This is a genomic window from Curtobacterium sp. PvP017, assembly GCF_054060195.1.
In genome coordinates, this window is sequence record NZ_JBSSCY010000008.1 from 112,648 (window position 1) to 163,305 (window position 50,658).

General features: G+C 71.8%; 47 protein-coding genes (1 of these 47 only partly in view). 20 read left to right on the forward strand and 27 right to left on the reverse strand.

The genetic code is table 11. The features are described from left to right. From ACVKXF_RS15360 to ACVKXF_RS15405, 10 genes are all read right to left on the reverse strand, one after another. A protein-coding gene (locus tag ACVKXF_RS15360; RefSeq protein WP_456796247.1) for a putative protein N(5)-glutamine methyltransferase crosses the window boundary here: on the reverse strand, positions 1 to 422 show its 5' portion. It extends 358 nt beyond the left edge of the window; 422 of the gene's 780 nt are visible here — the first part of the coding sequence; it begins with the start codon at positions 420 to 422; its stop codon lies beyond the left edge, outside the window. After that, a complete protein-coding gene (locus ACVKXF_RS15365) occupies positions 419 to 1,396 on the reverse strand; it encodes a ribose-phosphate diphosphokinase (protein ID WP_123313244.1) in 978 nt (325 codons plus the stop codon). The genes ACVKXF_RS15360 and ACVKXF_RS15365 overlap by 4 nt, the downstream gene beginning before the upstream one ends. A gap of 61 nt (positions 1,397 to 1,457) precedes the next feature. After that, a complete protein-coding gene (glmU, locus tag ACVKXF_RS15370) occupies positions 1,458 to 2,885 on the reverse strand; it encodes a bifunctional UDP-N-acetylglucosamine diphosphorylase/glucosamine-1-phosphate N-acetyltransferase GlmU (protein ID WP_396290346.1) in 1,428 nt (475 codons plus the stop codon). Between the two features lie 303 nt (positions 2,886 to 3,188). Continuing rightward, positions 3,189 to 4,571 carry an MFS transporter gene (locus ACVKXF_RS15375; RefSeq protein WP_456796248.1) on the reverse strand — a complete coding sequence of 461 codons (1,383 nt, stop codon included), beginning with the start codon at positions 4,569 to 4,571 and terminating at the stop codon, positions 3,189 to 3,191. Positions 4,572 to 4,883: 312 nt separating this feature from the next. After that, the gene (locus ACVKXF_RS15380; RefSeq protein WP_456796249.1) at positions 4,884 to 5,921 is read right to left on the reverse strand and encodes an NAD(P)-dependent alcohol dehydrogenase; all 1,038 of its coding nucleotides are present in this window, start codon (positions 5,919 to 5,921) and stop codon (positions 4,884 to 4,886) included. Beyond that, positions 5,918 to 7,222: an ROK family transcriptional regulator gene (locus tag ACVKXF_RS15385; RefSeq protein WP_456796250.1), complete on the reverse strand. Its 1,305-nt coding sequence runs from the start codon at positions 7,220 to 7,222 to the stop codon at positions 5,918 to 5,920. The genes ACVKXF_RS15380 and ACVKXF_RS15385 overlap by 4 nt, the downstream gene beginning before the upstream one ends. Positions 7,223 to 7,346: 124 nt before the next feature. Further along, on the reverse strand, positions 7,347 to 8,399 hold the full coding sequence (locus ACVKXF_RS15390; RefSeq protein WP_340196565.1) for a sugar phosphate isomerase/epimerase family protein: 1,053 nt from the start codon (positions 8,397 to 8,399) through the stop codon (positions 7,347 to 7,349). A gap of 34 nt (positions 8,400 to 8,433) precedes the next feature. Continuing rightward, positions 8,434 to 9,534, reverse strand: a complete 1,101-nt coding sequence (locus tag ACVKXF_RS15395; protein ID WP_456796251.1) for a Gfo/Idh/MocA family protein — start codon at positions 9,532 to 9,534, stop codon at positions 8,434 to 8,436. After that, on the reverse strand, positions 9,531 to 10,238 hold the full coding sequence (locus ACVKXF_RS15400; RefSeq protein WP_456796252.1) for a ThuA domain-containing protein: 708 nt from the start codon (positions 10,236 to 10,238) through the stop codon (positions 9,531 to 9,533). The genes ACVKXF_RS15395 and ACVKXF_RS15400 overlap by 4 nt, the downstream gene beginning before the upstream one ends. After that, on the reverse strand, positions 10,235 to 11,416 hold the full coding sequence (locus tag ACVKXF_RS15405) for a Gfo/Idh/MocA family protein (protein WP_456796253.1): 1,182 nt from the start codon (positions 11,414 to 11,416) through the stop codon (positions 10,235 to 10,237). The genes ACVKXF_RS15400 and ACVKXF_RS15405 overlap by 4 nt, the downstream gene beginning before the upstream one ends. 97 nt (positions 11,417 to 11,513) lie before the next feature. Between ACVKXF_RS15405 and xylA the strand changes: the two genes are divergently transcribed. The 3 genes from xylA to ACVKXF_RS15420 are packed head-to-tail and all read left to right on the forward strand — an operon-like array spanning position 11,514 to position 15,203. Continuing rightward, positions 11,514 to 12,704: a xylose isomerase gene (gene xylA / locus ACVKXF_RS15410; RefSeq protein ID WP_123313236.1), complete on the forward strand. Its 1,191-nt coding sequence runs from the start codon at positions 11,514 to 11,516 to the stop codon at positions 12,702 to 12,704. A gap of 12 nt (positions 12,705 to 12,716) precedes the next feature. Continuing rightward, positions 12,717 to 14,186, forward strand: a complete 1,470-nt coding sequence (locus tag ACVKXF_RS15415; protein WP_456796254.1) for a xylulokinase — start codon at positions 12,717 to 12,719, stop codon at positions 14,184 to 14,186. 12 nt (positions 14,187 to 14,198) lie between these two features. After that, positions 14,199 to 15,203 carry an acetylxylan esterase gene (locus ACVKXF_RS15420; RefSeq protein ID WP_456796255.1) on the forward strand — a complete coding sequence of 335 codons (1,005 nt, stop codon included), beginning with the start codon at positions 14,199 to 14,201 and terminating at the stop codon, positions 15,201 to 15,203. Between the two features lie 78 nt (positions 15,204 to 15,281). On the opposite strand, the gene ACVKXF_RS15425 is transcribed toward ACVKXF_RS15420, so the two are convergent. Then, the gene (locus ACVKXF_RS15425; RefSeq protein WP_456796256.1) at positions 15,282 to 16,196 is read right to left on the reverse strand and encodes a phosphotransferase; all 915 of its coding nucleotides are present in this window, start codon (positions 16,194 to 16,196) and stop codon (positions 15,282 to 15,284) included. Positions 16,197 to 16,285: 89 nt separating this feature from the next. Between ACVKXF_RS15425 and ACVKXF_RS15430 the strand changes: the two genes are divergently transcribed. Next, positions 16,286 to 16,738, forward strand: a complete 453-nt coding sequence (locus ACVKXF_RS15430) for a DinB family protein (protein ID WP_456796257.1) — start codon at positions 16,286 to 16,288, stop codon at positions 16,736 to 16,738. A 38-nt stretch (positions 16,739 to 16,776) separates the two neighbouring features. Here ACVKXF_RS15430 and ACVKXF_RS15435 read toward each other — a convergent pair whose 3' ends face one another. Next, positions 16,777 to 17,727 carry a helix-turn-helix domain-containing protein gene (locus tag ACVKXF_RS15435; protein WP_456796258.1) on the reverse strand — a complete coding sequence of 317 codons (951 nt, stop codon included), beginning with the start codon at positions 17,725 to 17,727 and terminating at the stop codon, positions 16,777 to 16,779. Positions 17,728 to 17,981: 254 nt separating this feature from the next. Between ACVKXF_RS15435 and ACVKXF_RS15440 the strand changes: the two genes are divergently transcribed. From ACVKXF_RS15440 to ACVKXF_RS15475, 8 genes are all read left to right on the forward strand, one after another. After that, positions 17,982 to 18,203: a hypothetical protein gene (locus ACVKXF_RS15440; protein ID WP_456796259.1), complete on the forward strand. Its 222-nt coding sequence runs from the start codon at positions 17,982 to 17,984 to the stop codon at positions 18,201 to 18,203. 85 nt (positions 18,204 to 18,288) lie between these two features. After that, positions 18,289 to 18,885, forward strand: a complete 597-nt coding sequence (locus ACVKXF_RS15445; protein ID WP_396290334.1) for a TetR/AcrR family transcriptional regulator — start codon at positions 18,289 to 18,291, stop codon at positions 18,883 to 18,885. Positions 18,886 to 18,934: 49 nt separating this feature from the next. Next, positions 18,935 to 20,557: a long-chain-fatty-acid--CoA ligase gene (locus ACVKXF_RS15450; protein ID WP_396290333.1), complete on the forward strand. Its 1,623-nt coding sequence runs from the start codon at positions 18,935 to 18,937 to the stop codon at positions 20,555 to 20,557. 12 nt (positions 20,558 to 20,569) lie between these two features. After that, positions 20,570 to 21,583, forward strand: a complete 1,014-nt coding sequence (locus tag ACVKXF_RS15455; RefSeq protein ID WP_456796260.1) for a glycosyl hydrolase family 18 protein — start codon at positions 20,570 to 20,572, stop codon at positions 21,581 to 21,583. A 56-nt stretch (positions 21,584 to 21,639) separates the two neighbouring features. Next, positions 21,640 to 22,491, forward strand: a complete 852-nt coding sequence (locus tag ACVKXF_RS15460) for an alpha/beta fold hydrolase (protein WP_456796261.1) — start codon at positions 21,640 to 21,642, stop codon at positions 22,489 to 22,491. Then, on the forward strand, positions 22,484 to 23,089 hold the full coding sequence (locus tag ACVKXF_RS15465) for a TetR/AcrR family transcriptional regulator (protein ID WP_456796262.1): 606 nt from the start codon (positions 22,484 to 22,486) through the stop codon (positions 23,087 to 23,089). Before ACVKXF_RS15460 ends, ACVKXF_RS15465 begins: the two co-directional genes overlap by 8 nt. Before the next feature lie 93 nt (positions 23,090 to 23,182). Next, entirely contained in the window at positions 23,183 to 24,850 is a 1,668-nt protein-coding gene (locus ACVKXF_RS15470; protein WP_456796263.1) for a putative Ig domain-containing protein, read from the forward strand. 65 nt (positions 24,851 to 24,915) lie between these two features. Further along, positions 24,916 to 25,407, forward strand: coding sequence for a VanZ family protein (locus ACVKXF_RS15475; RefSeq protein ID WP_456796264.1), 492 nt, complete (start codon positions 24,916 to 24,918; stop codon positions 25,405 to 25,407). A gap of 13 nt (positions 25,408 to 25,420) precedes the next feature. Here ACVKXF_RS15475 and ACVKXF_RS15480 read toward each other — a convergent pair whose 3' ends face one another. Next, entirely contained in the window at positions 25,421 to 26,269 is an 849-nt protein-coding gene (locus tag ACVKXF_RS15480) for an SGNH/GDSL hydrolase family protein (RefSeq protein WP_456796265.1), read from the reverse strand. Positions 26,270 to 26,410: 141 nt separating this feature from the next. Here ACVKXF_RS15480 and ACVKXF_RS15485 point away from each other — a divergent pair, with 141 nt between their 5' ends. Beyond that, entirely contained in the window at positions 26,411 to 27,334 is a 924-nt protein-coding gene (locus ACVKXF_RS15485) for a TolB family protein (RefSeq protein ID WP_456796266.1), read from the forward strand. A gap of 128 nt (positions 27,335 to 27,462) precedes the next feature. On the opposite strand, the gene ACVKXF_RS15490 is transcribed toward ACVKXF_RS15485, so the two are convergent. The 5 genes from ACVKXF_RS15490 to ACVKXF_RS15510 all read right to left on the reverse strand — a co-directional run bounded on the left by ACVKXF_RS15490 (position 27,463) and on the right by ACVKXF_RS15510 (position 33,844). Continuing rightward, complete coding sequence (locus tag ACVKXF_RS15490; protein WP_456796267.1) at positions 27,463 to 27,933, reverse strand: heme-degrading domain-containing protein; 471 nt, start codon at positions 27,931 to 27,933, stop codon at positions 27,463 to 27,465. 145 nt (positions 27,934 to 28,078) lie between these two features. Then, positions 28,079 to 30,532 carry a beta-glucosidase gene (locus tag ACVKXF_RS15495; RefSeq protein ID WP_456796277.1) on the reverse strand — a complete coding sequence of 818 codons (2,454 nt, stop codon included), beginning with the start codon at positions 30,530 to 30,532 and terminating at the stop codon, positions 28,079 to 28,081. A 107-nt stretch (positions 30,533 to 30,639) separates the two neighbouring features. Next, the gene (locus ACVKXF_RS15500; protein ID WP_123313217.1) at positions 30,640 to 31,521 is read right to left on the reverse strand and encodes a carbohydrate ABC transporter permease; all 882 of its coding nucleotides are present in this window, start codon (positions 31,519 to 31,521) and stop codon (positions 30,640 to 30,642) included. Then, a complete protein-coding gene (locus ACVKXF_RS15505; RefSeq protein WP_123313216.1) occupies positions 31,521 to 32,543 on the reverse strand; it encodes a carbohydrate ABC transporter permease in 1,023 nt (340 codons plus the stop codon). Before ACVKXF_RS15505 ends, ACVKXF_RS15500 begins: the two co-directional genes overlap by 1 nt. A 2-nt stretch (positions 32,544 to 32,545) precedes the next feature. Beyond that, positions 32,546 to 33,844 carry an ABC transporter substrate-binding protein gene (locus ACVKXF_RS15510; protein WP_456796268.1) on the reverse strand — a complete coding sequence of 433 codons (1,299 nt, stop codon included), beginning with the start codon at positions 33,842 to 33,844 and terminating at the stop codon, positions 32,546 to 32,548. A gap of 146 nt (positions 33,845 to 33,990) precedes the next feature. Between ACVKXF_RS15510 and ACVKXF_RS15515 the strand changes: the two genes are divergently transcribed. Next, positions 33,991 to 35,022, forward strand: a complete 1,032-nt coding sequence (locus ACVKXF_RS15515; RefSeq protein ID WP_340196547.1) for a LacI family DNA-binding transcriptional regulator — start codon at positions 33,991 to 33,993, stop codon at positions 35,020 to 35,022. A 7-nt stretch (positions 35,023 to 35,029) separates the two neighbouring features. Here the strand turns inward: ACVKXF_RS15515 and ACVKXF_RS15520 are convergent, their stop codons facing one another. Beyond that, positions 35,030 to 36,013 (reverse strand): AraC family transcriptional regulator, encoded by a 984-nt coding sequence (locus ACVKXF_RS15520; RefSeq protein ID WP_456796269.1) that lies wholly within the window; start codon positions 36,011 to 36,013, stop codon positions 35,030 to 35,032. A 121-nt stretch (positions 36,014 to 36,134) separates the two neighbouring features. On the opposite strand from ACVKXF_RS15520, the gene ACVKXF_RS15525 reads away from it, so the two are divergent. Next, complete coding sequence (locus ACVKXF_RS15525) at positions 36,135 to 36,581, forward strand: MarR family winged helix-turn-helix transcriptional regulator (RefSeq protein WP_123313212.1); 447 nt, start codon at positions 36,135 to 36,137, stop codon at positions 36,579 to 36,581. Between the two features lie 67 nt (positions 36,582 to 36,648). On the opposite strand, the gene ACVKXF_RS15530 is transcribed toward ACVKXF_RS15525, so the two are convergent. The 8 genes from ACVKXF_RS15530 to ACVKXF_RS15565 all read right to left on the reverse strand — a co-directional run bounded on the left by ACVKXF_RS15530 (position 36,649) and on the right by ACVKXF_RS15565 (position 45,158). Next, positions 36,649 to 38,496 (reverse strand): choice-of-anchor G family protein, encoded by a 1,848-nt coding sequence (locus tag ACVKXF_RS15530; RefSeq protein WP_456796270.1) that lies wholly within the window; start codon positions 38,494 to 38,496, stop codon positions 36,649 to 36,651. Then, positions 38,493 to 39,212, reverse strand: a complete 720-nt coding sequence (locus tag ACVKXF_RS15535; protein WP_456796271.1) for a hypothetical protein — start codon at positions 39,210 to 39,212, stop codon at positions 38,493 to 38,495. Before ACVKXF_RS15535 ends, ACVKXF_RS15530 begins: the two co-directional genes overlap by 4 nt. Beyond that, positions 39,209 to 39,760, reverse strand: coding sequence for a signal peptidase I (locus ACVKXF_RS15540; RefSeq protein WP_456796272.1), 552 nt, complete (start codon positions 39,758 to 39,760; stop codon positions 39,209 to 39,211). The genes ACVKXF_RS15535 and ACVKXF_RS15540 overlap by 4 nt, the downstream gene beginning before the upstream one ends. Positions 39,761 to 39,768: 8 nt before the next feature. After that, positions 39,769 to 40,506: an acyl-CoA dehydrogenase gene (locus ACVKXF_RS15545; RefSeq protein ID WP_260233081.1), complete on the reverse strand. Its 738-nt coding sequence runs from the start codon at positions 40,504 to 40,506 to the stop codon at positions 39,769 to 39,771. A 123-nt stretch (positions 40,507 to 40,629) separates the two neighbouring features. Beyond that, positions 40,630 to 41,478, reverse strand: coding sequence for a carbohydrate ABC transporter permease (locus tag ACVKXF_RS15550; RefSeq protein ID WP_260233080.1), 849 nt, complete (start codon positions 41,476 to 41,478; stop codon positions 40,630 to 40,632). After that, a complete protein-coding gene (locus tag ACVKXF_RS15555; RefSeq protein ID WP_185021404.1) occupies positions 41,478 to 42,449 on the reverse strand; it encodes a carbohydrate ABC transporter permease in 972 nt (323 codons plus the stop codon). The genes ACVKXF_RS15550 and ACVKXF_RS15555 overlap by 1 nt, the downstream gene beginning before the upstream one ends. Next, entirely contained in the window at positions 42,446 to 43,765 is a 1,320-nt protein-coding gene (locus ACVKXF_RS15560) for an ABC transporter substrate-binding protein (protein WP_456796273.1), read from the reverse strand. Before ACVKXF_RS15560 ends, ACVKXF_RS15555 begins: the two co-directional genes overlap by 4 nt. Before the next feature lie 376 nt (positions 43,766 to 44,141). Beyond that, positions 44,142 to 45,158, reverse strand: a complete 1,017-nt coding sequence (locus ACVKXF_RS15565; RefSeq protein WP_456796274.1) for a LacI family DNA-binding transcriptional regulator — start codon at positions 45,156 to 45,158, stop codon at positions 44,142 to 44,144. 153 nt (positions 45,159 to 45,311) lie between these two features. On the opposite strand from ACVKXF_RS15565, the gene ACVKXF_RS15570 reads away from it, so the two are divergent. The 5 genes from ACVKXF_RS15570 to ACVKXF_RS15590 all read left to right on the forward strand — a co-directional run bounded on the left by ACVKXF_RS15570 (position 45,312) and on the right by ACVKXF_RS15590 (position 50,426). Beyond that, on the forward strand, positions 45,312 to 46,544 hold the full coding sequence (locus ACVKXF_RS15570; RefSeq protein WP_123313206.1) for a sugar ABC transporter substrate-binding protein: 1,233 nt from the start codon (positions 45,312 to 45,314) through the stop codon (positions 46,542 to 46,544). 159 nt (positions 46,545 to 46,703) lie between these two features. Next, the gene (locus tag ACVKXF_RS15575) at positions 46,704 to 47,564 is read left to right on the forward strand and encodes a carbohydrate ABC transporter permease (RefSeq protein WP_185021402.1); all 861 of its coding nucleotides are present in this window, start codon (positions 46,704 to 46,706) and stop codon (positions 47,562 to 47,564) included. Then, on the forward strand, positions 47,561 to 48,451 hold the full coding sequence (locus tag ACVKXF_RS15580; protein ID WP_340197210.1) for a carbohydrate ABC transporter permease: 891 nt from the start codon (positions 47,561 to 47,563) through the stop codon (positions 48,449 to 48,451). Before ACVKXF_RS15575 ends, ACVKXF_RS15580 begins: the two co-directional genes overlap by 4 nt. 47 nt (positions 48,452 to 48,498) lie before the next feature. Next, positions 48,499 to 49,326, forward strand: a complete 828-nt coding sequence (locus tag ACVKXF_RS15585) for a ThuA domain-containing protein (RefSeq protein ID WP_456796275.1) — start codon at positions 48,499 to 48,501, stop codon at positions 49,324 to 49,326. A 5-nt stretch (positions 49,327 to 49,331) separates the two neighbouring features. After that, entirely contained in the window at positions 49,332 to 50,426 is a 1,095-nt protein-coding gene (locus tag ACVKXF_RS15590; protein ID WP_456796278.1) for a Gfo/Idh/MocA family protein, read from the forward strand. The last annotated feature ends 232 nt before the right edge of the window (positions 50,427 to 50,658 follow it).

The window sequence follows — 50,658 nt, forward strand, 5'->3', positions numbered from 1 at the left end:
ATCCCACGGTCGCCGATGTTCTCGGCCGCGACGTCGACGGCGTCCGGGTCGATGTCCGTGGCCACGAGGTCGAGTGCGCCGACCCGGCCGAACAACGCCACCGAGATCGCGCCGGCGCCGCAGCACAGATCGACCACGCGGTCGTAGCGCTGCAGCCGACGCGCGGCCTGCTCGACGACGACGGCCGTGCGGGCACGCGGCACGAAGACACCGGGGGTCACCCGGATGCGGTGTCCGTCGAAGGCGGCCCACCCGAGTACGTACTCGAGCGGCTCACCGGCCAGCCGACGCTGGACGAGTGAGCGCAGCCGGACGGGCTCGCCGGCTCCGGACTCGAGCAGCAGGTCGGCTTCGTCCTCGGCGAAGACGCTCCCCGCGGCCCGGAGTCGGGCCGCGAGGGCGTCACGCGCGGGATGGGTCAAGCGGCGCCGTCGAACATCGACGTGACGGATCCGTCGTCGAAGACCTCGTGGATGGCGCGGGCCAGGAGCGGGGCGATCGGCAGGATCTCAAGACGGTCCCAGCGCTTCTCGACCGGCACCGGCAGGGTGTCGGTCACGACGACGCGGTCGATGAACTCGCTCTGCAGCAGCTCGGTGGCCGGGTCGGAGAACACGGCGTGCGTCGCGGCGACGACGACGCCGATCGCGCCGGCCTCCTTCAGCGCCTCGGCAGCCTTGGCGATCGTGCGCCCGGTGTCGATCAGGTCGTCGACCAGCAGGCACCAGCGGCCGGAGACGTCGCCGACGATCTCGTGCACCGTGACCTGGTTCGGGACCAGCGGGTCGCGGCGCTTGTGGATGATGGCGAGGGGCGCACCGAGCTTCTCGGACCAGATGTCGGCGACGCGGACGCGGCCCATGTCCGGGGACACGACCGTCAGGATCGACGGGTCGAGGATCTCCTTGAAGTGCTCGAGCAGCACCGGCATGGCGAAGAGGTGGTCCACCGGGCCGTCGAAGAAGCCCTGGATCTGGGCGGCGTGCAGGTCGACGCTCATGATCCGGTGCGCGCCGGCGGCCTTGAACAGGTCGGCGACGAGGCGGGCCGAGATCGGCTCGCGACCGCGGCCCTTCTTGTCCTGACGGGCGTACGGGTAGAAGGGGGCGACGACGGTGATGCGCTTGGCCGAGGCCCGCTTCAGCGCGTCGACGATGATGAGCTGCTCCATGAGCCACTCGTTGATCGGTGCCGTGTGCGACTGGATGACGAACGCGTCGCATCCGCGGACCGACTCGTCGAACCGGACGTACAACTCACCGTTCGCGAAGGTCCGGGCGTCGGTGGGGACCAGGTCGACGCCGAGTTCCTCTGCGATCTCGGCGGAGAGCGCCGGGTGTGCTCGCCCCGAGACGAGGACGAGTCGTTTCTGGCCGGTTGTCTTGATTCCGGACAAGTGCGGTGCTCACTCCCTGACCCGTGTGGGGTCGATGTCGACGACCGGTGGTCGCCAGGATCTATTCGCCGTTCGCGTGCCGAGCAGCCTCGGCCGCCGGTGTGCCGGGTCGGTGTTCCTCGACCCATCCGTCGGTGTTGCGCTGTGGGGCGTAGCTGATCGCGAGCGATCCGGCCGGGACGTCCTTGCGGACCGTCGTTCCGGCACCCGTGTACGCGCCGTCACCAATCCTAACCGGGGCGACGAAGACGTTGTGCGAGCCGGTGCGGACGTTCGAGCCGACCTCGGTGCGGTGCTTGTGCACGCCGTCGTAGTTCGCGGTGATCGTGTTCGCGCCGATGTTCGAGTCCTCGCCCACCTCGGCGTCGCCGATGTAGGACAGGTGCGGGACCTTGCTGCCACGGCCGATCTTCGCGTTCTTCGTCTCCACGAAGGTGCCGATCTTGCCCTGGTCGCCGAGGATCGTGCCCGGACGCAGGTACGCGAACGGCCCCACCGAGGCGCCGTCGCCGATGACCGCGAGGGTGGCGTCGACCCGGTTCACCGTCGCCCCGGCACCGACCTCGGTGTCGCGCAGCGTGGTGTCCGGCCCGACCACGGCACCGGCGGCGATCGCGGTCGCACCGAGGAGCTGGGTGCCGGGCAGGATCTCGGCGTCCGCCTCGATCGAGACGTCGAGGTCGATCCAGGTGGTCGCCGGGTCCTGCACGGTGACGCCGGCGAGCTGGTGTCGGCGGACGATGCGGGCGTTGAGCTCGCGTGCGGCATCGGAGAGCTGCGCGCGGTCGTTGATGCCGGCGACGAGCCACGAGTCCGTCAGGGTGACCACGTCGATGCGCCCACCTCGGTCGCTGATCAGCGCGGGGGCGTCGGTGATGTACTTCTCGCCCTGCGCGTTCGCCGTGGTGAGCGACGGCAGGACCGCGCGGAGGTGCGTCACGTCGAACGCGTAGATGCCCGCGTTCGCCTCGGCGATGGCCAGCTGTTCGGCCGTCGCGTCCTTGTGCTCGACGACCCCGATGAACGCGCCGTCGGCGTCACGCACGATCCGTCCGAGGCCGGTCGGGTCCGGGGCGATCGCACTGACGAAGGTCGCCCCGTTGCCGCCGCGGGCGTGCGCGTCGACGAGCAGGCGGAGCGACGCCGCATCGAGCAACGGGACGTCGCCGGAGAGCACCACGACGGCACCGTCGAAGTCGGCGGGGAGCGCCTGGACCGCGACCTCGACCGCGCGACCGGTGCCGGGGACGTCGTCCTGGTCGACGACGATGGCGTCGGGCGCGCGCTCGGTGATCTCCGCCGCGACGAGGTCACGCTCGTGCCGGACGACCACCGCGACGTGTTCCGGCCCGAGGGACGACGCCGTCCGCAGGACGTGGGCGATGAGCGGCAGCCCGGCGAGCCGGTGCAGCACCTTGGGGGTGGACGACTTCATGCGCGTGCCCTGCCCGGCGGCGAGGACGACGACGGCGATGCGCTGGTCGGTCATGGGTCCATCCTGGCGCACCCGCGCTGCGGAGTCCGGCGGAACCGCGGCGCTGTGCACAACGATGCGCACAACCGCAGCGGTGCGGGGAGAGGCACCGAGCCTCCTGGCCGCACCGGTGCAGGGAGAGGCACCGAGCATCCTGGCCGCCACGAACGCGAGCCGACCCGAGCCGAGCCGAGCCGACGTTCCTTCCCAGAACGGCCGCGATGGAAAACGGAAACGGGCGTACCGGGTCGAAAGAACTGACCAGGTACGCCCGAATACACCAGCGACGCCCGAAACGCCCAGCCCAGCCCAACCCACCTACGCGCGCAGCGTCCGGGGCTCGGGCTTCACGAACGCCATGAGCACCAGCCCCGCGACGAGCACCACCACGATCCCGAGGATGCCGAAGCGCGTCGAGCCGCCGATCGTCACGGCGACGCCGAACAGCGCCGGCGCCAGGAACGACGCCGCCCGGCCGGTGGTGGCGTAGAGGCCGAAGAGCTCGCCTTCGCGGCCGGGGGTCGCCAGCCGCGCCAGGTACGCCCGCGACGACGACTGCACGGGTCCGACGAAGAGCGCCAGGGTGAGCCCGAGCACCCAGAACCACTCGGTTCGCGTGCCCGCGGCGAGCACGCCGAGTCCGCAAGCGGCGAGGCCGATCAGCGACACCATGATGAGCGCACGCGAGCCGAACCGGTCGTCGAGCCGTCCGGACACGAAGGTGGCGACGCCCGCGACGACGTTCGCGGCGATGGCGAACACGATGACCTGCGATGCGCTGAAGCCGAACACCTGGGCCGCGATGATGCCGCCGAACGTGAAGACCGCGCCGACACCGTCGCGGAAGACCGCGCTGGCGAGCAGGAACGCGAGCACGTTGCGCCGTTCGCGCCAGAGCCGGGCGATGTCACGCCCCAGGTCGCGGTAGGCGCCGAGCACGCCACCGGTCCCGCGCGGATCGGGCGCGGCCTCTGGCACCACGATGAAGAGCGGGATCGAGCTGACCGCGAGCCACACGGCGGCGATGCCGATCGCGACGCGGACGTCCCACTGCCCGGTCGCGACGGTTGCGGGCAGCTGCAGGAGCCCGCCGACGACACCGTCGCCCCGGAAGTCCTGGATGCAGAGGACGAGCAGCACCACGAGCAGCACGATGCCGCCGAAGTAGCCGGCGGCCCACCCGATCGCGGAGACCCGTCCGGTCCGTTCCCCCGACGCGATCTGCCCGATCATGGCGTTGTAGCCGACGCTCGCGATCTCGTACGCGACCGTGCCGATGCCGAGCAACGCGGCGCCGAGCACCAGGTACGGCTGACTCGGCGCGACGAACACCATGCCGCCGATGGACAGGACGATGCCGATCGTGGCGATGAGGACGGACCGGCGCCGGTGCCCGGACGAGTCCGCCAGACGCCCGATCGCCGGGGCGACGAGCGCGACGACGATGCCGGCGATCGTCAGCGCCGTGGAGACCACGGCGGCGTTGTGGGCGAGCTCGCGCTCCACGAAGGCCTTGCCGGCGGCGGAGGTGTCGGCCACCCGCGCCGGGTCGACGAACGCCCGGCTCGCCAGGTACGTGCTGAACACGAAGGTGGTGACGACCGCGTTGAACGCGGCGGAACCCCAGTCCCAGAGCGCCCAGGAGACGAGCGCGCGCCGGTCGGTGCGCTGCGGCACGACGGCGGCCGGAGAAGCGGTCATGCGCGAACCGTAGCGCGTCCCGGTGACGCAGCGGTGGCCCCGTTCCGGGTCACGTGCCGGACGGGAGGCCCGTCGCGGCCTGGCCACGCGCCTCCCGTCCGCACCGTGCGCACGCCGTCACCCCGTGCGCGCTTCCACGCACTGTGCCCGGCTACAACGCCGCACCAGACGGCCGACACCGCACCGTCCGACAAGCCGCGCACCGTGCGTGCGTCGTCACCCGGTGCGAGCTTCCACGCACCGTGCCCGGCTACAACGCCGCACCAGACGCGCAACGCTGCCCGGGCCGGCGAAAGCCGCACCGTGCGCGCGTCAGGCGGGCACGCCGCCGGGGTAGACGACGGACTTGAGGGACTCCGGGTCGGTGTCGCTCTCGAGGGCTTCGCGGACCTCGTCGAGCCCGAACCGACCGGTGACGAGCGAGTCCAGGTCGACCTGCCCGGACGCGACCAGGCCGATCGCGACCGGCCACGTGCCGGTGTAGCGGAAGATCCCGGTGACGGTGACCTCGAGGTTCTGGATGTGCTCGACCGGCAGCGTCATCTCGGAGTTGCCGAGCCCCACGAGCACCGCGGCGCCGGCCGGCCCGACGGCCTTGATGCCGTCGGACACGGCGCGGGGCGCACCGCTGGCGTCGATGAAGGCGTCGACCGGAGCGATGTCGGACGCGACGGACACCGTGGTCGGGTCGACGACCTCGGTGGCGCCGTACTGCAGCGCACGCTCCCGGCGCTCGGGGACGAGGTCACTGACGACGATCCGGGTCGCACCGAACGCCCGCGCTGCCTGTGCGCAGATGATCCCGATCGGACCGGCACCCGCGATCAGCACCGAGGAGCCGGGGACGATGCCGGCCTTCCGGACCGCGGCGATGCCGACCGACAGGGGTTCGAGCAGGGCGCCGGCCTCGAACGAGACGGAGTCGGGCAGGACGTGCGCGAACTCGGCCTCGATGGTGACGAACTCAGCGAAGGCCCCGTCCACCGGGGGCGTCGCGTAGAAGCGCATGTGCGGACAGAGGTTGTAGCGCCCGGCGAGGCACTGCGCGCACCGGTGGCACGGACGCTGGGGTTCGACGGCGACGCGCTCCCCGACGCGAGCGGGGTCGACGCCGTCGCCGACGGCGGTGATCGTGCCGGACAGCTCGTGCCCGAGGACGAGGGGCTCCTCGACGACGAAGTCCCCGATGCGGCCGTGCCGGTAGTAGTGCACGTCGGAGCCGCACACCCCGACCGCGGCGACCCGGACGAGGACGTCGCCGGGCTCGACCTCGGGGACGGGGCGGTCCTCGACGGTCAGGTCCTGGGTGCCGAGCAGCACGCTGGTGCGCTGGCGCTGGATGGAGGTCATGGGGTTCTCGCTTCCTCGGCCGCGTCGTCGCGGTCGGACGTGGGGGTGGTGGTGGCGACCGCGGTGGTCACGGTGCCCGGGTCGTGGAGCAGGTCGCGGAAGCCGATCTCGGCGGCTCCGTGCACGAGGACGTCCCTGCCCAGTGCAGCCGGGACGATGCGCAGCCGATCGGCCGTGCCCGCCATCGACTGCGCACGGACGGCGGTGACGATCCGGTCGCCGACGTGGTCGAGCAGTACTCCGAGGAACCCGCCGAGCACGACGACCTCGGGGTTGACGGTGTGGATCGCGTTGCGGAGCGCGGTGGCGAGGGCATCGACCTGCCGGTCCACGACGCGTTCGGTCGCGGGGTCGTCGGCGGCGAGCGCTCCGGCCAACGCGGCGAGGTCGTCGGGGGCCGTCCCAGCGACGGTGGTGAGGGCGTCACGCGAGGCCTCCGTCTCGAGGCACCCGACGGCTCCGCAGTGGCAGCGGATGCCGTTCGCCGCGACGAACGTGTGGCCGAGCTCGCCGGCGTACCCGTCGGCACCGCTGAGCGGCCGTCCGCCGGAGATGACCCCGCCACCGATGCCGCTCGCGCCGCCGTTGAGGTACACGAGGTCGTCGACGCCCCGTCCGCTGCCGGCGAGGCGTTCGGCCCAGGCCCCGAGGTTCGCGTCGTTGGCGGCATGGACCGGCAGTCCCGTGCGGTCGGCAAGCGGAGCTGCGAATGGTTCGTCGTGCCAGCCAAGGTGCGGCGCGTACTGGACGCTGCCGTCCTCGGCGCGGACCGTCCCGGGGACGGCGACGCCCACCCCGACGAGCCGCAGCCGCCCCGGGGCGGGCGCGGGCCCGGTGCCTGTGCCGGTGGTCTCGGCGCCGGTGGTCTCGGCGCCGGTCACTCGGACCTGATCGAGGAGCCGGGCGACGACGTCGACGGCCTCGGCAGCGGAGGGTGGGCGGACCTGCGCCTCGACCTGCCGCCGCCGGACGGTGCCGTCGAGTCCGACGAGGGCCACCTCGACGGCGTCGATCTCGACCGTGACGGCTGCGGCCACCACGTCTGCCGAAGCCCGCACGATCGGGCTCGGGCGACCGACCCCGGATCCAGCCGACCCGGCGGGCGGTGGGCCTTCGTGCACCAGCCCGAGCTCGACCAGCTCACCGACGAGTGCGAGGGTCGTGGACCGGTTCAACCCGGTGCGGCGGGTGATCTCGGCGCGTGCGATCGGGCCGTCCTCGTGCACCAGGCGGAGGATGCGCGCGGCGTTGCTCGGCGCCGGGGTGTGTGCCGGGCCCGTCGTGCGGTCGTGTTCCGTCACAGAGTTTCCCAGGACGTCCGCGATGGGAAGCGGGATCGGGCATACCTGGTCGGAACAAACGACCAGGTACGCCCGAGATCACCAGGTACGCCCGGAACGACCCCGCCGCCGCCCTCGCGCACGCTCACGCCCGCGACCGCGAGAACGCGGCGTCGAACGCGGCCGACGGCGGCGCGATCGTGCCGAGCTGCCGGACGAACGCCAGCGCCTCCGGGCCGCCGACGAGCCGGTCCATGCCGGCGTCCTCCCACTCGACGCTGGTGGGTCCGGTGTAGCCGATGTGGTTCAGCACGCGGAACACCCGCTCCCACGGCACGTCACCGTGTCCGGCGGTCACGAAGTCCCACCCGCGTCGGGGGTCGCCCCACGGCAGGTGCGACCCGAGCCGGCCGTTGCGTCCGTCGAGCTGCTTCACCGACTCCTTGCAGTGCACGTGGTAGACGCGGTCGGCGAAGTCGAGCAGGAACGCGGCGGGATCGAGGTCCTGCCAGACGAAGTGGGACGGGTCGAAGTTGAAGCCGAACGCCGGCCGGTCCGCGAAGAGCTCCAGCGTGCGACGAGCGGTCCAGTAGTCGTAGGCGATCTCGGACGGGTGCACCTCGAGCGCGAAGCGGACCCCGACCTCTTCGAAGACGTCGATGATCGGCGACCAGCGGTCGTGGAAGTCCTGGTACCCGGCGTCGATCATGGACGGGGGCACGGGTGGGAACCCGGCGACGGTCTTCCAGATCGACGAGCCGGAGAACCCGGTGACGGTGTCCACCCCGAGTGCCGCGGCGGCACGGGCGGTCCACTGCAGTTCCTCGGCCGCGCGCTGCCGGACGCCCTCGGGGTCGCCGTCGCCCCAGACGTGCGGCGGCAGGATGTCCTCGTGCCGCTGGTCGATGGGGTCGTCGCACACGGCCTGGCCGACCAGGTGGTTCGCGATCGTCCACACCTGCAGTCCGTTGCGTTCCAGGATCGCCCTGCGGTCGGCGACGTACGAGGGGTCCGTCGCGGCGCGCCGGACGTCCAGGTGGTCGCCCCAGCAGGCGATCTCGAGTCCGTCGTACCCCCAGTCGCCGGCGAGCCGGGCGACCTCCTCGAAGGGCAGGTCGGCCCACTGTCCGGTGAACAGCGTGACCGGCCGGGAGGCCCGGGTCGGCTCCGTCTGGTCGCTCGCGTCCGTCGTCGTCATCGTCGTCGTCCTTCCGTGCGGTGGTCAGGGTCCGTCACCAGGATCCGGGGGTGGACCCGGCGGGGACGGTGGCGGGTCGGTCGACGCGCGAGTGCACGTCGACGACCGTGTGGACGCGGGCGGCGGCCGAGACGGCCTCCATGACCTCGAGCACGTGGAACGCGAGGTCGCCGGAGGCCCGGTGCGGCTGGTCCGTCGCGATCGCGTGGGCCATGTCGGCGAGGCCGTAGCCGCGACCGGCGTCGGCGTACCCGGCGGCGACGGGCAGCTCGCGCCACGTGCGGTCGTCCGCGGTGGCGATCGACACCGGGTCCGAGAACCGGTTGGGATCCGGGACGCCGAGCGTGCCGGCCGTGCCGTACACCTCGAAGAGCGGCGCGCGGGTGGCCCAGACCTCGAACGAGACGGTGACGGTCGAGACCACACCGTTCTCGTGTTCGAGGATCGCGACCACGTGGGTGTCGATGTCGACCGGGATCGACGTGCCGGCGTTCGGTCCGGTCGCGATCGTCCGCTCGCGAGTGGAACGCGTGGCGCTGCCGCTCACCCGGACGACCGGCCCGAAGAACGTGACGAGGCTGGTCAGGTAGTAGGGGCCCATGTCGAGCAGCGGTCCACCACCGGGCTGGTAGTAGAACGCGGGTGCCGGGTGCCAGAGCTCGTGGCCGGGGGCGCTCCAGGCGACGGCCGCGCCGACCGGGGTGCCGATCAGCCCGTCGTCGAGGGCGGCCAGAGCGGTCTGGATGCCGGTGCCGAGCACGGTGTCCGGGGCACTGCCGACCCGGAGGCCCGCGGCCCGGGCTGCATCGAGTACCGGTTCGGCCTCGGCCGTGGACATCGCCAGGGGCTTCTCGCCGTAGACGTGCTTGCCGGCGGCGAGCGCCCGGGTCGCGACGTCGGCGTGGGCGGCGGGGATCGTGAGGTTGAGCACGACGTCGACGTCGTCGGCTGCGAGCAGCTCGTCGACGCTCGTGCCGCGCACGCCCTGTGCGGCGCCGACCGTCTGCGCCCGGTCGACGTCGAGGTCGGCGACCGCCACGAGCGACAGTCCGGGCAGCGCCGGGAAGTGCTCGAAGTACTGCTGGCTGATCACGCCGACCCCGACGACGCCGACCCGCAGTGCTCGTTCGTTCATCGTGCTGCCCACAGGAGTCCCCGTTCGATGATGGTGCGGAGTGGCTGCGACTCGACGACCTCGAGGCGGTGTCCGGGCGCCGAGACGAACACGCGGCCCTCGCCCCACTGCCGTGTCCAGATCGCCGGTGCGGTGACCGGTCGGTTCCAGGCGTCGAAGTCGCGCGCGTCCTGGGTGGTGGTCGCGAGGACGTCGTTGTACTCGTCGGACAGCACCCAGTACTGCTCGGTGACGAGGTCGAAGTCCTCGATGCCCTGCGTGATCGGGTGCGACCGGCCGAGGTCGGTGAGGTGCACCGTGTACGGGATGTAGTTGTCGGACTGTTCACCGACGCGCTCGTCGGGGTGCTTGCCGGCGTGGTGGGCGAACTGTCCGCCGACCATGTGCAGGTAATCGGCGGTGTTCCGGAACGCGTCCGCGATGCCGCCGTGCCAGCCGGCCAGTCCGGCGCCGCCCAGGACCGCGCGCTGCAGCCCGGCGAACTCGTCGTCGGCGATGGTCGACATGGTGACGATCTGCACGATCAGGTCGACCTCGTCCATGACGGCGGCGTCGGCGTAGACGGCCGTCGAGTCCGACACCCGGACCGCGAACCCGTTCTCGCGCAGGAACGGGACGAACAGGTCGGTGGTCTCGACGGGCTGGTGGCCGTCCCATCCCCCGCGGACGACCAGGGCCAGGCGGGTACGGTCGGCGGCGGTCACGAGGTCGCCGTCCAGCTGCTGCCGTCGGCGGCGCTGCGTTCGACGGCGTCGAGCACGCGCTGCACGTGCAGGCCGTCCTCGAACGAGGGCGACGGGTCGGTGCCGGACACGATCGCCTCGACGAAGTCCTTCACCTGGTGGCTGAAGGTGTGCTCGTAGCCGATGAGGTGTCCGGTGGGCCACCACGCCGCCATGTAGGGGTGCTCGGGTTCGGTGACCAGGATCCGGCGGAAGCCCTGCTCCCCCGCGGGGGCCGACGACTCGTACAACCGCAGTTCGTTCATGGACTCCAGGTCGAACTGGATCGCGCCCTCGGACCCGCTGATCTCGAGCGTCAGGCCGTTCTTCCGGCCGGTGGCGTAGCGCGTGGCCTCGAACGTGCCGATGGCTCCGTCGGCCGCGCCGCCTCCGAGTCGGGCGGTGAAGAACGCGGCGTCGTCGACGGTGACCTGGCCGCGCTCGCTCGACGCGGTGCCGGAGAGCCCGACCCCCTCGGCCATCAGCGGACGTTCGGTCACGAAGGTCTCGAGGGTGCCGGACACGGTGGCGAGCGACGAACCGGTGACGTGCTCGACGAGGTCGATCGCGTGCGCGCCGATGTCGCCGAGCGCACCGGAGCCGGCCTGCTCCTTGTCGAGCCGCCAGGTCATCGGGCCGTCCTCGTCGGCGAGCCAGTCCTGCAGGTAGAGCGCACGGACCTGGCGCACGGTGCCGATCCGGCCGTCCTGCACGAGCTGCCGGGCGAACGCGATGGCCGGCACGCGGCGGTAGCTGAACCCGACCATGGCACGGACCCCGTGCGACCGGGCGGCAGCGGCTGCGGCGGTCATCGCCTCGGCCTGTTCGACGGTGTTGGCGAGCGGCTTCTCGCACAGGACGTGCTTGCCGGCCTCGAGCGCGGCGATCGCGATCTCGACGTGCGACGAACCGGGCGACACGATGTCGACGACGTCGATGTCGGGGTCGGCCACGACGGCACGCCAGTCGGTCGACGCCGACTGCCAGCCGTGCTGCGCACGGGCGCTCTCGGTGCGTTCCGGGTCGCGCCCGACGATCACCGCCATCTCGGGTTCGACCCCGAGGTCGAAGAACCTGGGGGCGGTCCGCCATGCCTGTGAGTGCGCGGCCCCCATGAAGCCGTGTCCCACCATGGCGATCCGCAGTCGTTCCTGTGCCATCCGCTCGCTCCTTTGCGATCACGTCCTTGCCACAGCCAACACTACCGCTTATGTTGGGCGCGGCAACATTTTGTTTCGACGACGAACGGTGACCACCATGGCAACGACGCCCACCCGTGCAGACAAGTTCTCCTTCGGTCTCTGGACCATCGGATACAACGGCTCCGACCCCTTCGGCGGGCCCACCCGTCCGGCCCTCGACGTGGTCGAGGCGGTCGAGAAGCTCGACGAGCTCGGCGCCTACGGCCTGACCTTCCACGACGACGACCTGTTCGCGTTCGGTTCCACCGACGCCGAGCGCCAGACCCAGATCGACCGCCTCAAGGGCGCGCTCGACGCCACCGGCCTCATCGTGCCGATGGTGACGACGAACCTGTTCTCCGCCCCCGTGTTCAAGGACGGCGGCTTCACCTCGAACGATCGGCAGGTCCGCCGGTTCGCACTCCGCAAGGTCCTGCGCAACATCGACCTCGCCGCCGAGCTCGGCGCGTCGACGTTCGTGATGTGGGGCGGCCGCGAAGGCTCCGAGTACGACAGCGCGAAGGACGTGCAGGCCGCGCTCGAGCGGTACCGCGAAGCCGTCAACCTGCTCGCCGACTACGTCACCGACAAGGGCTACGGCATCCGCTTCGCCATCGAGCCGAAGCCGAACGAGCCCCGCGGCGACATCCTGCTGCCGACCCTCGGCCACGCGATCGCGTTCACCGAGACCCTCGAGCGCCCGGAGCTGTTCGGCATCAACCCCGAGGTCGGTCACGAGCAGATGGCGGGCCTGAACTTCACGGCCGGCATCGCCCAGGCGCTCTACCAGGGCAAGCTCTTCCACATCGACCTGAACGGCCAGCGCGGCATCAAGTACGACCAGGACCTGGTGTTCGGACACGGCGACCTGCAGAACGCGTTCTCGCTCGTCGACCTGCTCGAGCACGGTTCGCCGCAGGGCGGCCAGGCGTACGACGGCCCGCGCCACTTCGACTACAAGCCGAGCCGCACCGAGGACATCTCGGGCGTCTGGGACTCGGCCGCCGCGAACATGCGCATGTACCTGCTCCTCAAGGAGCGCGCACAGGCCTTCCGCGCCGACCCCGAGGTGCAGGCCGCACTCGAGGCCTCGAAGGTCGGAGAGCTCAGCACGCCGACCCTGAACGACGGCGAGTCCTACGACGCCTTCCTGTCCGACCGCTCGGCGTACGAGGACTTCGACGCCGACGCGTACTTCGGCGGCAAGGGCTTCGGCTTCGTCCGGCTGCAGCAGCTCGCCATCGAGCACCTGCTCGGCGCGCGCTGACGGGCTGCGGGGATGACACAGCTCGTCGCCGGCGTCGACTCGTCGACCCAGTCCTGCAAGGTCACCGTCCGCGACGCCGCGACGGGCGCCGTCGTCCGTGAGGGGCGTGCGTCCCACCCGGACGGCACGTCCGTCGACCCCCGCCACTGGTGGGACGCCCTCGGCGCCGCGATCGCGGACGCCGGTGGGCTCGCCGACGTCGGTGCGGTCGCGATCGCCGGGCAGCAGCACGGCATGGTCGCGCTCGACGCCGACGGTCGCGTGGTCCGCGACGCCCTGCTCTGGAACGACGTGCGCAGTGCGGATGCAGCCGCGCAGATGGTCGACGAGCTCGGACGGGAGGCGTGGGTCACCCGGACGGGTCTGGTGCCGGTCGCGTCGTTCACCGGTACCAAGCTGCGGTGGCTCCGCGACGCCGAGCCGGACAACGCCGGCCGCGTCGCGGCCGTCGCGCTCCCCCACGACTGGTTGTCGTGGCGGCTGCGCGGGTACGGCCCGGTCGACGAGAGTCCGCTCGGGCCGGACCTGGACGCCCTGGCGACCGACGCCTCGGACGCCAGCGGCACGGCCTACTGGGACCCGGTGCGCCGGGAGTACGACCCGGAGCTGTTCGAACTGGCGCTCGGCCGCCCGATGCGCGTCGCCGGGTCGGAGCCGGCCGCGGACACCGTCGTCGTGCCACGCGTCGTCGCGCACGACGAGGCGATGGGGACGCTCACCGTCGACGTGACTCTTCCGAGCGGCCGGGCCGCACCGGCTGGCCTGCTCGTCGGCGCAGGACTCGGCGACAACGCCGGGGCGGCACTCGGCCTCGGGCTCGGCCCGGGCGACGTCGCGGTGTCCCTGGGGACCAGCGGAACGGTCTTCGGCGTCACCGGTACCGACGTCCTGGACCCGAGCGGGACCGTGGCGGGCTTCGCCGACGGAACCGGGTCGCGCCTCCCGATCGTCACGACGCTCAACGCGGCCCGCGTGCTCGAGGTGATCGGCGGCCTGCTCGGCGTCGACCACGACGCGCTCGGCGAGCTGGCGCTGCAGGCGCCCGCCGGGGCCGACGGCCTGGTCCTGGTGCCGTACTTCGTCGGCGAGCGCACGCCCAACCGGCCGGACGCGACCGCCTCGCTGCTCGGGATGACCCCGGGCACGACGGACCGACCGCACCTGGCGCGCGCCGCGGTGGAGGGCATGCTGTGCGCCCTGGCCGACGGGCTCGCCGCGGTCGAGGGCACCGGCGTGACCGTCTCGCGACTGCTGCTCATCGGCGGCGCGGCACGGAACGAAGCCGTCCGGACCGTCGCCGCGCAGGTGTTCGGGCGGGACGTGCTGATCCCGGAACCCGGCGAGTACGTGGCGTCCGGGGCCGCGCGGCAGGCAGCATGGGTGCTGACCGGCACGCTGCCGTCGTGGGACACCGCGACGACGACCGTGCCGGCGGACCCGCACCCCGAGGTGCTCGAGCAGTACCGCGCCGCGACGCGCTGACCGAGGAGACCCATGGCACGCACCGACCTCCCGCTCGACGAACTCCGTCGGTACCGCCCCGCGGTCCGGCGACCGGCCGACTTCGACGCGTTCTGGGCGGACACGATCACCGCGGCCCGGGCGGCCGGAGCAGGGACGGCTCCCGTCCTCGCTCCGGCCGACACCCCGGTGACCGGACTCGTCGTCGAGGACCTGACGTTCCCGGGCTTCGCCGGCGACCCGGTGCGCGCCTGGGTCTCCCGTCCGCTCGCCGGTCGTGACACCGCGCTGCCCGTCGTCGTCGAGTTCCTCGGCTACGGCGGCGGCCGCGGGCGCCCCGGCGAACGGGTGCACTGGGCCCTCGCCGGGTACGTGCACGTCGTCATGGACACCCGCGGCCAGGGCAGCGGGTGGGCCGGCGGCGACACCCCCGACCCGCACGGCTCCGGACCGCACGCGAGCGGGTGGATGACGAGCGGCATCGGCTCCCCCGCCGACCACTACTACCGCCGCGTGTACACCGACGCCGTCCGCCTGGTCGACGCCGTGCGGACGCTGCCCGGTGTCGACCCGGCACGCATCGCCCTGACCGGCGGCAGCCAGGGCGGCGGCATCGCCATCGCCGCCGCCGCACTGGTCGAGGCCCACGTCGGACCGATCACCGCGGTGCTGCCCGACGTCGCGTTCCTGTGCGACTGGGAGGGCGGCACGGACGTCGCCGTCGGCGGCCCGTACCTGGAACTCGCGACCTACCTGTCCGTGCACCGCGACGCAGCCGAGACCGTGTGGGACACCGCGGCGTACTTCGACGGGGCGAACCACGCCGCCGGCATCACCGCACCGGCGCTGTTCTCCGTGGCCCTGATGGACGACGTCGTCCCGCCGCGCACCACCTTCGCCGCCTTCAACGCACTCGGGTCGGCCGACGCGCTCGGACCGGCCGACCGCCGGATCGAGGTGTACCCGTACAACGGGCACGAGGGCGGCGGCTTCCGGCAGTGGGAGCGGCAGGTGGCGTTCCTGCGCGCGCGGGCGTGACGGCAGCTCCACGCTTCCGGTGCGGACACGCCTCCCGCGACCGTTCGCCGCTCCCGGGCCGCCGCGCTCGCCTGCCGCTCACTCGCTCGACACGCGCTCGATGCGCTCGAGACCGACCCGGCACCGGCCGACGTACTCGGCGTACAGGTCCGGCCGTCGGTCTCTCGCCCACCGGGTCACGTCGACGAGGTGCAGCGCCGTGAGCGACGCCAGCGTCGCGTGGCCAGCCGGGGTGGCCAGCCCGGCGGCAGCGGTGAACTCGTCGTACTCGGCCCGCGAGATCGTCCCGTCGACGAACGCCCACTCGAACACCCGACGAGCGTCGGTCCACGGTGACGGGCCGGTCTCGGCAGCACCCCAGTCGATGAGCACGGGCGCACGCTCCGGTCCCCGTGCGATCAGGTTCCGCGGAGCCAGGTCGCCGTGCGCGAGTCCGAACGCGAAGCGCTCCGCGGCCAGCCGTTCGACGTGCCTCCGGAGCGCGCCGGCCGAGGCGTAGGCCCCGTCGTGGCGGAGTGGATCGTCCGCGACGAGCGCCGCGATGTTGTAGGCCAGGTGCGCCGACCACGCCTGGGCCAGGTCGGTGCCGAACCGGGTGTACAGCGACGACGGCGCCTCCCCCAGGTCGATCGAGGCGACGGTGCGCGCGGACGACCCGAGCCACGTCCAGGGGCGATCAATCGGCCGCGGGTCGGGTGCGACGTACTCGGACACGATGAAGGGGACGCCGTCCTGGACGCCGTGGTCGAGGGGACGAGCGACCGAGATGCCCGCTGCGGCAGCTGCCCGCGCGGCCCACGCCTCGACGGGGAACTCGTCCGAGCGCAGTGGATCGACGGGGAACCGCACGACGACGTCGGCACCGACCGCTCGGCGCACGCGGTACGTGTGGTTCACGGATCCGCCCGGCAGCCGTTCGGTCTGGTCGGCCGAGCTCCCGACGGCGCGCAGGACCGCGTCCAGTCGGTGGCGGTGGGTGTCGTCGTCGAGCACGCACCCATCATGGCCGCAGCGGACACCGCTGTGCCGCCGACGCGGGACGACCACTGGCGGAGCAAACCGACCGCGGCGCATCATGGACCATGGACAGTGCACAACGCGACGTCCTCGACCTGTTCGAGTACGCCGCCGGACGGCTCCTCGAGCGGTTGGCCGGGCTCACCGATGACGAGTGGGCGTGGCGCCCGGTCGCGGCCGACCCCGACGTGACCATCCGTTGGCGTCTCGACCACCTCGTCGACACGCTCACGGACGACCGGAACCGCGTGTGGCTGGGTCTCGTCCCCTCGCCGACGGACGCGGTTCCACCACCCCCGGACTCCGCGTCGGCAGCGTTGGAGGCTCTGAGCGCCGCCGTCTCGGGGTTCAGCGACCTGGTGCGGACCCTCGACGACGCGGCCGCCGAACCGATCGGCGCGGTGGCCGGCGAGTACGGAGCCGCCACTCGACGGTCCTTCGTCCTGCACGTCGTCGACGAACTCGTCCACCACGGAGCGGAGGCGGCCCTGATCCGCGACCTGTACGCAGCTCGCTGACCGCTGACTCCGCGCGCGGAGACGACCCCCTGCCGACGTCACACTCGACGCATCGTGTCCCGGGGGTACTCGCCGTGCCGGTCGAGGTACGCGGCCGAGAACCGGCCGGCGTGGGCGAACCCCCACTGCCGGGCCACCTCGGCGATGCTCGTCGCCGCCGGGTCGGCGTGCAGGAGCTCGTCGCGCACCCGGTCGAGACGAACCCCGCGCAGGTAGCCGTTCGGGCTGACGCCGAGCTGCCGCTGGAACGCCTGCTGCAGTGCACGCAGACTCAGGGAGGCGACCTCGGCCAGGTCGGTGCTCGTGATCGGCAGATGCGCGTGCTCGTGCACGTACTCGACGGCCCGGCGGATGTGCGCGTTGCGCGGGAGCAGGAGCTCGTCCGGCAGGGTGGCCGAGACGACCGGGTAGAGCTCGAGCAGGGCCAGCGCTCCCAGCCGGCCCATCTCCGCCTGCAGGAGCGGCGAGACCTGCCGGTCGAGCACGGTGTGCGAGATGAGCTTGACCGTGTTCCGCCACATCGTCACCGCGCGGTCGTCGGGCTGCACGGTGTGGTCGAGCTGCACCGCGCCCGAGGCCGCACCGCGTTCGCCGGCGACCTCCTCGAGCGAAGCCCGGTTGATCTGGACGAGCCGCTGGTCGTAGTCCTGGTAGGTGAACGCGGCGCCGTCCTGCGGCCACAGCTGTGGTCGGCCCGGGGCGCTGACGAGGCGGTCGTCACCCTCGCCGATGAAGCCGGTGCCGCGGGTGATCCACTGCACCACGAAGTCGTCCGACGGGGTCATCACGCCGTCGAGGTGCCCGTCGAACCGGATCGCGCGCAGCGTCATCGTCGTGTCGCCGACCGCCGAGTACCGGAACGTGAAGGGCTGCGCGGTGGTCTCGGCGCGCCACTCGGAGGCGTCGTACGCCCCGACCAGGAAGTCGCGTGCTTCGTCGACGTCAGCGGACCGGACGTCGTCCTGCACGCGCGCTCGTTCATCTGTCATCGGTTCACCGAGTGCAGTGTGACGGACCGGGGGCCAGCCGTCCGCACCGCTGTCCGAGAAGCGCTCCCGACGGCCTCCTGCGCGTGGAACGGATGCTGGATCCGGTGCGGCGATGTCCGGATTCCGACCGACGGGCTGCGTCCGACATCCGCGATCCGCCGACTCCTCGGTCCTGGCGCACACGGCCGGTCCCGCTGCTCCTACGGTCGATTCATCCGGTGGCAACGGGCCGCGCAGGAGAACACGAGGACGACATGACCGCCCTGACCGCAATCCCGGTCCACCCCATCAGCGCACCGAGGCAGGCCTTCGAGTCGGTCTCGACGACGAGCCGACAGGACCGCCACCGCGGCACCTTCACGGAGCTCCGGGACCTCCAGCGTCAGCGCATGCTGCAGATCGCCGCGGTCAGCACCGGCATCGTCTCCGTGAGCGCCCTCGCTTCCGCCGCCGCCGTGCTCGGGCTCTCCGCGTGATCCGCGACGGCTCCGCGGTCGAGGACGTCCGCACCCAGGCCATCGACATGACAGCGCTCTTCGCAGAACAGGAACGTCTCGAAGCATGACGCTCCTCACACTCACGCCCCCGGTCGCCGAGACGCCCGCACAGCGCACCGCTTCCAAGGCCGCCGACGACCTCTTCACGGCGCACGGCGTGATCCCGGTCCGCTTCGAGGACGTCGCCGCCCACGCGGGCATGAGCGTGGACGAGCTGACGTCCGCCTACCCGAGCAAGCAGGCCCTCGTCGTCGCGGTGCTGCGACGCTGGCACGGCGCCTGGCGTCGAGCCCTGGACCACATCGCCACCACCTCGGCGGATCCGCGCGACGAGATCCTCGGCATCTTCAGCTACCTGGAGGAGTGCTTCGCCGACGAGGGCTGGCGGGGCTGCGCGTTCATCAACGGACACGCCGAACTCGGCCGGCAGGACCCGGAGATCGCCGCGCTCGCCGCCGAACACTTCCGCGACGTCGAGAGCCACCTCACGCTGCTCTGCACCCGGGCGGACATGCCGGCGCACATCGCCGAGACCCTGTCGTTGCTGGTCGAGGGCGCTCGGGTCGAATCAGCCGTGCAGGGCTCGGCGAAGCCCGCCCGGAGTGCGCGGCTCGGTGCGGCCATGCTCATGTCGGTGTTCGAGGAGCGCACGGCCTTCTGACCGCACGTATGATCCGGGGAACCACTCGTCACCGAAGACGGAGACCGGAATGACGCGCACCACCCCCACCGCCGCCGCTCACCACGGCGCCACACGACCGACCCGGGCCACCGCATCGGTCGCCGCGATCCTGGCCGAGTCCGCCGCGCGGTACCCGGACGACGTCGCCGTGATCGTCGGCGACCACCGCACCACCTACGCCGAGCTCTGGTCGGAGACCCTCGCCTACGCCGGAGCGCTCCGCGCCCGCGGGGTCACCGAGGGATCACGCGTGGCGATGCTCGTGCCGAACGTCGCCGACTTCGCCCGCGTCTACTACGCCACGCTCGCGCTCGGGGCCGTCGTGGTCCCCGTGCACGCGCTGCTCAAGCGGCGCGAGATCGAGTACCTGCTGCAGGACAGCGGCGCGATGCTGCTCGTCTGCGCCGCTCCGCTGCTCGCCGAAGGTGCGGCCGGGGCCGAGCTCGCCGGCGTCGACGTCGTCACCGTCCTCGCACCGGCCGACCACGACGACCACGACGGCCCGGACCGCCTCGAGGCCCTCGCCGCGGCGGCCGAGCCCCTCGACACCTACGTCCCCCGCGACCCCTTCGACACGGCGACGATCCTGTACACGAGCGGAACCACCGGCAAGCCCAAGGGCGCCGAGGGGTCCCACTTCGCCCTGCTCGAACAGGTCAACACGAACCTGATGAGCACCTTCGACATGCACCGCGGGGACGTCCTGCTCGGCGCGCTCCCGCTGTTCCACACCTTCGGTCAGACCTGCACGATGAACACCGGGTTCCGCACCGGCGCCACCATCGTGATGCTCCCGAAGTTCGACGGCGACGCCGCGTTGTCGGCGATGGTCGAGCACGGCTGCGAGATCTTCATGGGCGTGCCGACGATGTACATGGCGCTGCTCGACGCCGCGACCCGCAACGACGCCCGCCCGACCCTGCGCTACGCGATCTCGGGCGGCGCCTCGTTGCCGTTGGCCGTGCTCGAACGGTTCCAGTCCGTGTTCGACGCGCCGATCCACGAGGGCTACGGCCTCACCGAGACCTCACCCGTCGCGACCTTCAACCACGTCGGCACCGCGCCGCGTCCCGGCACGATCGGCACACCGGTCTGGGGTGTCGACGTCGAGATCGCCGACCCCGCCACGCCCGACGCGATCGTGCTGCTGCCGCACGGCGAGATCGGCGAGCTCGTCATCCGCGGGCACAACCTGATGAACGGGTACCTGGACCGTCCGGCGGACACCGACGCGGCGATCGTCGACGGCTGGTTCCGCACCGGCGACCTGGGCACGAAGGACGACGACGGGTACCTGACGATCGTCGACCGCACGAAGGACATGATCATCCGCAACGGCTACAACGTGTACCCGCGGCAGGTCGAAGAGGTACTGGCGACGCACCCGGACGTCACCATGGCGGCGGTCTTCGGCGTGCCGCACGAACTGCACGGCCAGGAGATCGAGGCCGCCGTGGTGCTCCGCGCCGGCGCGACCGTCAGCGCCGACGAGCTCGTCCGCTTCGTGTCGGACGAGATCGCGGCGTACAAGTTCCCGCGCGTCGTGCACGTGGTCGACGCCCTGCCCCTCGGGCCGAGCGGTAAGGTCCTGAAGCGGACCCTGGTCGACCGGTTCAGCGCACCGGTGGACGCGGCGGCCGCACCGGCCTGACACACTCGGCACGTGATCACCAGCCCGCGTTCCGTCCTCCTCGCCATCGTCCTGACAGCGGGGCTCGTCCTGACCGGCTGCGCAGGCCCGGCGAACGCGCGGTCCAGTACGCCCGACTGGTTCGACGTGACCGGCTTCCAGCCGGAGGGCGCCGACCCCGCGCTGATCGACACGAACGCCTCGGCGATGGACGTCGTCGGCGTCGACGGCCTGCTGCTGAGCCGGACCGGCACGCGTGTCACGACGCCGTCCCGCGAAGCCAGGACGCAGCGCAACCGCGCGCACGCCCGCGGTCTCGAGGCGCAGCTGCTCGTCAGCAACTACGCCGACGGCGACTTCAGCGAACCGATCGCGCGCCGGATGCTCCGGTCCCCCGCCAACCGGTCCCACGTCGTCCGCGCACTCGCCACCGACGTGCGTTCCGGTGGGTGGGACTCGATCATGATCGACCTCGAGGCGTTGACCGCGGCGGACCGGCCCGGGTTGACGGCGTTCGCGCGGGAGCTCCGCGCGGCGGTCGGTGACGACGTGCGGCTCGACATCGCCCTGTCCGCGTCGACGACCGCGGCCGGCTACGCGCGCATGGGGTACGACGTCCGGGCACTCAGCGCCCCGCTGGACCACCTCACCCTGATGGCCTACGACCAGCACGGTCCGTGGGAACCGAACGCTCCGGGCCCGGTCGGGTCGCTGCGCTGGGCGTCGAAGTCGGCCAGGGCACTCGCCGCCCTCGCGCCCGCCGACCAGATCCTGCTCGGCGTCGCCGGGTACGGCTACCACTGGAAGGGGCCGCGGCCGGCGGGGCAGCTGTCCGACGACCAGGCCCGTCGACGTGTCCGGAAGGCCCACATCACCCCGACGTGGAACACCACGGTCGGCGAGTGGACCGCCACCCTGCCCAGCGGCGAGGTGCTGTGGTGGTCGGACGCGCGGTCGCTGCGTGAGCGCGTGGCCCTCGCCGAGCGACTCGGTCTGACCGGGGTGGCCGTCTGGTCCCTGGACCTCTCCGACACCCTCGGGGGTTGACTCGGTCGGCTAATGGTCTTAGCTTATAGCTAACACACTTAGCCATGGAGGCAGTCATGCTCGAACACCTGCGCACCGACGAAGGCACCATCGCGTACGACGTCAGCGGCGACGGCCCGCTCGTCGTCCTCGCACACGGCATGGGCGACAGCCGGCACGCCTACCGGTTCATCGTCCCCGAGCTCGTCGCCGCCGGCTACCGGGTGGCGAACGTCGACATCCGCGGGTGCGGCGACTCGAGCGCCGACTGGACGTCGTACCAGCGCGCCGACATCGCTCGCGACCTGGTCGCCGTCGTCCGGCACCTCGGCGGCCCCGCGGTCATCGTCGGGCAGTCGATCAGCGGCGGAGCGGCCACCATCGCCGCCGCCGACGCCCCCGACGTCGTCGCCGGCATCGTCGAGCTGGCGCCGTTCACCCGCAAGCAGGCCCTCGACCTCGGCGGCCTGCTGCGGAACCGCCGACACCGCACGGGCACGTTCCAGCTCGCCAAGGTGATGGCGACCGGCAGCCTCGCCGGCTGGCTCGCCTACCTGGACATCGCCGTGCCGACGAAGCCGGTCGACTGGACCGAGGAGCGCGCACGCATCGAGTCGACGTTGCGCCAGCCGGAGCGGATGGCGGTCCTCCGCGCGATGACGAAGACCTCGCCCGCCGACGCCGGCGCCCGACTGCCGGACGTCCGCTGCCCCGTCCTGGTGATCGAGGGCAGTGACGACCCGGACTGGGCCGTCCCCCGCGCCGAGGGCGAGCGGGTCCTGGCCGACCTGCCCGACGGACTCGGCGAGCTGGCCGTCATCGACGGCGCGGGCCACTACCCGCACACGGAGACCCCGACCGACGTCCTCGCGCTCGTGATCCCGTTCCTCGGCCGCACCCTCGCGCCCGTCGGTGGCCACCGTGGCTAGGGCCGGGCTCGACCCCGCCGCCGTCACCACCGCGGCCGCCGAACTCGCCGACGAGATCGGACTCGCGCGGCTGAGCATGAGCGTCGTCGCCGAACGACTCGGCGTGAAGTCGCCGTCGCTGTACAAGCACGTCGACGGGCTCACCGACCTGACCCGCCGGATCGCCGTCCTCGCTGCGAACGAACTCGGCGACGACCTGCGCGACGCGATGCAGGGGCTCGCCGGCCGTGACGCCGTCGAGGCCGCGGCGCAGACCGTCCGCCGGTACGTGCAGCGGCACCCCGGCCGGTACGAGGCGACGGTCGGGATCCGTCCCACCGGTCCGGACGACCCGTTGGCCGTTGCCCTGGAGCGCACCCTCGCCTCCTTCGGAGCGGCGCTGCGCGGCTACGGACTCGACCCCGCCGACGAGGTGCACGCGCTCCGGTTGCTGCGCAGTGTCCTGCACGGCTTCGCGACCATCGAGACATCCGGTGGGTTCCAGATGCGCACTGACGTCGACGCGAGCTTCGGGTGGATCATCGCGTTCCTCGACCGGGGGTTCCGCGCGACGACCGCCCCCAGTCATGGTCACGATTCGGACTCTCCGTCGGTCTGAAGCGGTCACTGGCCCTACGATCCGAAGACGCCTGAGCTTTCTCGGCTGATCCACACGATCCGGCACCCGACCGGACACGATCCAGGGGGACCCGTGCGCCACAGCGCCTCCACCGTCCGACGCGCCTGCGCCGTCGGCACCACCGCAGCCCTCGTCGCGCTGACGACCGGCCTCGGCCTCGTCACCGCGACGGCCGCCCACGCCGAGCCGGCGACCGATCCGACGGCGTCGACCGCGACGTCCGCTCCCGCCGCGACCGACACCCCGGCACCGACCGCGGACGAAGTGACCGGACCGACGACCGACGCCCCGGCACCGAGTTCGGCCGAGACCGCACCGGCCGCCGAGACCGGAGCAACTCCCGAGCCGACCGCACCAGCGGTCGACGAGGCGCTCCCGGCCGCTCCGACCCCCACCGTCCCGCCGCCCACCCCGACGGACGCACCGACCGCGCAGCAGCCCGTCGCCCCCGCCGTCACCATCACCGGCGACACGGAGGTCGGTTCCGTGCTCACCGCCGTCCCCACCGGTTTCGACGAGGACGGCGCGTTCCGGTACGTCTGGACCGAGGTCGGTTCCACCGCCGTGCTGGCGACGAGCGGCTCGTACACGATCGACGCCGCGCAGGCCGGGGAGCAGCTGACGGTCCAGGTCACCGGCGCCCTGTCGGACGGATCGACGGCGACCGTGTCCGCGACCTCGACCGCCGTCACCCAGGACCCGGTGTTCGTCGACGCCGCGGGCGAGCCGGTCACCGCAGGCACGGAGCAGGACGACGCCCTCCCCCTGCAGGCCACCGCCGGCGAGCCGTTCTCGTACACCTTCCGGGCGCAGGGCTCCCCCGCCCCGACGTACGAGCTCGCCTGGTACTCCGGCGACGACGACGGCGACGTCGTCATGACGAAGTCGCAGGCAGCGGCACTCGACGCGGGCAGCTCCAGCGGCCCCGGCTGGACGATCGGGTTCGGCTTCCAACCGGACGACACGGACGAGGAGTTCGGGCCGGAGATCCAGCTGCCCGACGGCATCACCTTCGACGCCGCCACCGGGGAGCTGAGCGGTACCGCGACGACGGCGTCCTGGTACCAGTTCGCGGTCACGGCCACGAGCGGCACCGAGTCGGTCACGCAGTACGTCGAGCTGACCGTCGACCCGGCCGCTGCGTTCGGCGTCCAGGTCTTCACCCTCGACGCGGAGTCGATCGACGCGCCGAAGAAGACGATGTGGATCATCGGCACGGACGGCACCGTCCTGACCGTGAAGCTCACCACCGACGAGGACGGCTCCTTCGGGGGTCTCGACGTCGTGGACGGTGGACGTCCGACGGTCGCGCAAGGCGGAACACTCGTCGTCTCCGGCAACCTGGTCGACCGTTTCGGGAACCCGATCGACTTCGCCGACGAGGATGGCAACCCCGCCTGGACGCCGATCGTCACCTCGGACGTCGCCAGTGACGTGATCGCGCCCTACACCGAGTTCGACGCCGAGAGCGCTGTCGGCGTCACCTTCCCGCACGCCTCGACGCACACCCTGACCGTCGGCGGCGAGGGGCTGCAGAGCACCTCGTTCCCGGTCGACGTGCGCCCCACCGCACCGACGGTGCCGACCGTCGCGGTCGCGGGAGCGACCCCGACCACGGGGCAGCTCGCCTACACCGGCTCGGACGCCGTCGGCGCCCTGCCGTGGGCGGCCGGCCTCGTCCTGGTCGGCGCCGGCCTGCTCGGCGCACGCGCAGTGCGCCGTCGTCGCGCCGCGCTCTGATCCGACACCCCTGAGTGACGGGACGCCCGGTGCCAGCTGGCACCGGGCCTCCTGTCCGGAGATCCATGCTCTCGACCCTGCTCATCGACGTCCCGTGGCTCGCGTTCGGCGTGCTGATCGCGGTCATCGTCGTCGCGCCCGTCGTGGGCGTCTGGCTGGCGCGCGTGCCGCGGCTCACCGCCGTGCTGTTCGGCCTCGCCGTGGTCGTGACGCTCGCGCTCACGCTGTCGCCCGACGGCGCTCCCCGGTCCGCCGTCACCTGCGCCGCCGGGCTGCCGTACCTGGCACCGACCGCGGTCGAGTCGACGGCCAACGTGCTGTTGTTCGTGCCGGTCGCGTTCCTGGCCGGGGTGCGGTGGCGGCGCCCGGTCCTCGCGGCCGTCGGCGCCAGCGCGTTCTCCGTCCTCGTCGAGGTCGTCCAGGCGGTCGTCCCCGTGATCGGTCGGGCGTGCGACACGAGTGACTGGATCACGAACACCATCGGCGCCGTGGTCGGCGGGGTACTCGCTGCCGTCTCCGTGCAGTGGGCACGTCGGCGCGTGGCGCGGGCCGGCTGAACCGACCCTCGACTCAGCCCTTCGCGCCCTCGACGGCGATGTGGATGGCCTGCTGCATCCGGACCGAGACCTTCTTCGACATCGCGACGGTCGGGTGGGTGCCGTCGATCGTGCGGTTCGACGGCCATCCGCCGTTCAGCTGCCGGTCCGCCGCCCACGGATCGACGAACAGGTAGCCGTTGGTGAGCGCGTAGTTCTGCAGGTCACGGTTCAGTATCTCGCCCTGCTTGCGACGGTCGATGTGCTTCTTGCCGTACTTCGTGACGTTCGACGGAGCGATCGCCGCGATGACGACGTGCCGGGCCCCGACCTTGTGGACCACCTTGCCGATGTTCTGCGTGATCGTCGTGCTGCTGCGGGCGTAGCGGATGTCGTTCGTGCCGGCCATGACGACGAGCACGTCGGCGTCCCGTGCCGAGACGTTCGTCAGGATCCGTGGGACGGTGGCGCCACCGATCGCGGTTCCGCCGATGTTCGTGAGCGTCTTGTCGTTCAGCTGCCGCATCCACGAGCCGTCCATCGCGGTCAGCGAGTCTCCGGCGTAGGTGACCGAGATCGTCGACGGCGTCGGCGTCGGCTTCGGCGTCGCCGTGGGCTTCGGCGTCGCGGTCCGCACCGTGGGCGCGGGCGTCACGGTCGGCACCGCGGTCGGCACCGCGGGCGCGGGCGTCCGAGTCGGCACCGCGGGCGCGGGCGTCTCGACCGGAGCCGACGTCGTCGGCGTGGCCGTCGGGGTCGCGATCGACGACTCCACGGCGGTCGCGGTGTTCGGGATCGCGGCGAGCAGGACACCGGCGACGACGACGACCGAGGTGGTGGCGGCGATGAACGGCAGGCGGGAGGGGCGCTGGGAGTGCGGCAACGTGAGCTTTCGTCTCGGGTACGAATCCGATCAGCCTACGGGTCCCGAAGACGCGTCATCATCCCCAACGCGGGGGGCGGACGACGACCGCCACCCGGTCGTGTCGTCGCGAGCCGACGCCCCCTGTGGAACAGTGTGCCCATGCCCTTCGACGACGAAGCCCCGGGTCGCGTGCTCGCACCGGGCCAGACCTGCCGGATCCGGATCTGGCGCCGAGCCGACCGCAGCGTGACCACCGTGCACGAGTCCGCCGAGCGACTGTACGAAGCGCCGAACTGGACCGCCGACGGCCGGCTCGTCCTCAACGCCGACGGTGTCCTCTGGACGATGCCGGCCGACGGCGCCGCAGCTCCGGAGCGTGTCGTGATCGAGGGCGTCCCGCCCCTGAACAACGACCACGTGCTCGACCCCGACGGCGTCACCGTGTACGTCAGCGCGAACGACTTCCACATCTGGAGCGCCCCGCTCGCCGGGGGCCCTGCGACCCGGGTCACCGCGGACGACGGCTGCCTGCACTTCCTGCACGGTGTCAGCTCCGACGGCTCCGAACTCGCGTACGTCCGGCTCGATCCCTCCGGCGAGGATGTGTGGTCCTCGGGCACGATCCGGGTGATGGGCGTCGACGGCACCGCGGACCGGGCCGTGACGACCGAGCCCGCCGCCGCCGACGGCCCGGAGTGGACCCCGGACGGTGCGTGGATCCTGTTCAACACCGAGCAGTTCGAAGCGACGCCGGGACACGCGCAGATCGCTCGGGTCCGATCGGACGGCACCGGGATCGAGCAGCTCACCGTCGACGAGCACGTCAACTGGTTCCCGCACCCCGCCCCGACCGACGACGCCGCCGTCTATCTTTCGTTCCCGCCCGGCACCGAGGGGCACCCGGCCGACAAGCGCGTGCGGCTGCGCCTCGTCACCGGTGACGGCTCCGTCAGCACCTGGGGACCCGAGGCCTGGCAGGCCGCCGAGACCATCGTCGAGCTCGACGGCGGGCAGGGCACGCTCAACGTCAACGGGTGGGCTCCCGACGGGTCTGCCGTCGCCTTCGTCGACTACCCCGCCTGATCACGCGGGGACGATTCCGCCGTCGCGTCCGTCCACCGGCGTCCCCCGGTTCCGAGATCGTCGCATCTCGGGGCGCGCTGGGGCCGTCCGCGGAACCTCGGGGAACGTGAGCGGCGAGTCCTGGAACCTCACGCCCGCGAACGCGAGGCGATGAAGGCGCGCAGGCCAGCGACGACCAGGTCGTGGTCCTCCATCGAGGACAGGCCGGAGGCCGTCGCGGCCGCGACCACACCGGCACCGCGGACCCGGATCGGGAACGACCCGCCGGTGACGGCGTACTCGGCGCCGAGCCACCCGATCGCAGCGGGATCGACCCCGGCGGCGGACAACCGGGCGTCGACGAGGGCACTCGACTGCTCCATCCGGAGCACGACCGCGGCCTTGCGGTCGATCCAGACGTGCTGGTCCGGGGTGATGCCCGGGGTCGCTGCGCGGAACACCCCGAGGCCAGGCCTGCGGATGTCGATGCCGACGGCGTGGCCGGCCTCGTGGGCGATGCCGCGGATCAGCGAGCCCAGGTCCCAGGCGTCGTCGTGGGTGAACGCGTCGAGGACGAGGTCGCGCTCCTGCTGTTCGAGGGTGGTGATGAGGTCGGACATCGTCGTCTCCTGCTCAGCCCGCGGCGATCGGTGCGCGGGCGGTGTCGATGTCTCGGGGATCGAGACCGGTACGACATGGTCGACGTCGTACGACGACCATGGTGTCGTACGACGTCGACCTGCGGTGAGGTGGCACGGTGTCGCCTCAGCCCACCGACCACTCCACGACGCGTGGGTCGTCGAGCGTGACCTCGTGCACCGGCCCGGTCACGTCGACCGTGGCGCGCTCCGTGGCGGAGCCGGGGACGGGCGGTCGGACCGGCCCACCGCCGGACGCGACGATCCCGCCTGCTGGCACCGGGCCTCCCGGTCGTGACGCCGCCGCGTGGGACGCGACCCAGACCTGCACGTCCCCGGGTTCGACTACCTTGCGCATCTGCCGGTCGGTGAACGCGAACCGCTGGACGGGCACCCGGAAGCGGACCCGCGTGGACTCCCCCGCGGCGAGCGCGACGCGCGCGTAGCCGAGCAGCTGGACTTCGGGTCGGGTGACGCTGCCGTGCACGTCGTGGCCGTAGAGCTGGACGACGTCCTCGCCGTCGCGGGAACCGGTGTTGCGGACGGTCACGGACGCCTCGAACCCGGCGTCGGAACGGACGGACGCGTCGACGACCAGGTCGTCGTACGCGAACGACGTGTAGCCGAGGCCGAAGCCGAACGGACGGACCGGGGTCGAGTCGGCGGCGGTGACGTCGGACGGGCCGCCGAGCCGCGGGTGCAGGTACGTGTACGGCTGCGCGCCGGCGGCCCGCGGGAGCGAGACGGGCAGGCGGCCGGACGGCGAGGCGGCGCCGGTGAGCAGGTCGGCGATGGCGGTGCCGCCCTCCTCGCCGGGGAAGAAGGCCTGCACGACGGCGGCGGGACGGAGCGAGCCGTCGGCACCGTGGTCGGCCCCGGCGACGCCGTCGCCGGCATCGGCCCCGGCCCCGGCGACGCCGTCGCCGTCGAGCGCCCACCCGATCGCGTACGGCCGCCCGGTCAGCAGCACCATCACGGTGGGGGTGCCGCTGGCGACGACCGCCTCGACGAGCTCGCGCTGCACGCCGGGCAGGTCGAGCGACTCGGTGTCGTTCCCCTCGCCGACCGTGCCGCGGCCGAACAGTCCGGCCTGGTCGCCGACGACGACGACCGCGACGTCGGACGCGGCGGCCACGGCGACGGCGTCGTCGAACCCGGCACGGTCGGACCCGGTGACGGCGCAGCCCGCGGCGAAGCGCACGGCGTCCTCGCCGAGGGCGTCGACCATCGCCTCGCGCACGGTCGGGATGGCAAAGCCGAGCGGCAGGTCGGGGTGCGAGGCGAGCACGTGGTTCGCGAAGGAGTAGCAGCCCTGCAGCGCCTCGGCGCGGTCGGCGTTCGGGCCGATGACGGCGACGGACGCACCGGCGCGCAGCGGCAGGACCGGCGCGGCGGTGCCGGTGCCGGTCCCCGTCCCGGTCCCGGTCCCGGTCCCGGTGCCAGCCGCGCCGCGCGAGTCGTTCGACAACAGGACCAGCGACCGCGCCGCCAACTGCTTCGCCAACGAGCGGTGCAGCGGGGTGTCCAGGTCGATCCCGGTCGGCGGTTCGTCCTCGAACGCCTGCGGGTCGAGCAGGCCCAGGCGCTCCTTCTGCCGCAGCACCCGCAGGACGGCGCGGTCGACCATTGCCTCGTCGAGCAGTCCGGACCGGACCCGCTCGACGAGCGGCGCCAGGTACGCGTCACCCGTCGGCAGCTCGACGTCGATGCCGGCCTCGAGTGCCAGCGCCGCAGCCTCGCCACGATCGGCGGCGATGCCGTGCATGACCTCGAGGAACGCGACCGAGAAGTAGTCCGCGACGACGGTGCCGTCGAACCCGAGCTCGTCACGCAGCAGGCCGGTCAGCAGTTCGCCGTTCGCCGCGACGGGGACGCCGTCGATCTCGGCGTAGGAGTTCATGACGCTCCGGGCGCCACCGTCGCGCAGCGCCATCACGAACGGCGGCAGGTACACGTCGGCGACCTCGCGGGGTCCGGCGTGCACGGGCGCGTGGTTCCGCCCCGCCTGTGACGCCGAGTACCCGAGGAAGTGCTTGAGCGTCGCGTCGACGCCGGCCGACTGCAGGCCCCGCACGTAGGCGGTCCCCACGGTGCCGACCAGGTACGGGTCCTCGCCGATGCACTCGTCGACCCGACCCCAGCGGGGGTCGCGGACCACGTCGAGGACCGGCGCGAGTCCCTGGTGGACGCCGAGCTGCCGCATCGACGCGCCGATGGCGGCGCCGACCTGCTCGACCAGGTCCGGGTCGAAGGCCGCGCCCCAGGCCAGCGGAGTGGGGAACGTCGCGGCCTTCCAGGCGGCGAGTCCGGTCAGGCACTCCTCGTGCACGAGCGCGGGGATCCCGAGTCGGGTTTCGCGCGTGAGTCGCCGCTGTTCCGCCCACAACCACGCCGCGCGGTCGTCGGGTTCGACCGGTCGGGTGCCGTAGACGCGGGTGAACTGGCCGATGCCGTCGCGGGTGATGTCCGCCAGCGTGCGGCCGTCGGCGGCCGCCGCCATCTCACCCTGCATGGGTGCGACGACGCCGTCCTGGTCGAGCCAGTAGCCGACGAGCTGCGCCGCCTTCTCGTCGAGGGTCATGGCGGCCAGCAGGGTGGTCGCGCGGTCGGGTCCGGCAGCGTCGGTCGCCCCGTGGTCGTCCTGGAGGCGCGGCTGGCTCCCGGTGGGCCGGGTCGCGTCCGTCGTCGTCACCCCTTCACCGCCCCGGTCAGCCCGCCGACGATGCGGCGTTGGAAGATGGTGAAGAACACCAGTGCCGGGATCATCGACATCGACGTGAACGCCAGCACCTTGGCCGTGTCGACCGAGTACTGCGACGAGAACGCCTGCACGCCGAGCGGCAGCGTGTAGCTCCCCTCGTTGTTCAGGATGAACAGCGGCAGGATGTAGCTGTTCCAGCTCGCGATGAACGCCAGGATGCCGACCGTGACGACGCCCGGCAGCGACAGCGGCACGACCATGCGGAAGAAGAACCCCAGGCGGCTGGCGCCGTCGATCGACGCCGCCTCTTCGAGCTCGTCCGGGATCGCCCGCAGGAACGGCACCAGGATGATGACCGTCGTCGGCAGGGCGAAGGCGATCTGGGGCAGAATCACGCCGGCCAGGCTGTTCGTCAGACCGAGGTCCTTCACGAGCAGGTACAGCGGCGTGATCGCGACGGTGATCGGGAACATCAGGCCGGCGGCGAACAGCGCGTACAGCGCACCGCGTCCGGCGAACCGGTAGCGGGCGAGCACGAAGCTCACCATGAGGCCGAGCACGACGACGCCCGCGGTGGTCGTCACGGCGCTGATCGTCGAGTTGGCGAGCTGCTGCCAGAAGATGCCGCTGGACAGCACCGAGCCGTAGTTGCCCAGCTCGAACGGTGCCGGCAGCCCGGCGGGGCTCGTGGTGATCTGCGAGTTCGTCCGGAAGCCGCCCAGCACGATGTACAGCACCGGGGCGAGGTTCGCGGCGACGAACAGGATCGCCACCAGGTAGGTGAGCGGGTTCGCACGGCCGATGGCGGCACTGGACCGCCGCTCCCGCGTGGCCCGCCGCCCGGGGGCGACGATGCTCGTGGTGGCCATCAGTTCTTCCTCTCGGTGAGTGCACCCGCGGTGTCGCGGCGGAGCACGAAGCGCTGGTAGATCAGGGCGACGGCGAGCGAGATCACGAACATGACCACGGCCACGGCGCTGCCGAAGCCGAAGTTGCCCGACGTGCGGCCGTTGGCGACCATGTACGTCGCCATCGTCGAGGTGCCGGCGGTCGACGAGATGTACTGCCCCCAGATGATGTAGACGAGGTCGAACAGCTGCAGTGAGCCGATGATCGACAGGAACGCCCAGATCCGGATGGTCGGGCCGAGCAGCGGCAGGGTGATCCGCCGCTGGATCTGCCAGTAGCCGGCGCCGTCGATGGCCGCCGCCTCGAAGAGTTCCTCGGGGATGCTCTGCAGGCCGGCCAGGAACAGGATCACCGCGAAGCCGATGTACTTCCACGAGATGATCACGAGCAGCGTCCAGATGGCGATGTCCGGGTTGGACAGCCAGTCCGCCCGCAGCCCGCCGAGCCCCATGCCCTGCAGCAGGTCGTTCACCGCACCGTTCGACTGCAGCATCAGGCTCCAGCCGGTGCCGACGATCACCTCGGAGATGACGTACGGCACGAACACGAGCACGCGGACGAGCCCGCGACCGTGCATCTTCTGGTTGAGCAGCAGCGCGAGCACGATGGCGATCGGCCCCTGCAGCACCAGCGACAGCACGACGATGAAGCCGTTGTGCATCAGGACCGCGTGAAACGCCTTGTCCTGGAAGATGATCAGGTAGTTCTGCAGCCCCACGAAGTCGGTGGGCGGGCCGTAGCCCTGCCACTTGAAGAACCCGTAGTAGGCGGCCAGCACCACGGGCAGGATCACGAAGGTGACGAAGACGATGACCGCGGGGCCGGCGAGCACCGCGATCTCGACGCGCTTCCGCCAGTCCGCGATGCGGCGCGTGGACCGCCGTCCGGCGGGGAGCGGCGTACCGCTCCCCGCCGGGGACGTCCCCGCGGCCGTGTCCGACCCGGTGGTCGGGGTCGTGCCGAGCGAGGTGTCGAGGGTCATGGTCAGCCCTTGGCCGCAGCCTGGTTGGTGGTCTCCACGATGTCCTTCGCGCTCCCCTTGCCGGCGAGCAGGTCGACGACGCTGGTGTTCAGCGCGTTGCCGACGTTCTGGCCGTACAGGGTGTCCAGGTACTGCGACACGAACGGGGCTTCCTGGTAGGCGGCGAGGGCCGACTTGAGGTAGTCCGCGTCGACGACCGACTGGGCCTCCTGGTTGACCGGGATGGCCTGGAACGCCGTGTAGTAGGCCTCCTGGTTGTCCTTCTGCACGATGAAGTTCAGGAAGTCCGTGCAGGCCTTCTTCGGGGCCTTCGCCGAGCAGGAGTTGCCGTCGACGCCACCCATCATCGACTTTGGGTCACCCTTGCCACCGTCGATGGTCGGGAACGGGAACCAGCCGAGGTCGGCCAGCGGCTTGCCGTCCGGGGTGAGCGAGCTGATCACGCCCGGGTCCCATGCGCCCATGAGCTCCATGGCAGCCTTGTGGTTGGCCAGCAGACCGGCGGAGCTGCCGGCGCCCTGCTGCGCGGCGGTCGTCAGGAAGCCGTCGTTGAACGGCTTGGTCGCGGTGAAGTCCTCGAGCTGCTCGCCGGCCTTCGTCCAGCAGGCGTTGTCGAACTTCAACGACTTCGCCGCGCCCTCGAGCGTCTTCTGGCTGCACTCGCGCAGCGCGAAGTTGTAGTACCAGTGCGCGGCGGGCCAGGCGTCCTTCGCGCCGACGGCGACCGGGTCGATGTCCTTGGCCTTGAGCTTCGTGATCGCGTCGTTCAGCTCGTCCATGGTCGTGGGCGTGCCCTTGATGCCGGCTTCCTTGAACAGGTCCTTCGAGTACCAGATGCCCTCGGGGAGCACGGCGCCGGGCATGGCGTAGGTGGCGCCGTCCTTCTCGTAGCCCGCGAAGGTCCCGGCGCTGATCGACTTCTTCGCGTCGGCGCTGATGGAGTCGGAGATGTCCATGAGCTGCCCGGCGGCGATCATCGCGTCCATCTTGCCGCCACCGCGCTGCAGGAAGACGTCCGGCCCGTCGCCCGAGTTGAGCGCGGTCTGCAGCTTGCCGTCCAGGTCCTCGTTCTGGATCGCCTGCGTCTTGATGGTGACGTTCGGGTACTTGTCCTCGAACGCCTTGACCGTCGAGGCCCAGTAGGCCTTGCCCGGTCCGGTGGTGGAGTTGTGCCAGAAGGTCATCGTGACCTTGCCGGTGCCGTCGTCGGCCGCGTTGCCGCCTGCCGAGCAGCCGGTGGCCACCAGTGCTGTCGCCCCGATCAGCGCGATGGCTGCCGCGGCACGGATCTTCCTCGTCATCGTGGAACTCCTCGTGTCGTCGTTGACATACAGCGACATCCACTGCCGCTGCGGAGAGCGTGCCAGGTGCTCCTGCCGCTTGTCAATCGATATCGATAACGTTTTCTAAGCCGTTTCGAGACCCACTTCAGCGGTACGGTGAGCACATGGACTCGGCTCTCGGCGCGCGTCCCGGTGCCGGCCGGGTGACGATCGGCGACGTCGCACGGGTCGCGGGGGTCTCGATCCCCACCGTGTCGAAGGTCATCAACCAACGTGACGGGGTCGCCGCGGCCACCATGATCCGCGTGCAGCAGGTCGTCGCGGACCTCGGCTACGAGACGTCCCTGGTCGCCCGGAGTCTCCGGAGCTCCCGCACCGGGGTCGTCGGGATCCTGGTGCCCGAGTTCGAGCCGTTCTCGACCGAGCTCCTGCGCGGCATCTCGAGTGCGACGACCGGCACCGGCTACGAGCTGCTCGCCTACGCCGGCCTGATGACGGGCGCCGACCGCCCCGGGTGGGAACGCCGGTCCTTGTCCCGCCTGTCCGGCACCCTCATCGACGGAGCCATCGTCGTCACCCCGACCACGGCGCTGTCGAGCTCGTCGATCCCGGTCGTCGCGATCGACCCGCACACCGGCCCCGAGGGCCACGCGACGGTCGACGCCGACAACGAGGGCGGGGCGGTGCAGGCCGTCCAGCACCTGCTCGCACTCGGGCACACCCGGATCGCGCACCTGCGGGGTCGCGCCGACCTGGCCTCCGCCCAGCTGCGCGAGGCCGGGTACCGCTCCGCCCTGACCGCCGCCGGGCTGACGATCGACGAGCGACTCGTCCGCGACGGCGACTACCAGGAGGAGCAGTCAGCCGCCGTCGCACGCGACCTGCTCGCGATGGACGACCGCCCGACCGCGGTGTTCGCCGCGAACGACTCGTCGGCGTTCGGCGTGCTGCGGGCCGCGGCGGAGCTCGACCTGCGGGTCCCCGAGGACCTGTCCGTGGTCGGGTTCGACGACGTCCCCCAGGCCTCGATCACGACCCCACCGCTCACGACCGTGTCGCAACCGTTGGCCGAGCTCGGGTCCCGCGCGGTCGACATGCTGCTCACGATGCTCCGTGGCGAGGCCGCGTCGGACCACGTCCGCCTGTCGACCACGCTGCGGGTGCGCTCCAGTACCGGTCCGGCACCGCGGGGCTGACCCCGGATCAGCGGCGCAGGGTCTGCTTCGGGTACTCGCCGAAGCGTGCCGCGTACGACGCCGAGAACCGGCCGAGGTGGGCGAACCCCCAGCGTCGGGCCACGTCGCCGATGACCCCCGCCTGCGGGTCGAGCTCGAGGAGCTCGCTGCGCACGCGGTCGAGGCGGACGTCCCGCAGGTACGTCAGCGGCGACACGTCGAACACCCGACGGAACGACTCCTGCACGGACCGCACGCTCAGGCCGGCCACCGCGGCGAGGTCGGCGATGGTCACCGTCTCGGACGCGTGCGCGTGCACGTACTCGACGGCGGCGCGCAGTCGGGCGTTCCGGGGCAGGGCCAGCTCCGTCGGCAGGTCGTCGAGCTGCGGCGGGAAGGTCTCGAGGAACGCGGCGATCGCGAGCGCCTTCGCCTCGGACCAGGTGTCCGAGTCCGGCCCGGCCACCCGGAGCGCGCGGGACAGCGACACGAGGGCACCCTGCCACCGACCGAACGCGGCACTGTCCGGTTCGCGCGTGTGGTCGAACCGCAGCGGTCGGTCTCCCAGCTCGAGCCGTTCGCCGGCGAACCGGTGCACGAGCTCCCGGTCGAGGTGCACCAGGCGCTGGTCGTGGTCCTCGGCGGCGAAGACGAACGCGGTGTCGCAGGGCAGCAGTGTCGGCACGTTCCGGCGCAGGTCGACCCGCTGCCCGCCGACGTCGAGGTGAGCGCTGCCGCTGGTCATCCAGGCGACGATGTAGTCGGTGCTGATCGGCATCGCACCGCGCAGGACCCCGCGCATCCGGGACCGGCGGATGCTGACCTCGGTGTCGCCGACCGCGGTGTAGCGGTAGAGGAACTCGTCGCCGGATCGTTGGGCGGACCACTGCGCGGCGCCGTGCACCGTGGCCAGGTCGCGCGCCGCGGACTCCGGCTCCGTTCCGGACACCTCGAAGCGGACCGACTCGCTCGCACGCCCGCTAGAGAGCGGCGCCTCGAACAGGTCAGCCACGGCGCACCGTCGCCGGAGTCGCCACCCGGACCTGGCAGCGGGACTCGTTATGTGGATACGCTGATCCGGTGAGTGCGGCGTATGGTGCTGCGGACCCGATCCGTGCGAAGGGGGCGCTCCCGTGAGCGATCTCGACCTCGTCGCGGCGCTGACCCGCCTCGAAGCAGCGGTGTCCGCACTGCGCACGCGACTGCGCGACCAGCTCGGCGTCTCGGGCAGCGACCTGACCGTACTGCAGTTCGTGTCCCGCGCCGAAGAGGCCGACCGGACCGTCCGCGTCAAGGACCTCGCGAAGCACCTCGGCCTGACCGGGCCGGCGGTGACCGGCATGGTGGACCGACTCGAGCAGAGCGGGCACCTCAGTCGCGTGCCGAACCCGGCCGACGGACGGAGTCGCCACATCGAGCTGACCGAGACCGCCAGGCGCGACTACTCGGTCGCCATGGACGGCACGAACAAGCACCTGCACGAGCTGTTGGCCTCCTTCTCGGAACGGGACAGGGTCCGGTTCGTCCGGATCGTCGATCGCATCATCGCGGCCGTCGACCTCGGCGCCCCGAGCCCCTGAGGGCAGGGTACGGGCGGTCAGCATCCGGTCCGGGCGATTGTCCACCATGCGCAGTTAGGTAACGATGCTACCTATCTCGGGCGCGGACGGGCGCGAGGAGCGACACCGAGTTCGGCCCCACGACGGCACTGGCCAGGTCGATGCGGGCCAGCCCGCCCGGCACCAGGGCATCCGCGATCGACAGACGGAGCGCGGTCTGCGTGTACCGCCCGGTCGTCGCGCGGCCGGCCGGGGGCGCGGCCGCGTCGAGGTCCTGCTGCACGTTGACACGGAGTGCGAGCACCCCGGGCAGGCGTGCGAGGACCGTCCCGAGTGCCCGGACGACCGGACCGCCGATCGTCGTCGTGAGCGTCGTGCCGAGCGTCCCCACGAGCGCGAACAACCGGGTCGTGAGCGTCCCCACCACCGCCTGGGTCAACGGGTTCACGAGCGAGGTGGCGAGGCCGGTGACCACGCCGAGCAGTCCGCCCAGGTCGAGTCCGAGCAGCGCGACCCCGACCGAGAGCTTCGTCTGCCCCGACATGAGCGCCGCGACGCCGGTGTCGACGCCGATCGACAGCGTCGCGATCTTCACACGGATGCCGAGCGCGAGCGGTGCGCTGAGGTCGGCCGCGAGGGCGATCCGGACGTGCAGGGACCCGAGTGCGGTCGTCAGCGCGGTCGTGATCTTCGCCGCCCAGGCATCCACCACCTGCCCGAGCCGGTCCGCCAGCGCGCCGAGGGTGACCGCATCGAGCACCACCTCGTGGTTGGGCGGCAGGTCGTTGAGACCGTGCGCGTCGTCACCGAGCAGGTGCGCGAGGTCCACCCGCACGGACCCCTTCGACAGGTCGAGCGACAGCGTGCCGCCGGCGTCCTGCACGGGTTCGGCGAGCAGCGGCGCGACCGCGTCCGCCAGGTCCGGCCCGGTGATCTCGACCGTGCCGCCGATGGTGCCGAGCTCGAGGCTGCCGGTCAGCCCGCCGAGGACGCCGAGCACGCTCTGGTTGATCGTCCGGGCGAGGACCCCGTCCTTCCCACCGAGCGCGTCGACGGCGGCGTCGAGCTGCACCACGGTGTCGTCCACCGCCGTGACCAGCGCGCCGACGAGCGGGCTGTCCACACGGAGGTCCAGGCTCGCGATCCCGTAGTCCCGCTCGAGTCCGGCGGGACCGCTGTCGGCGGCGGCCCGCTCGACCGCGGTCCGCAGGTTCGTCGCGAGCGTGCGCTGGACGACCCCACCCCACACCTCGTCGCTGATGGCGTCGCACCCGGCGAGCTGTGCGCTCGCACCGACCGCGCCGACGTCGAGCCCGACGTCGGTGACGTCCGCGATGCCCGGCAGCGCGCGGCTGAGCGTGACGGACGCCGGATCGGGGAGGTCGCCGGACGGGGTCGACGGCGTGACGAGCACGCCGCCGGAGTCCGCGACCAGGCCCGACGCCGCCACGGCCTCACCCGTGCCCGACGCCGTCGCGACCTGGTTCACCGCGCCGGCCGAACCCGCTGGCAGCCCGAGGCCGAGGCCGGTGAGGTCGATGCCCGCCACGTCCCCGAGCAGGCCGACGTCGAGCGGGTTGCCGAACGCCTGTGTGAAGGGGCGGCCGCCCGTGCCGAGCTCGGGCGCGGTGGCGGGCTCGACGGACGCCGGCGCCGCCCCGGTCTTCGCGACGTCGACCCCGCGCACCGTCGCGACGTCGTCGAGGTCGACGCCGGCGATGCTCCCGCCCAGGAACCGGCTCGAGGCCGTCGACGTGTAGTCCGCGTCGGTGCCGCAGTCGAACGACGAGGTCCCGACGGCCCCGTTCGCCCACGCACGGTCCGTCCACGACGCGGTGCTCGGGACGGCTGTGGGCGTGACGAGTGCGGCCGCGACGACGATGCCCGTGACGACCGCGAGCCGGCCGCGACGCAGGTGCAGGGGGCGCCGGGTCACGACCGGCTCCGGGGACGTCGGAGTCGGAGCGCGACGCCGGCGAGGACGGCCGCGACCGCGACGAGCACCGGTCCCGCGAACCCGCCGCCCGTCATCGCGAGGACGACCGGACCGACACCACCGGCTTCGTCGCCGTCGCCGCGAGCGGGGCGCCCCGACACGGCCGGGTCGTTGCCGCGGGCGGTCACGCCGACGCCCAGCTCGGCGGTCCGGGGCACCGTGGTGGCGGCGTCGCCGAGCGTCAGCCGGACGAGCAGGTACGCCTCGCCGTCGCCGTCCGGGTCGGGCACACGGACGGACGGTGCGGTCGCCGCCCAGTCGGAGGCGGGGACGGCGTCGACGAGCGCTGCCTCCTGTCCGCCGCACGCGGGGGCTCCGGACGGGTCGCGCCACGGCTGGTCGCACGTCTCCACCGACACGAGGACCCCGTCCGTACCGCCCGGCAGGCCGCCCCGTCCCAGGAGCTGCAGGTCGAGGGTGACCGGACCGGGTTCGTCGACGCGGGTCCGCACCTGCCACGTGACGTCCCCGCGGTCCCCCGCCCCGGGCAGCACGAGGGGCTCCGGACCGGTGTGCAGCACCAACCGGCCCGGCGTGCCGGTCTCGGCCACGGGCCTCCAGTCCGTCGACGCGACCGCCACCGCGGTCGTGCCGATGCCCGCCGCACCGACGAGCACGGCGGCGACGGCCGCGACGAGGGCGAGGGCGCGGTTCACGAGTCCTCCCGACGGGCCGGCCAGAACGCCCACGCGACGAGCACGCCGACGACCGCGACCGCCAGCCCGCGTGCCGGGGCGCTCGTGACCGCGACGAGCGCCGATCCCAGGCCGGGAGCGTGCGCCAGCACGAGGCCGACGTGCCGGACGACGTACGGGTCACGGTCGTCGGACGCGTTGTCGTCGCCCCGCAGGGTCAACGAGCGTGCGGCCGAGTCGCCCGGGACCCGGTCCACCGCCACGACCCGGTGCGTGACCGGCAGGCTCGACCCCGCGCGCGGCACCGTGACGACGTCCCCGTCGGTGACCTCGACCGCGGGCACGCGGTGCGTGATGGCGAGCCCGCCGGCGGGGATCGTCGGGGCCATCGACCCGGTGGTGACGACGACGAACGACAGCCCGGTGATCGCGACGGCCGCCCAGGCGAGCACGCACGTGAGCCCGACCGCGCCGGCGACCGTCAGGACGACGGTCCGGACGCGGTCGGCGGGACGACGGGGCGGCGCCGTGCCCTCGTCGGAGGACGTCGGCGCGGTGGATCCGCGCACGGCCGCGCTCAGTCGGACTCGGCGGCGAACTGCCACGCGGGCGCGACCGTCCGCCCCTGGAGCGCGTCGACCGTGGTGCCCGCGGGCAGCGTCGGTGACTCCGGCAGCGAGACCTCGAAGCAGTACACCTGCGTCGACCCGCCGGCTGCGGCGAGGGGCCGCGCGACCGTCGCGGCAGCCGTGCCGAGCGGCCCGGACGCGACGCTCGTCCAGGGCACGTCGAACGCGGTGGCGTCGCACACGGCGGTGGTGTCCGTGATCGCGGCGACCCGGACCTGCAGGGCGTTCCACAGGACGTCGTCGGCGTCGGTGACCGCGACGCCCGCCGCGGGGACCGCTGCCCGGAGCACGAGGTCCCCGGCGATCGAGTCGGCGGTGGTGCGCAGGGCGACGGGTGCGTAGGTCGCCGTGCCCGGCGAGAGGGCCAGCGCATCGACCGTGAACCGGAGGGCCTGCCCCGGGTTCGTCTCATCCGAGGTGAACCCCGCCGCGGTGAACGGTGCCGTCACGTTCTGCTCGACCTCGAACCCGGACGTGCCGACGCCGGGTCCGCCCGACCCGTCGCCGCCGAACACCCACTCGGTGTCCGTCCACGACGCGAGCGTGTACCCGGCTCCGCCGATGACGAGGACGCCACCGGCCGCGAGCGCGAGGACCCGGTTGCGGCGCCGGGAGCGGCGAGCGGTGTCGTCCGCGGCGCGACGGCCGTGGTTCCGGGCGCGTGGGGGCGCGGTGCTGTCAGCCATGACGTGTCTCCTGATCCGTGACGCCGATCGGTGGCGGCCACGGTCGGGGTGGTTGGTCCCGGCCGTCGCCATCGACGTCTGCTCCGATCCTGACGGACTATCCCTCAGGAATCAATGGCCACGTCACCCCTTGACGGCGCCGGAGGTGAGCCCCGACACGATCGAGCGGCGGAACACCAGCACCAGGATCACGATCGGCACCGTGGCCGCGACGCTCGCCGCGAAGATCTGCGCGAAGGGCACCGTGAACTGCGTGCCGAACAACGCGATGCCGACCGGGATCGTCCGGAACGAGTTCTCGCTGTTGAACGTCAGTGCCATCAGGAACTCGCTCCACGACGCCGTGAACGTGAAGACACCGACCGTGAACAGCCCCGGCTTCGCCATCGGCAGGATCACGCTGAGCACGGTCCGCCAGGCTCCCGCTCCGTCGATCTCGGACGCCTCCTCGATCGTCGAGGGGATCCCGACCAGGTAGTTCCGCATGATCCAGATGGCGAACGGCAGGTTGAACGCGACGTACGGCACGATCAGCCCCGGGTACGAGTTGAGCAGTCCGAGGTTGCGCTCGAGCAGGTACAGCGGCGTCAGCACGGCGATCGCCGGGAACACCGAGAGCATGAGCAGCGACGTCATGATCGCCGTGCGCCCGCGGATGAACCGGCCGGCCAGCGCGTAGCCCGCCAGGAACGCCAGCGCGAGCACGATCACCGTGGTCGACACCGAGACGATGACGCTGTTGACCATGTACTGCCCGAGCGCGTTGTCGCGGAAGGCCACGACGAAGTTGTCGAACGTGATCGACCGCGGGAACGCGGTGGGCGGCGACTGCCCGATCTCCGACGCCGGCTTGAGCGACGTCGACACGAGCCAGTACAGCGGCAGCGCCGTGAGCACCGCGATGACGACACCGCTGACGTTGACGGTGTTGACCCACTTCCGCCAGCCCTTGCGCACACGTTGACGGGGCATCAGGCATCCCCTCCCTTCGCCTGGTTCCGGAACGCCCGGAGGAACAGCAGACACCCGGCCGCGACGATGATCGCGGTGGACGTCGCGATCGCCGCGCCCGGTCCGATGTTGATGTCCTGGAACAGGACCTTGTAGCCCATGATCGCGAGCGACTGGGTGGCGGTACCCGGCCCGCCGTTCGTCAGCACGAACGGCAGGTCGAACACCCCGAAGGCCTGCAGGATGCGGAACAGCACCGCGATCGTCAGCGTCGGGGTGAGCTGCGGCAGCACCACCCGCCAGAACGTCTGCCAGGTGCTGGCGCCGTCGAGCTCGGCGGCCTCGTAGTGGTCCTCCGAGATCTGCACGAGCCCGGCGAGCAGGATGATCGCCACGAAGGGCGTCGTCTTCCAGATGTCCGCGACCATCAGGCCCGTGATCGCCGGGACGGGTTCGCCGAGGATCACCGGGGCGTCCCCGAACAAGCCGAAGAACCACGTCGCGACGCCGTAGGTGCTGTCGTAGACGTACTTCCACAGCTGCGCGTTCACGATGGTGACGAGCGACCACGGGATCAGCATCAGCGCGAGCATCCACCCGCGGGTGGCCCCGAGCCGCTCGAGCACCAGGGCGACGAGCATGCCGAGCACGAGCTCCACCGAGACGGTCACGACCGTGTAGAGCACCGTGAACCCGAGGGCCCGGTACCAGTCGGCGCTCTGCAGCAGGGCCGCGTAGTTGCCCAGCCCGAACGACTGGATCGTGAACCCCTCGTAGCCGACCTCGACGTCCGCGAAGCTCAGGACGATCGAGTAGACCACCGGGAAGATCGTCACCGCCGCGACGACCAGGAGCGCCGGGGCAGCGAATCCCCACGCACCGCGCGCGCGGATGCGGTCGAGCCGCGACCGTCCGCTCAGGCGGGGCGGCGGGTCGAGGCGAGCCGTGCCTCCCGGCCGCTCGTCCGACCGCGTGGCCGTGCCGGCGCTCACAGCGCCTCACCCTGCAGGGCGAGCGCGATGGCGGAGGCCATCGTGCTCGTACCGCCGTCGACGGACGCCTGGCCGCCGAGGATGCTGTTGCCGTTCTGGTACACGCCCTGCGAGACCTTCGGGTAGTACGCCGTCGACGTCGGACGGGGCACGAGCGTGATGCCGGCCGCGGTGCCGTAGGTGGGACGCTCCTGGCGCTTCGCGTCATCGCTGACGAGCGATGCGCTGCGGGCCGGCAGGACGCCGCCCTCACGGGTCAGGAACTGCTGCGCCGTCTCGCTCGACATCCAGCGCGCGAAGGTCAGTGCCGCCGCGGGCTCCTGGGTGTGCGGGTTGATGTAGTTCCCCCACCCGCCGATCGTCGAGTGGTGCTCGTCCATGCCGTCGAAGGTCGGCCGGGCGGCGAGCCCGACCTTGCCCGCGACCTGGCTGTCCGGTCCGTTCGCGATCCCCCACGCGTACGACCAGTTGCGCAGGAACGCCGCGCGGCCGCCCGAGAAGGCGTCGTTCGTGTCCTGCTCCTGGTACGTCAGCGTGGCCCGGGGTGACGCACCCGACGTCACGAGGGAGCGCATGAACTCGAACGCGCGCTTGGTCTCGGAGCTCGTGGTCTCGGGTTTGGTCAGGTCGTCGTTGAGCAGCGAGCCCCCGGCGTCCGCGACGAACTCGGTGACGTTGCAGGTCAGCCCCTCGTAGACGTCGCCCTGGAACGCGAACCCGTAGCTGACGTCGCCGGTGTCGACGAGCTTCGCGGCGGTCTCGCGGACCTCCTCCCACGACCCCGGGACCTGCAGGGAGTGCTTGGCGAGCAGGTCCTTGCGGTACAGGAAGAACGACTCGTCGATGTAGAGCGGGAACATGTAGTACGTCCCGTCGACGCTCGCCGCCTGCCGCAGCCCCTCGGGGAACTGGTCGAAGAAGTCCGCCCCCACGAGCTCGTTCACCGGGGTCGCGAGCTTGTTCTTCGCGAACTGCCCGGGCCACGCGACGTCGCCGAGGTAGACGTCCGGCGTGCTGCTGCCCGCCGCGATCTGGGTCGTCAGGCTCGTCCGGTTGGTGTCGGTGTCGCTCGGGGCACTGACGATCCGGACGCGGATGTTCGGGTGCTCCTTCTGGAACTCGGCGATGAGCCGCCGGCGCAGGTCACCGCCGTCCTTCGAGGCGACCTGGCCGGCCCACCAGCTGATCGTCGCCGCACCCTCGGGCGGGTCGGTCGGCCAGTCCTGGACCAGCGTGCGCTCGGGGCGCGTGGAGCAACCCGCGAGGAGCAGCACCCCCGCTCCCCCGAGCAGGAACATCCTGCGGTCGATGGCCATCCGTCCTCCTCGACGTGTGGTGCTGCGAACCTGTGCAACCACACAACCAACGGACCCTGAGCGCCCGGTGGGTGGGGGCGCGCGGGGCGCAGCCGCTGTCGCTGTCGCTGTCGCTGTCGCTGCCGCGAAAGCGACACCCTGCCGCGGAACGTCCGCAGGGATCTGTCGCTTTCGCGGGTGGCGATCTGGGGCCGCGGGGCGGCGGCCTGGAGGCCCGTGGCGGGGTCGACCCGCGCCTCCAGTCCGGCAGGTGGTCGCGAAAGCGACAGAAAGCGCGCAGGTGCCCCCATCGGTGCTGCGAGAGCGACAGTGTGCCGCGAACCGTTCGCGGAGATCTGTCGCTTTCGCGGATGGGGCCGGCGGGCGCCGGGAGGGGTCAGGCGGGGGCGGGAGCCGTGGACTCCGCGGACCGGAGCGTGCACGGCAGCAGGAAGTGCGGCAGGTCGTCGGACGTGCCGTCGAGCTGCTCGATCAGGGCGTCGGCGGCTCGGATCCCGAGCTCCTGACCGGGGGCGACCATCGTGGACAACCGCGGGTAGTGCTGGTCGGCGTTCGCCTCGGACGACGCGATGCTCAGGACGGAGACGTCCTCGGGGACCCGCCGTCCGGCGGTGTACAGCCCGACCAGCACACCGGCCGTGGAGTCGTCCTTCATCACGAGGACCGCGGTGACGTCGGGGTCGGCCGCGAGCAGGTCGCTCGTGGCCTGCCGCCCGCCGTCGCTGCCCGGCCCCGCGGTGACGACCGCTCCGGCCAGGCCGCGGTCGACGACGGCGCGCCGGAACGTCGACTCGACGCGCAGGTGCGGTGCGTAGCCGGCCATCGGGGTGCCGTCGAGGTCCTCGAGCACGAGTCCGAACCGCCGGTGTCCGAGTGCCTCGAGGTGGTCGAGGCTGTCCTCGATGGTCGTCTCGAAGTCGATGTCGACGAAGGGCAGCCCGCTGCTGTCGCGGGTCCGGCCGATCAGGGTGAACGGCACGCCGAGGTCGGTGAGGACCGCGACGCGGGGGTCGTCCATCCGCACCTCCATCAGGATGACGCCGTCCACGAGGCCGCCGGAGACGAGGTCGTCGAGGTCGTCGCCGGCGGGGTCCACCGGCCAGAGCACGAGGTGGTAGCCCCGCTCGGACGCACGCTCCGCCGCACTCATGAAGAACTGCGAGGTGGTCGGGCTGAAGCGGTTGCCGGTGGTCGGGAACAGCAGCGCGATGATCCGGGTCCGACGGCTCGCGAGCGCACGGGCGACGACGTTGCCGCGGAACTTCAGCTCGCGCATCGCGGTCTTCACCCGCGCGGTCGTGCCGGGGGTCACGTACTTCGTCCCGTTCACCACGAAGGACACGGTGGCGATCGAGACCCCCGCCCGATCGGCGACCTGCTGCATCGTGGCCATGCCGCCGATCCTAGCGCGCAAGAAGTCAGAAAAGCGCTTTACAGGTGAAGCGCTTATCTGTTAGCTTCTCGCCCCAGGAGCACAGCGACGATGACGTCAGCGGCCTCGTCGATGCGTGCCTGCCCCAGCATCCGTCAAGAGAAGAGCTCTGCAATGAAGCACAAGTTCACTTCCCCGTCGCGCCGGACGCGCGCCCTCGTCGGCGCGGTCGCCGTCGTCGCCACGATCCCCCTGGTCCTCACCGGCTGCTCCGGTTCCGGATCGGCCTCGTCGGGCGGCAGCAAGGCCCTGACGATCGAGGACTACTACGACGCGAACTACAACCCGGTCTACAAGCAGTGCGCGAAGGAGGTCGGCGCGACCGTCACGATCAACCACGTCGCCGGCGCCGGACTGATCTCGAAGGTGCTGCAGCAGGCATCCTCGAAGACGCTGCCCGACGTCCTCATGCTCGACAACCCCGACGTGCAGCAGATCGCGTCCTCGGGTGCCCTCTCCGACCTCAGCGACTACGGCCTGAGCGCCGAGGGCGACGTCCCCGGCGTCAAGGCGGCGAGCACCTACAAGGGCAAGCTCTACGGCCTGCAGTCGAACACGAACTCCATCGCGCTCTACTACAACAAGAAGCTCCTGGCGGACGCCGGCGTCGAGCCGCCCAAGACGTGGGACGAGCTCAAGGCCGCCGCGAAGAAGCTCACGAGCGGGTCCACCTACGGCTTCGCGATGAGCAACATCAACACGTACGAGGGCACCTGGCAGTTCCTGCCGTTCTTCTGGTCGAACGGTGGCGACGAGAAGGACATCGCCACGCCGGAGGCCACCCAGGCCCTGCAGCTCGTCGAGGACCTGCAGGACGACGGCTCGATGTCCAAGAGCTCGATCAACTGGGCGCAGGCGGACGTCAACAACCAGTTCCTGGCCGGCAAGGCCGCGATGATGATCAACGGCCCCTGGCAGCTGCCGGCGCTCAACGAGAAGAAGGGCCTCGAGTTCGACAGCGTGCCGATCCCGACGCGCACGGGCGAGGCCACGGTCGCACCGCTCGGCGGCGAGGCGTTCACCGTCCCGCAGACCGGCGACAAGGACAAGATGCAGCTCGCCGGCAAGTTCGTCGGCTGCCTCCACACGCAGAAGATGCAGAAGACCCTGTCCGAGGTGAGCGGCAACGTGCCGACGAACCTCGAGGCCGGCGCCGCCTGGGCGAAGGACCACCCGCAGGTCGCGTCCTTCGTGACCACGGTGCAGACCGCCCGCGCCCGCACCGGGGAGCTCGGACCCGACTGGCCCAAGGCCGCCACGAAGATCTACACCGCCGTCCAGCTCGCCCTCACCGGCAAGGCCAGCCCCGAGGCAGCGCTCAAGCAGGCGCAGTCGCAGGAGCAGTAGTCAGTCGCACGAGCAGTGGGGAGCCGGCCGACCCGGTCGGCTCCCGCCGCGTGAGGAAAGGACCCCGGCGTGAGCGCCTCGACACAGACACGACCACGGACGATCCCGTCCGTGACGACACCCCGACCCGGGCAGCGACGAGCCCGGTTCCGATCCGGCGTGACCCGATGGCTCTTCGTGGTGCCAGCGGCGGTCTTCGTGGCCGTCTTCTTCGGCTACCCGGTGGTGAAGAACGTCGTCATGTCCTTCCAGGACTACACGACGGCGACCTTCTTCACCGGCGAGGCCCCGTGGGTGGGACTCGCCAACTACATCTCGGTGTTCCAGAGCTCGGTCTTCACGACGAGCCTCGTGAACACCGCCCTGTTCACGGCGGGCTCGATCGTCCTGCAGTTCGTCATCGGGCTGAGCCTCGCGCTGTTCTTCCGCCGGCACTTCCCGCTGTCCGGCTTCCTGCGGGGGCTCCTGCTCCTGCCGTGGCTCCTGCCGCTCATCGCGTCGAGCGCGGTGTGGAAGTGGCTGCTCGACCAGGACAGCGGCGCGCTCAATCAGCTCCTCGGTGTGGTGGGCATCGCCCCGGTGCCGTGGCTGGTCAGCCCGAGCCTCGCGCTCATCGCCGTGATCGGCGTCAACGTCTGGCTCGGCATCCCGTTCAACACGACGATCCTGTACAGCGGTCTGCAGTCCGTGCCGCCGGAGCTGTACGAGGCCGGCTCGCTCGACGGCGCCACCGGGTTCAAGGCGTTCTGGTACATCACCTGGCCGAGCATCCGGTCGGTGGTCAGCGTCGTCGTCGTGCTCGGGGTCGTCTACACGTTGAAGGTCGTGGACATCATCCTCGGCCTGACCGGCGGCGGGCCGGCGAACTCGACCCAGACCCTCGCCACGAACGCGTACCACCAGTCGTTCATCAACTTCCAGTTCGGCATCGGAGCCGCGGTCAGCAACGTGCTCATCGTCGTCTCGTTCGTCTTCGCGATGGTCTACATCGCGATCTCCCGGAAGGCGGTCGACGAATGAGCGTCGGACTCGCGAACCAGACCGTCACCGCCACCCGCGCGATCACCACCAAGCGGAGCGCCCGGGCACCCCGGCCGCGCGGCTCGGTCAAGGGCCTCCCGTTCACGATCCTCGGCTGCGTGTTCCTGGCGATCATGGTGTTCCCCGTCTACTGGATGGTCAACACGAGCCTCCAGGCGACGTCCGGGGCCGCCACGGCGACGTGGTTCCCGTTCTCCCCGACCTTCGCGGGCTACGAGGCGGCGTTCGCCCAGCAGGGGCAGAACTTCCTGTCGAGCATGATCATCGGGCTCGGCACCGTCCTGCTGACGCTGGCCATCGCGACGCCCGCCGCGTACGGGCTCGCACGGTTCCGGATGCGCGGCGGCCGGGTGTTCCTGCTCGTGCTGCTCATCACCCAGATGATCCCGGCGATCGTCATCGCGAACGCGCTGTACACACTGTTCAACAACATCGGGCTGCTCAACAGCTACGTCGGGCTGATCCTGGCCGACAGCGCGGTCCAGGTGCCCTTCGCCATCCTGCTGATGCGGGCCTTCATGGAGTCGATCCCGCCGAGCCTGGTCGAGGCGGCCCTGGTCGACGGCGCCAGCGACTTCCGGGCGTTCGTCTCGATCGTGGTCCCGATCAGCCGGAACGCGATCGTCACCGCCGCGCTCTTCACGTTCCTCGGTGCGTGGGGCGACTTCCTCATCGCACTGACCCTGACGTCGACGACCGCGGTGCGACCGATCACGCTCGGCATCTACAACTACATCGGGTCGAACGTCACCGACTGGGGGCCCGTCATGGCGACCTCGGTGCTGGCGTCCCTGCCCGCTGCCGTCCTGCTGATCTTCGCGCAGAAGTACATCTCCGCTGGTGCCCTCGGCGGTGCCGTCAAATGACGGCCCCGGACCGACGCCACCACGCATCCCAGCCAGAAAGGCACACCATGACCACCACCCCGCTGCGCATCACCGTCTGGGGCGAGAACGTCCACGAACAGGTCGAGCAGCACGTCGCCGAGCGCTACCCCGACGGCATGCACGGCGCGATCGCCGACGGCATCCGCGAGAACCTCCCCGACGCCGTCGTCCGGACCGCCACCATGCAGGAGCCCGAGCACGGCCTGACCGACGAGGTCCTGGCCGCGACGGACGTCCTGACCTGGTGGGGGCACGCCGCGCACCAGGACGTCGACGACGCCGTGGTCGACCGGGTGCACAAGCACGTGCTGTCCGGCATGGGCCTGGTCGTCCTGCACTCCGGCCACTGGTCGAAGATCTTCGGCAAGCTGATGGGCACGACCTGCACCCTGCGGTGGCGGAGCGAGCACGACCAGGAACTCGTCTGGACCGTCAACCCGCAGCACCCGATCACCCGCGGCGTCCCGAACCCGATCGTCATCCCCGAGCAGGAGATGTACGGCGAGTACTTCGACGTGCCGACCCCCGACGAGCTCGTCTTCATCTCGGGCTTCACCGGCGGCGAGGTGTTCCGGAGCGGCATGACGTACCGCCGCGGCCTCGGGAAGATCTTCTACTTCTCCCCCGGCGACCAGGACTTCCCCGTGTACCACCACAAGGACGTCCGCCGCGTGATCGCGAACGCCACCGAGTGGGCACGGCCGGAGCGCGAGCGGGCGATCCCGACGCTCCGCCGCTACGACCTGGGCGAGTACTTCGACGGCCAGCACTACCGCGGCCCGTTCGACGACGCGCCCGTGGACGAGCACGCAGCCGACGCCGACGCGTCCGACCACGCCGGGGCGCAGGCGTGACCGCGCTGCGCGTCCTGCAGGTCGGGGCCGGGGGCATGGGCCGAGCCTGGCTCGGCACCGTCGCGGCCGACCCCGACGTCGAGCTGGTCGGCATCGTCGACCTCGACCTCGACGTCGCCCGGGCCGGGGCCGCGCACGCCGGCGCCCCGTCGATCCCCGTCGGCACCGACCTGACCGTGCTCGCGGCGGAGACCGGCGCGCAGGCGGTGCTCGACATCACCGTCCCGGTCGCGCACCACCCGGTCACGCTGCAGGCGCTGCACGCGGGACTCCCCGTGCTCGGCGAGAAGCCGGCAGCGCAGACCGTCGCCGAGGCACTCTCGCTCGCCGCGGCGGCCGAGGCCACCGGCAAGCTGTTCATGGTGTCGCAGTCGCGTCGCTACAACGACCAGCTCGTCGCGTTCCGGCAGCACGTGCGCGGCCTGGCTGCGATCGGCGGGCTGAGCACGCGGTTCGCCAAGGCTCCGCACTTCGGCGGCTTCCGCGAGCAGATGGACGACGTCCTGCTGCTCGACATGGCGATCCACGCGTTCGACTCCGCCCGCTACGTGCTCGAACGGGACCCGGTGTCGGTGTACTGCGAGTCCTGGAACCCGTCGTGGTCCTGGTACCGCGGCGACGCGGCCGCTGCGGCGGTCTTCGCCTTCGAGGACGACGTCCGCTACGTGTACGACGGCTCGTGGTGCACGCCGGGTGCCGAGACCTCGTGGAACGGCGACTGGCGGGCCTCCGGCGCCGCCGGCACCGCGCTGTGGGACGGCGACCACGACCCGTCCAGTGACCTCGACGGCATCGCTGGCGCACCGTCGCCCGCACCGAGCGTCGGGTACGAGATCGCCGGTGCGCTCACGTCGTTCGTGCACGCCGTGCGCTCCGGCGAGACCCCGGACGGCGAGGTGCACGGCAACGTCATGAGCCTCGCCATGGTCGAGGCGGCGATCGCCTCGACCCGGACCGGGCAGCGCATCGTCATCGACGAGGTGCTCGAGCGCGCGCACACCGAGGCACTCGCCGCCGAGCGGCACGACGCCGTCCGCGACCGCCTGGCGGCGTGGAGCTCGGTGCGCGAGGCCCTACGCGCGTCCGTCCCCGCGTCGTAGGGCGCACGGCACACCCGCACGGCTCGCCCGCGCGGCTCGCCCGCGCGCGTTCCCCCGAGGTTCCGAAATCTCGGCATGTCGGCGTCCGTCAGACTCCCGATCGGAACCTCGGCGGACGTGAGCGGCGAGTCGCGGGACCGCGACCGCTCGTGTCGGGCGCGGCGCGTGCGGTGGACGCGACCAGGAGGCGGACGGGAGGCCCGTGGCGACGCCGCCACGGGCCTCCCGTCCG

What these genes read in the sequence shown, in the direction of transcription:
- ACVKXF_RS15445 (WP_396290334.1), top strand. Translation starts at nt 18,289, where the DNA reads ATGACGCTCCTCACACTCACGCCCCCGGTCGCCGAGACGCCCGCACAG.
- ACVKXF_RS15515 (WP_340196547.1), top strand. Translation starts at nt 33,991, where the DNA reads ATGGACTCGGCTCTCGGCGCGCGTCCCGGTGCCGGCCGGGTGACGATC.
- ACVKXF_RS15475 (WP_456796264.1), top strand. Translation starts at nt 24,916, where the DNA reads ATGCTCTCGACCCTGCTCATCGACGTCCCGTGGCTCGCGTTCGGCGTG.
- ACVKXF_RS15435 (WP_456796258.1), bottom strand. Translation starts at nt 17,727, where the DNA reads ATGACAGATGAACGAGCGCGCGTGCAGGACGACGTCCGGTCCGCTGAC.
- ACVKXF_RS15545 (WP_260233081.1), bottom strand. Translation starts at nt 40,506, where the DNA reads ATGGCTGACAGCACCGCGCCCCCACGCGCCCGGAACCACGGCCGTCGC.
- ACVKXF_RS15440 (WP_456796259.1), top strand. Translation starts at nt 17,982, where the DNA reads ATGACCGCCCTGACCGCAATCCCGGTCCACCCCATCAGCGCACCGAGG.
- ACVKXF_RS15450 (WP_396290333.1), top strand. Translation starts at nt 18,935, where the DNA reads ATGACGCGCACCACCCCCACCGCCGCCGCTCACCACGGCGCCACACGA.
- ACVKXF_RS15500 (WP_123313217.1), bottom strand. Translation starts at nt 31,521, where the DNA reads ATGGCCACCACGAGCATCGTCGCCCCCGGGCGGCGGGCCACGCGGGAG.
- ACVKXF_RS15550 (WP_260233080.1), bottom strand. Translation starts at nt 41,478, where the DNA reads ATGCCCCGTCAACGTGTGCGCAAGGGCTGGCGGAAGTGGGTCAACACC.
- ACVKXF_RS15580 (WP_340197210.1), top strand. Translation starts at nt 47,561, where the DNA reads ATGAGCGTCGGACTCGCGAACCAGACCGTCACCGCCACCCGCGCGATC.
- ACVKXF_RS15585 (WP_456796275.1), top strand. Translation starts at nt 48,499, where the DNA reads ATGACCACCACCCCGCTGCGCATCACCGTCTGGGGCGAGAACGTCCAC.
- ACVKXF_RS15485 (WP_456796266.1), top strand. Translation starts at nt 26,411, where the DNA reads ATGCCCTTCGACGACGAAGCCCCGGGTCGCGTGCTCGCACCGGGCCAG.
- ACVKXF_RS15405 (WP_456796253.1), bottom strand. Translation starts at nt 11,416, where the DNA reads ATGGCACAGGAACGACTGCGGATCGCCATGGTGGGACACGGCTTCATG.
- glmU (WP_396290346.1), bottom strand. Translation starts at nt 2,885, where the DNA reads ATGACCGACCAGCGCATCGCCGTCGTCGTCCTCGCCGCCGGGCAGGGC.
- ACVKXF_RS15390 (WP_340196565.1), bottom strand. Translation starts at nt 8,399, where the DNA reads ATGACGACGACGGACGCGAGCGACCAGACGGAGCCGACCCGGGCCTCC.
- ACVKXF_RS15570 (WP_123313206.1), top strand. Translation starts at nt 45,312, where the DNA reads ATGAAGCACAAGTTCACTTCCCCGTCGCGCCGGACGCGCGCCCTCGTC.
- ACVKXF_RS15505 (WP_123313216.1), bottom strand. Translation starts at nt 32,543, where the DNA reads ATGACCCTCGACACCTCGCTCGGCACGACCCCGACCACCGGGTCGGAC.
- ACVKXF_RS15460 (WP_456796261.1), top strand. Translation starts at nt 21,640, where the DNA reads ATGCTCGAACACCTGCGCACCGACGAAGGCACCATCGCGTACGACGTC.
- ACVKXF_RS15565 (WP_456796274.1), bottom strand. Translation starts at nt 45,158, where the DNA reads ATGGCCACGATGCAGCAGGTCGCCGATCGGGCGGGGGTCTCGATCGCC.
- ACVKXF_RS15510 (WP_456796268.1), bottom strand. Translation starts at nt 33,844, where the DNA reads ATGACGAGGAAGATCCGTGCCGCGGCAGCCATCGCGCTGATCGGGGCG.
- ACVKXF_RS15380 (WP_456796249.1), bottom strand. Translation starts at nt 5,921, where the DNA reads ATGACCTCCATCCAGCGCCAGCGCACCAGCGTGCTGCTCGGCACCCAG.
- ACVKXF_RS15420 (WP_456796255.1), top strand. Translation starts at nt 14,199, where the DNA reads ATGGCACGCACCGACCTCCCGCTCGACGAACTCCGTCGGTACCGCCCC.
- ACVKXF_RS15375 (WP_456796248.1), bottom strand. Translation starts at nt 4,571, where the DNA reads ATGACCGCTTCTCCGGCCGCCGTCGTGCCGCAGCGCACCGACCGGCGC.
- ACVKXF_RS15395 (WP_456796251.1), bottom strand. Translation starts at nt 9,534, where the DNA reads ATGAACGAACGAGCACTGCGGGTCGGCGTCGTCGGGGTCGGCGTGATC.
- xylA (WP_123313236.1), top strand. Translation starts at nt 11,514, where the DNA reads ATGGCAACGACGCCCACCCGTGCAGACAAGTTCTCCTTCGGTCTCTGG.
- ACVKXF_RS15430 (WP_456796257.1), top strand. Translation starts at nt 16,286, where the DNA reads ATGGACAGTGCACAACGCGACGTCCTCGACCTGTTCGAGTACGCCGCC.
- ACVKXF_RS15560 (WP_456796273.1), bottom strand. Translation starts at nt 43,765, where the DNA reads ATGGCCATCGACCGCAGGATGTTCCTGCTCGGGGGAGCGGGGGTGCTG.
- ACVKXF_RS15415 (WP_456796254.1), top strand. Translation starts at nt 12,717, where the DNA reads ATGACACAGCTCGTCGCCGGCGTCGACTCGTCGACCCAGTCCTGCAAG.
- ACVKXF_RS15495 (WP_456796277.1), bottom strand. Translation starts at nt 30,532, where the DNA reads ATGACCCTCGACGAGAAGGCGGCGCAGCTCGTCGGCTACTGGCTCGAC.
- ACVKXF_RS15490 (WP_456796267.1), bottom strand. Translation starts at nt 27,933, where the DNA reads ATGTCCGACCTCATCACCACCCTCGAACAGCAGGAGCGCGACCTCGTC.